The organism is Brevibacillus sp. AY1, assembly GCF_029870785.1.
GTDB classification, from domain to species: domain Bacteria; phylum Bacillota; class Bacilli; order Brevibacillales; family Brevibacillaceae; genus Brevibacillus; species Brevibacillus invocatus.
In genome coordinates this window covers 1-47,700 of record NZ_JAFLPN010000028.1, presented here as the reverse complement: position 1 = coordinate 47,700, position 47,700 = coordinate 1, and the positions used below count along the sequence as shown (strand labels likewise).

The 47,700-nt window shown below is 48.2% G+C and carries 46 protein-coding genes; 33 read left to right on the top strand and 13 right to left on the bottom strand.

Annotated features, from left to right (window positions below):
• Positions 1 to 130: 130 nt before the first annotated feature.
• The 14 genes from JZI27_RS18790 to JZI27_RS18730 all read left to right on the top strand — a co-directional run bounded on the left by JZI27_RS18790 (position 131) and on the right by JZI27_RS18730 (position 16,674).
• On the top strand, positions 131 to 1,519 hold the full coding sequence (locus tag JZI27_RS18790) for an L-cystine transporter (RefSeq protein WP_280208697.1): 1,389 nt from the start codon (positions 131 to 133) through the stop codon (positions 1,517 to 1,519).
• 130 nt (positions 1,520 to 1,649) lie between these two features.
• A complete protein-coding gene (locus JZI27_RS25070) occupies positions 1,650 to 1,841 on the top strand; it encodes an SMI1/KNR4 family protein (protein WP_122909083.1) in 192 nt (63 codons plus the stop codon).
• Positions 1,790 to 1,957 (top strand): hypothetical protein, encoded by a 168-nt coding sequence (locus tag JZI27_RS18785; RefSeq protein WP_280208696.1) that lies wholly within the window; start codon positions 1,790 to 1,792, stop codon positions 1,955 to 1,957. The genes JZI27_RS25070 and JZI27_RS18785 overlap by 52 nt, the downstream gene beginning before the upstream one ends.
• A gap of 152 nt (positions 1,958 to 2,109) precedes the next feature.
• Entirely contained in the window at positions 2,110 to 4,137 is a 2,028-nt protein-coding gene (ggt, locus tag JZI27_RS18780) for a gamma-glutamyltransferase (RefSeq protein ID WP_280208695.1), read from the top strand.
• A 157-nt stretch (positions 4,138 to 4,294) separates the two neighbouring features.
• Positions 4,295 to 5,032 (top strand): ABC transporter ATP-binding protein, encoded by a 738-nt coding sequence (locus JZI27_RS18775; protein ID WP_280208694.1) that lies wholly within the window; start codon positions 4,295 to 4,297, stop codon positions 5,030 to 5,032.
• A gap of 2 nt (positions 5,033 to 5,034) precedes the next feature.
• Positions 5,035 to 6,162, top strand: coding sequence for an ABC transporter permease (locus JZI27_RS18770; protein WP_280208692.1), 1,128 nt, complete (start codon positions 5,035 to 5,037; stop codon positions 6,160 to 6,162).
• Positions 6,163 to 6,601: 439 nt separating this feature from the next.
• The gene (locus JZI27_RS18765; protein ID WP_251244864.1) at positions 6,602 to 7,153 is read left to right on the top strand and encodes a DJ-1/PfpI family protein; all 552 of its coding nucleotides are present in this window, start codon (positions 6,602 to 6,604) and stop codon (positions 7,151 to 7,153) included.
• Positions 7,154 to 7,301: 148 nt separating this feature from the next.
• On the top strand, positions 7,302 to 7,880 hold the full coding sequence (locus JZI27_RS18760) for an RNA polymerase sigma factor (RefSeq protein ID WP_280208691.1): 579 nt from the start codon (positions 7,302 to 7,304) through the stop codon (positions 7,878 to 7,880).
• Positions 7,855 to 8,823 carry a hypothetical protein gene (locus JZI27_RS18755; RefSeq protein ID WP_280208689.1) on the top strand — a complete coding sequence of 323 codons (969 nt, stop codon included), beginning with the start codon at positions 7,855 to 7,857 and terminating at the stop codon, positions 8,821 to 8,823. Before JZI27_RS18760 ends, JZI27_RS18755 begins: the two co-directional genes overlap by 26 nt.
• A 291-nt stretch (positions 8,824 to 9,114) precedes the next feature.
• The gene (locus JZI27_RS18750; protein ID WP_280208687.1) at positions 9,115 to 10,296 is read left to right on the top strand and encodes a spore germination protein; all 1,182 of its coding nucleotides are present in this window, start codon (positions 9,115 to 9,117) and stop codon (positions 10,294 to 10,296) included.
• Positions 10,297 to 10,307: 11 nt separating this feature from the next.
• On the top strand, positions 10,308 to 11,426 hold the full coding sequence (locus JZI27_RS18745) for a GerAB/ArcD/ProY family transporter (protein ID WP_280208686.1): 1,119 nt from the start codon (positions 10,308 to 10,310) through the stop codon (positions 11,424 to 11,426).
• Positions 11,423 to 12,553, top strand: coding sequence for a Ger(x)C family spore germination protein (locus JZI27_RS18740; RefSeq protein ID WP_280208684.1), 1,131 nt, complete (start codon positions 11,423 to 11,425; stop codon positions 12,551 to 12,553). Before JZI27_RS18745 ends, JZI27_RS18740 begins: the two co-directional genes overlap by 4 nt.
• A gap of 413 nt (positions 12,554 to 12,966) precedes the next feature.
• Positions 12,967 to 14,676, top strand: coding sequence for a methyl-accepting chemotaxis protein (locus tag JZI27_RS18735; RefSeq protein ID WP_251244870.1), 1,710 nt, complete (start codon positions 12,967 to 12,969; stop codon positions 14,674 to 14,676).
• A gap of 219 nt (positions 14,677 to 14,895) precedes the next feature.
• Positions 14,896 to 16,674: an amidohydrolase gene (locus tag JZI27_RS18730; protein WP_280208683.1), complete on the top strand. Its 1,779-nt coding sequence runs from the start codon at positions 14,896 to 14,898 to the stop codon at positions 16,672 to 16,674.
• 88 nt (positions 16,675 to 16,762) lie between these two features.
• On the opposite strand, the gene JZI27_RS18725 is transcribed toward JZI27_RS18730, so the two are convergent.
• From JZI27_RS18725 to JZI27_RS18710, 4 genes are all read right to left on the bottom strand, one after another.
• Positions 16,763 to 17,383 carry a TetR/AcrR family transcriptional regulator gene (locus JZI27_RS18725; protein ID WP_122909099.1) on the bottom strand — a complete coding sequence of 207 codons (621 nt, stop codon included), beginning with the start codon at positions 17,381 to 17,383 and terminating at the stop codon, positions 16,763 to 16,765.
• Positions 17,384 to 17,614: 231 nt separating this feature from the next.
• Complete coding sequence (locus JZI27_RS18720) at positions 17,615 to 18,268, bottom strand: Crp/Fnr family transcriptional regulator (protein WP_122909100.1); 654 nt, start codon at positions 18,266 to 18,268, stop codon at positions 17,615 to 17,617.
• Between the two features lie 25 nt (positions 18,269 to 18,293).
• The gene (locus JZI27_RS18715; RefSeq protein ID WP_251244872.1) at positions 18,294 to 18,956 is read right to left on the bottom strand and encodes a Crp/Fnr family transcriptional regulator; all 663 of its coding nucleotides are present in this window, start codon (positions 18,954 to 18,956) and stop codon (positions 18,294 to 18,296) included.
• Positions 18,957 to 19,022: 66 nt separating this feature from the next.
• Complete coding sequence (locus JZI27_RS18710) at positions 19,023 to 19,772, bottom strand: methyl-accepting chemotaxis protein (RefSeq protein WP_183184998.1); 750 nt, start codon at positions 19,770 to 19,772, stop codon at positions 19,023 to 19,025.
• A gap of 421 nt (positions 19,773 to 20,193) precedes the next feature.
• On the opposite strand from JZI27_RS18710, the gene JZI27_RS18705 reads away from it, so the two are divergent.
• From JZI27_RS18705 to JZI27_RS18690, 4 genes are read left to right on the top strand one after another with little or no spacing between them, the layout of a single operon-like run.
• Entirely contained in the window at positions 20,194 to 21,249 is a 1,056-nt protein-coding gene (locus tag JZI27_RS18705; protein ID WP_122909103.1) for a TRAP transporter substrate-binding protein, read from the top strand.
• Between the two features lie 20 nt (positions 21,250 to 21,269).
• The gene (locus JZI27_RS18700; protein ID WP_122909104.1) at positions 21,270 to 21,749 is read left to right on the top strand and encodes a TRAP transporter small permease; all 480 of its coding nucleotides are present in this window, start codon (positions 21,270 to 21,272) and stop codon (positions 21,747 to 21,749) included.
• Positions 21,746 to 23,032, top strand: a complete 1,287-nt coding sequence (locus JZI27_RS18695) for a TRAP transporter large permease (RefSeq protein ID WP_280208680.1) — start codon at positions 21,746 to 21,748, stop codon at positions 23,030 to 23,032. The genes JZI27_RS18700 and JZI27_RS18695 overlap by 4 nt, the downstream gene beginning before the upstream one ends.
• Before the next feature lie 57 nt (positions 23,033 to 23,089).
• Complete coding sequence (locus JZI27_RS18690) at positions 23,090 to 23,647, top strand: NADPH-dependent FMN reductase (protein WP_280208678.1); 558 nt, start codon at positions 23,090 to 23,092, stop codon at positions 23,645 to 23,647.
• Positions 23,648 to 23,716: 69 nt separating this feature from the next.
• Here JZI27_RS18690 and JZI27_RS18685 read toward each other — a convergent pair whose 3' ends face one another.
• Together JZI27_RS18685 and JZI27_RS18680 are read right to left on the bottom strand one after the other, a co-directional pair.
• Entirely contained in the window at positions 23,717 to 24,937 is a 1,221-nt protein-coding gene (locus JZI27_RS18685) for a dicarboxylate/amino acid:cation symporter (protein ID WP_280208677.1), read from the bottom strand.
• 18 nt (positions 24,938 to 24,955) lie between these two features.
• A complete protein-coding gene (locus tag JZI27_RS18680; protein ID WP_280208675.1) occupies positions 24,956 to 26,137 on the bottom strand; it encodes an aminotransferase class V-fold PLP-dependent enzyme in 1,182 nt (393 codons plus the stop codon).
• A gap of 199 nt (positions 26,138 to 26,336) precedes the next feature.
• Here JZI27_RS18680 and JZI27_RS18675 point away from each other — a divergent pair, with 199 nt between their 5' ends.
• The 5 genes from JZI27_RS18675 to JZI27_RS18655 all read left to right on the top strand — a co-directional run bounded on the left by JZI27_RS18675 (position 26,337) and on the right by JZI27_RS18655 (position 30,288).
• Positions 26,337 to 26,786, top strand: a complete 450-nt coding sequence (locus tag JZI27_RS18675) for a DinB family protein (protein ID WP_280208673.1) — start codon at positions 26,337 to 26,339, stop codon at positions 26,784 to 26,786.
• A 75-nt stretch (positions 26,787 to 26,861) separates the two neighbouring features.
• On the top strand, positions 26,862 to 27,890 hold the full coding sequence (locus tag JZI27_RS18670) for a helix-turn-helix transcriptional regulator (RefSeq protein WP_280208671.1): 1,029 nt from the start codon (positions 26,862 to 26,864) through the stop codon (positions 27,888 to 27,890).
• A 1-nt stretch (position 27,891) separates the two neighbouring features.
• Entirely contained in the window at positions 27,892 to 28,200 is a 309-nt protein-coding gene (locus JZI27_RS18665) for a putative quinol monooxygenase (protein ID WP_280208670.1), read from the top strand.
• 360 nt (positions 28,201 to 28,560) lie between these two features.
• Positions 28,561 to 29,778 carry a cation:proton antiporter gene (locus JZI27_RS18660; protein ID WP_280208668.1) on the top strand — a complete coding sequence of 406 codons (1,218 nt, stop codon included), beginning with the start codon at positions 28,561 to 28,563 and terminating at the stop codon, positions 29,776 to 29,778.
• Between the two features lie 21 nt (positions 29,779 to 29,799).
• Positions 29,800 to 30,288: a cation:proton antiporter regulatory subunit gene (locus tag JZI27_RS18655; RefSeq protein WP_122909109.1), complete on the top strand. Its 489-nt coding sequence runs from the start codon at positions 29,800 to 29,802 to the stop codon at positions 30,286 to 30,288.
• Positions 30,289 to 30,394: 106 nt separating this feature from the next.
• Here JZI27_RS18655 and JZI27_RS18650 read toward each other — a convergent pair whose 3' ends face one another.
• Positions 30,395 to 30,742 carry a hypothetical protein gene (locus JZI27_RS18650; RefSeq protein WP_251244876.1) on the bottom strand — a complete coding sequence of 116 codons (348 nt, stop codon included), beginning with the start codon at positions 30,740 to 30,742 and terminating at the stop codon, positions 30,395 to 30,397.
• 237 nt (positions 30,743 to 30,979) lie between these two features.
• Between JZI27_RS18650 and desA the strand changes: the two genes are divergently transcribed.
• The 3 genes from desA to JZI27_RS18635 all read left to right on the top strand — a co-directional run bounded on the left by desA (position 30,980) and on the right by JZI27_RS18635 (position 33,854).
• Complete coding sequence (desA, locus tag JZI27_RS18645; RefSeq protein WP_280208666.1) at positions 30,980 to 32,020, top strand: Delta(5) desaturase DesA; 1,041 nt, start codon at positions 30,980 to 30,982, stop codon at positions 32,018 to 32,020.
• Between the two features lie 101 nt (positions 32,021 to 32,121).
• Positions 32,122 to 33,258 (top strand): sensor histidine kinase, encoded by a 1,137-nt coding sequence (locus JZI27_RS18640; protein WP_122909112.1) that lies wholly within the window; start codon positions 32,122 to 32,124, stop codon positions 33,256 to 33,258.
• Positions 33,255 to 33,854: a response regulator transcription factor gene (locus tag JZI27_RS18635; protein WP_122909113.1), complete on the top strand. Its 600-nt coding sequence runs from the start codon at positions 33,255 to 33,257 to the stop codon at positions 33,852 to 33,854. Before JZI27_RS18640 ends, JZI27_RS18635 begins: the two co-directional genes overlap by 4 nt.
• 163 nt (positions 33,855 to 34,017) lie before the next feature.
• On the opposite strand, the gene JZI27_RS18630 is transcribed toward JZI27_RS18635, so the two are convergent.
• Entirely contained in the window at positions 34,018 to 34,257 is a 240-nt protein-coding gene (locus tag JZI27_RS18630) for an EAL domain-containing protein (RefSeq protein ID WP_348521372.1), read from the bottom strand.
• 264 nt (positions 34,258 to 34,521) lie between these two features.
• On the opposite strand from JZI27_RS18630, the gene JZI27_RS18625 reads away from it, so the two are divergent.
• Positions 34,522 to 35,319 (top strand): carbon-nitrogen hydrolase family protein, encoded by a 798-nt coding sequence (locus JZI27_RS18625; RefSeq protein WP_122909115.1) that lies wholly within the window; start codon positions 34,522 to 34,524, stop codon positions 35,317 to 35,319.
• A gap of 191 nt (positions 35,320 to 35,510) precedes the next feature.
• Entirely contained in the window at positions 35,511 to 35,762 is a 252-nt protein-coding gene (locus tag JZI27_RS18620; protein WP_122909116.1) for a hypothetical protein, read from the top strand.
• 71 nt (positions 35,763 to 35,833) lie between these two features.
• Here JZI27_RS18620 and JZI27_RS18615 read toward each other — a convergent pair whose 3' ends face one another.
• Positions 35,834 to 37,465 (bottom strand): peptide ABC transporter substrate-binding protein, encoded by a 1,632-nt coding sequence (locus tag JZI27_RS18615; RefSeq protein WP_280208663.1) that lies wholly within the window; start codon positions 37,463 to 37,465, stop codon positions 35,834 to 35,836.
• A 250-nt stretch (positions 37,466 to 37,715) separates the two neighbouring features.
• Here JZI27_RS18615 and JZI27_RS18610 point away from each other — a divergent pair, with 250 nt between their 5' ends.
• A complete protein-coding gene (locus JZI27_RS18610; RefSeq protein ID WP_251245384.1) occupies positions 37,716 to 38,162 on the top strand; it encodes a MarR family winged helix-turn-helix transcriptional regulator in 447 nt (148 codons plus the stop codon).
• Positions 38,159 to 39,802, top strand: coding sequence for an MDR family MFS transporter (locus tag JZI27_RS18605; RefSeq protein WP_280208644.1), 1,644 nt, complete (start codon positions 38,159 to 38,161; stop codon positions 39,800 to 39,802). Before JZI27_RS18610 ends, JZI27_RS18605 begins: the two co-directional genes overlap by 4 nt.
• 76 nt (positions 39,803 to 39,878) lie before the next feature.
• Here the strand turns inward: JZI27_RS18605 and JZI27_RS18600 are convergent, their stop codons facing one another.
• Positions 39,879 to 41,240, bottom strand: a complete 1,362-nt coding sequence (locus tag JZI27_RS18600) for a TrkH family potassium uptake protein (protein WP_122909119.1) — start codon at positions 41,238 to 41,240, stop codon at positions 39,879 to 39,881.
• 95 nt (positions 41,241 to 41,335) lie between these two features.
• A complete protein-coding gene (locus tag JZI27_RS18595; RefSeq protein WP_280208642.1) occupies positions 41,336 to 42,166 on the bottom strand; it encodes an undecaprenyl-diphosphate phosphatase in 831 nt (276 codons plus the stop codon).
• 179 nt (positions 42,167 to 42,345) lie between these two features.
• Here JZI27_RS18595 and JZI27_RS18590 point away from each other — a divergent pair, with 179 nt between their 5' ends.
• The gene (locus JZI27_RS18590) at positions 42,346 to 42,672 is read left to right on the top strand and encodes a DUF1904 family protein (protein WP_280208641.1); all 327 of its coding nucleotides are present in this window, start codon (positions 42,346 to 42,348) and stop codon (positions 42,670 to 42,672) included.
• A gap of 232 nt (positions 42,673 to 42,904) precedes the next feature.
• On the opposite strand, the gene rluF is transcribed toward JZI27_RS18590, so the two are convergent.
• The gene (rluF, locus tag JZI27_RS18585; RefSeq protein ID WP_280208699.1) at positions 42,905 to 43,591 is read right to left on the bottom strand and encodes a 23S rRNA pseudouridine(2604) synthase RluF; all 687 of its coding nucleotides are present in this window, start codon (positions 43,589 to 43,591) and stop codon (positions 42,905 to 42,907) included.
• The gene (locus JZI27_RS18580) at positions 43,581 to 44,252 is read right to left on the bottom strand and encodes an MOSC domain-containing protein (protein ID WP_280208640.1); all 672 of its coding nucleotides are present in this window, start codon (positions 44,250 to 44,252) and stop codon (positions 43,581 to 43,583) included. Before JZI27_RS18580 ends, rluF begins: the two co-directional genes overlap by 11 nt.
• Before the next feature lie 137 nt (positions 44,253 to 44,389).
• On the opposite strand from JZI27_RS18580, the gene JZI27_RS18575 reads away from it, so the two are divergent.
• A complete protein-coding gene (locus JZI27_RS18575) occupies positions 44,390 to 45,838 on the top strand; it encodes a nicotinate phosphoribosyltransferase (protein ID WP_122909124.1) in 1,449 nt (482 codons plus the stop codon).
• Positions 45,839 to 46,154: 316 nt separating this feature from the next.
• A complete protein-coding gene (locus JZI27_RS18570) occupies positions 46,155 to 47,426 on the top strand; it encodes a Glu/Leu/Phe/Val family dehydrogenase (protein WP_122909125.1) in 1,272 nt (423 codons plus the stop codon).
• Positions 47,427 to 47,700 lie beyond the last annotated feature (274 nt).

Genomic DNA, 47,700 nt, shown 5'->3' with positions numbered 1-47,700 from the left:
TTGGTTGGGAAGCTGAAGATTTCATTCAGAATACTTCGACAAATCACAAACACATTTTTTATGCAACGCTAGTGAGTAAGCATATTCTTTTTAATAAACGTAAATTCCAAGTGGAATGGAGGGAAATGAAATGTCAACATTGTGGACGATTGTGAACATCGTTGTTTTACTTGCCATCATTATTGGATTGTACACCATGCAAAAGAAACACATTTCGTTTTCCAAACGGGTGTTTGTCGGTTTAGGTGTAGGTATTTTGTTCGGACTCGTCCTGCAATTTATTTATGGAGCGAAATCCGACATCCTGCAGTCGACCTTGGACTGGTATAACATCGTCGGAAGAGGTTATGTGAAACTGCTGCAAATGATTGTGATGCCTCTGGTGTTCATCTCGATTGTCTCTGCTTTTACCAAAATGAAATTAACCCAGAACATCGGAAAAATCAGCACGCTCATCATCGGCCTGCTGGTCGGGACGACGGCTGTGGCCGCTGCGATCGGGATTGCGTCCACCTTGGCGTTCAATCTGGATGGAGCCCAGTTCCAGCAAGGGGATGCTGAAACCGCGCGAATCGGTCAGGTCGAACAGCGTCTGGGTGAGATCCAGAACATGACACTGCCGCAAAAGGTATTGGAACTCTTGCCAGCCAATCCTTTCCTGGATTTGACCGGTGATCGTCCGACGTCTACCATCGCTGTTGTCATCTTTGCCGCTTTCATCGGAATTGCGTACCTGGGAGTAAGGAAGAAAAATGCTGAGCAAGCCGAGCTATTCGCCAAAATCGTGGATACGTTCCATGCGGTGATCATGCGCGTCGTTACGCTGATTTTGCGCCTGACTCCATACGGCGTGCTGGCGATTATGACGAGAGTGACAGCGACCAGTGATTACAATGCGATTTGGCAGCTGGGAAAATTCGTTGTGGCTTCGTATGTGGCTCTGGCGCTCATGTTTGCCGTTCATTTGCTGCTGCTGGCTTTCGCTGGATTGAACCCGATCACGTATATCAAAAAGGCATTTCCTGTGCTGACCTTCGCCTTTACCTCGCGTACGAGCGCAGGAGCCTTGCCGCTGAATGTCAAAACCCAGACACAGGAGTTGGGAGTTCCTGAGGGCATTGCCAACTTCGCCGGGTCATTCGGTCTTTCCATCGGGCAAAATGGCTGCGCGGGAACTTATCCGGCCATGCTCGCCGTAATGGTGGCGCCGCTCGCAGGGATTGATCCACTGACACCATCCTTTATTTTCACGCTGATCGTCGTCGTTGCCCTCAGCTCCTTCGGGGTAGCAGGTGTGGGCGGCGGAGCGACCTTTGCAGCGCTGCTGGTCCTGTCTACGATGAACCTGCCGATCGCGATCGTGGGCTTGCTGATCTCCGTAGAGCCGTTGATCGATATGGGACGTACTGCACTGAATGTGAGCGGAAGCATGACGACTGGTGTGCTGACGAGCAAAGTGACGAAAGAGCTGGATACTCAGGTGTATAATGATACGAAAGCACAATCTGTGACGGTTTAATAATGAACCCGGCTGCTATCTCCATTCGTGGAAGGCGTAGCCGGGATTTTTTTATCTGACCTCCAATACAACGATGTCGGTTAAATAAGGTTTTATAAATAATCGACGAGATTGCCGATAAGGCAGATGATTGACCTTGGAGAAGATAGAGCATTTTGAAGCAACCGCCAATATTGAATTGCCGCAAGACTACAGAGATTTCCTGCTCCATATCGGCGACGGTGCGAGGCAAGACAGGCAATTCCCTCTGTCCTTGTCGCATGCGAAGGATTGTCTGGAATCGTCCATGATACAGGTGAAACGTGTTTTCCGCTGTTTGTAGAAGAGCTGGGTCAGGAGATTTTGGTGAAGGGGCTAGGTGAGCTTGAGATTGCCGTAGGGGATGTCTACAGGGTCAGAGGGCAATTGAATGGAGAGGTCTATCAGATATGGCGGTGATTCGCAGAGATGGTGAAGCGTATGCAGCAGAGGCTGTCCTTTTCAAATGAGGACAGCTTTTGTCGTTTTGAGTCTCGTTGACCAGAATAAATATCAGAAAATTGGAATAACATTGCAATGGCAATGAAACAAGCATACTGAGGAGGGAATCTATGAAAAAGTGGAGGTCGTTGGCTGTAATGGCTGCGGCTCTATGTGCTCTCGCTGCGCCAGTGCAGGCGGCAGTGCCAGGGGTACCTGCATCGGGTGAAGGAGCAACACAGGGGATAGTGGCGGTCTCGCATCCGGCAGCAGCAAAGGTCGGACTGGAGATTCTGGAACGAGGCGGCAATGCGGTAGATGCCGCAGCAGGCATCCAATTGGCGCTGAACGTCGTAGAGCCGATGATGTCGGGGATCGGTGGCGGCGGTTTTATGATGATCTACCTGAAGGATCAGAACAAGTTCACGGTGATTGACAGCAGGGAGATGGCGCCGAAGCATGCAGCTCCAGACATGTTCCTGGACGAGGACGGCAAGCCGATTCCGTTCGACGAGCGGCACACCAACGGCAAGGCGGTGGGCGTACCGGGCACGCTGCTAGGGGTGGATACGGCACTGAACAAGTACGGGACGATGAAGCTGCCCGATATCATCGATCCGTCCATCGAGCTGGCGGAAAAGGGTGTTCCGGTAAACTGGATTACAAGCGAGTACATCAACAGCGCAGTATGGAAGCTGGAAAAGCATGACACGGCCGGGAACGTATTCGTGCCGGGCGGGAAACCTTTGAAAGAAGGAGATCTCCTGGTACAGCCTGATCTGGCGAAAGCGCTGAAGCTGATCAAGCAAAAGGGAACGGACGCCTTCTACAAAGGAGAAATCGGGGAGGCGCTGGTAAAGGAAGTGCAGCGTACCGGCGGATCGATGACGATGGAGGACCTGCAGCATTATGTCGTCAAGGAGCGGGAGCCGGTGAGAGGAGACTTCCGCGGCTACGAGATTGTCTCAATGCCACCGCCAAGCTCGGGCGGATTGACTGTCATCCAAATCCTCAAGCTGATGGAGGGCTTTGATAACCAAAAGGCTGGGGCCAACTCGGTGGAATACCTGCACAACCTGATCGAAGCCAATCACCTGGCCTATGCCGACCGAGCCAAATACATGGCGGATGAAGACTTTTACCCTGTGCCGAAAAAAGGACTGATCCATGACGACTACATCAACGAGCGCAGAAAGCTGATTCTTCCGGACAGGGCAAATGCCGAAGTGGCGGCAGGTGATCCGTGGGCTTATGAAGAGAAAACAGCTGCTGCTCCACTCCCATTAAGCGAGGCAAGCGAGCACATATACACCACCCATTTCTCCGTGATGGACAAGTGGGGAAATTTGGTCTCCTACACGACGACGATTGAGGATGTTTTTGGGTCGGGGATCATGGTTCCGGGGTACGGCCTCATGCTGAATAACGAGCTGACTGACTTTGACGCCGTGCCAGGCGGTGCCAATCAGGTAGAGCCAGGAAAACGTCCGCGCAGCAGCATGACGCCCACGATTGTGATGAAGGACGACAAACCGTTTATGGCGGTAGGCTCGCCGGGCGGTTCCACGATCATTGCGTCCGTGTCCCAAACGATTTTGAATGTGATTGAACACGACATGCCTATTCAGGAGGCGATCCTGTCGCCGCGCATCTTCTCCAGCAACTATCCGAATGTCACCTGGGAGGCAGGCATCGATCAGGATGTGATACTGGCTCTGATGGCAAAAGGACATGTGTTTGCGGAGAAGCCGGGTAACATCGGGAATGTGCAAGCCGTCGTCTACGATTTTGAAACGGGCAAGATGTACGGAGGGGTGGACAACACGCGGGAAGGGACGGTACTCAGTGTTGACGGTGGCTCCTACCACACATCCAAACCTACGCCTGCACCACAGGCGGATAAAGGTGTATTTACACTGAAAGTGAACGGCAACACGTATCCGTACACGGCAGAGCAAAAGGTTTTGCGAAATGGGACAGCTTATATTCAGGCGGATAAATTGCTGCTCGGGCTGAACGGAGGGGCAGAGGCATTCAGGAACGACGCCGTGCAAATCAACGGGGAGCCGTTTTTACCCGTGAAAAAGGTAGCGGAAAAACTGGGGTATTCGGTCAGTTGGGATGCACAGGAATGGACGATCCAGCTGGAGATAAAGTAATCCTTCAAAGCCAGACACGGCCTCTTTAAATAAAGGGCCCTGTTTGGCTTTACATGCATTCCCTCAGGCGAAACGAGATGAAGAGATTTCCTGAAGCCTGTCGATTTCGATATAATGCAATCAAGACGATTGCAAGTAACAAGAAAAGGGGAATATCATGGCTGCATTGCTGGAAGTAGAGGGAGTTACAGGCGGGTATGTATCGAGTCGTGCCGTCATCGAAGATATCTCCTTTCACATACAGGAAAGAGAGATCGTGGCGCTCATCGGCCTGAATGGCGCAGGAAAGAGTACGATTATCAAACACATCCTGGGTCTGCTGGAGCCAAGGGAAGGCGAGATCCGCATAGCCGGAAAGACGTTTTCAGGCAGTCCGGAAACCTATCGGCACACCTTTGGCTACATTCCGGAATCTCCGATTTACTACGATGAATTGACCTTGTGGGAGCATCTGGAGCTTGCGGCGATGAGCTACGGCCTGGATAAAAAGGTGTTTGCCGAGCGTGTGCAGCCGCTGCTCAAGGAATTTCGCATGGAGGAAGCTCGAGATCGCTTCCCTCGGCAGTTTTCAAAAGGAATGAGACAAAAGCTCATGATCATGATGGCTTTGATGGTACAACCGTCTTTGTACATCGTGGACGAGCCTATTCTAGGGCTGGACCCACTGGGAATCCGCACCTTGTTGACCTGGCTTGAGAGCTGCAAAGAACAAGGCGCGGGCATTTTGATGTCGACACATATATTGGCGACGGCGGAGAAGTATTGCGATCGGTTTATCATCCTGCACAAAGGGCGGATCAAGGCACAGGGGACGCTGGACGAGCTGCGCCGCATCACGGGCATGCCGAACCACTCACTGGACGACATCTACTTGCATCTGGTCGAGGGAGAATGATGATGAATGTAGATCTCTTATTTCGCGAGCGGCTGCGGAGGTTTTCCAAGGAGGTCGTCCTCTACGGACAGTACATGGCAAACGGAGGCGTACTAATGGTTGCCGTTTTTCTGACGGGACTGCTCGCTTATTACTATCCGAGCCTCGTCCAGGCGATTCCCGTGTGGTTTCCGGTACCAGTCGCACTTTCTATCGTAATCGCTCTTATTGTCACCAGAAGTCCTCATCGAACCTTTTTGCTGGAAGCGGACCTGCTGTTCCTGACACCCGCTGAAGCCAAGATGGATCGTTATTTTCGCAAGACGCAGATCTACAATTTCGTCGTTCAAAGCATCGGGCTATTCCTCGTCCTTTTACTGCTGATGCCCTTGTACAAAGCGACGATGGGGCCAGCTGGGGCTCAGCTGTGGTTGTATTGGGGAGTGCCCTTTATCTTGAAGGGCTGGAATGTGTACAGCGGCTGGATCACCATGCGCCTGCCTGACAAGAACCAATATGCCTTGTACACGCTGGTCAGATTTGGCATTACGTTTTACCTGCTCGCTTGGATGCTGAGCGAGGGACAGCTTTTGCCCTATGGGGTATTTATCTGGATGGGGCTGTTGATCTGGTTCCATATTCGGCTGCAGCGCATTTCAAAAGGACATGCCTACCAATGGTACCGATTGCTTGAGGTAGAGAACCGGCTGCGTCTGCGTTTTTATCAGATCGCCAACCAATTTCGGGATGTCCCGTCCTTGCAGCAGCGAGTGAAGTCTCGTAAATGGCTCATTTGGACAGCCAGACTGATCCCGTATCGCAAAGCAAACGCGGGACGGATCCTGTTCCTGAAATCATTCCTGCGCTCAGGTGATCTGGCCGGGATGTATATCCGGATCCTTGTCATCAGCTCGTTATTGATGTTGATCTTGCCTGGTGTGCTTGCCAAAGCGGCAGTCGCTCTACTGATTCTTTTTTTGTCTGCCATTCAGCTGAAGGGAATCGGGAGCCAAGTCCGGCACCAAAGTCGGTCATCCCTGCTTCCGATCGATGAGCAGCAGCAAAAGAGTGCGGCGCTATGGGTGCGGCGGGTGCTTTTGGTGGTGCAGGGTACCGTGCATATTTTGGTTGTATGGTTCGCAGCTTCATAGTAAAACGTGGAGATCAAATCGGGTTGCCAAGTGGGGACAGGGGCTGGTCCAGCGAACATTTGGGAACTCATGATGATGTTGGCTTGCGAGGGATGGTATTTGCATATTGGACTGGTGGTGTTGTTGAGCAGCTTCATTTTGTTTTATAAGCGACGCAAAAAGGTATAGGAAACGGACCTCTTATTGGAGGTCCACCAAACAGCACATTCTGTTGTTCTACGATGGCTCTTTTCCTTTAAATCAAATCCCGCGAATCGGAAAACCGCGGGCGTTCTTCCACCGCACATGGAATCGATCCATACCATGCTGCATGATGAGTGACGCGAATCCGACAGCTTGATGAATTTGGTGTCTACCAAGCAGGAATCAAACATCTTCTCAAAGAATTGGAAAAACGGGAGGCGTGCTTTCCAAAAAAAAGTCATGAGGAGGCTGTCGGATGAGTAAAAAAGTGTTGATTGTAACCGGGGATGCTGTAGAGGCTTTGGAGGTTTTTTACCCGTACTATCGTTGCCTGGAAGAGGGGTTTGAAGCGGTTATCGCTGCTCCTACGGTCAAAACGCTGCATACCGTATGTCACGATTTTGAAGCTCACAGTGAAACGTATACCGAAAAACCAGCCTACCAGCTTCCAGCCCATGCTTCTTTTGCAGAGATTAATCCTGAGGCTTTCGATGCCTTGATTATCCCAGGGGGACGTGCGCCAGAGCATATCCGGCTGAATGAGCATCTAAAGCCGATCGTCGCCCATTTCTTTGAGGCCAACAAGCCAGTGGCGGCCATTTGTCACGGTTCACAGGTGTTGACGATTGTCCGAGAATATCTGGAGGGCAGAGAAATGACGGCTTACCAGGCGTGCAGACCGGATGTAGAAGCATGCGGGGCCATCTATCAGACTGAGACCCTTCATGTCGACCGCAACCTCGTCTCGGGGCATGCTTGGCCAGATCTGCCTGGCTTCATGCGTGAGTTCATTAAGTTACTTCGCTAAGGATAACAAAACCTCCCATTGCGGCCTTCTTTATGGTTTTATGCCATATGGGGGGTTTTTTCTTTTTAATTGCGTGTTCAACTGTCCCTTTACGCATTCGGCAAGTGTTATACATAGTGAACAGAGAAAAGACAATGGAGGTGAGGATGTGCAGGAGAATATAGAGGACCTGATACGGCGTGCGGTGCAAGAAAAAGATCAGGAGGCTTTTCGGTGGCTGGTACAGATTCATCAAGGCAAGATATACACGTATTGCTATCGATTGTTCTGGAACAGGCAGGAAGCCGAAGATGCCGTACAGGAAATCTTTATGAAGGTGTACCAAAGGCTGGGGGAGTATAAACCGACCGCTTCTTTTTCTGCCTGGCTGTACAAGATCGCCTACCATCATTGCCTGAATGAGTTGAGAAGAAAACAGCTCATGCAAAAAGTGAAGGATATATTCTTTTCCCGGACAGAGGTCGCAGCAGTATCTGCTGAAGAGATTGTCCAAGACAAAGTGTTTAGCGAACCCATCGCAAAGATACTCGAAAAGCTCACACTGGAAGAACGCAATTTGCTTGTAATGAGAATTTTTGATGAAAAAACCTTCGAGGAGATGGGGGAGATTATCGGCAAAAGGCAAGAAACTGTGAAAAAGCGTTATGAGCGTCTTCGGAAAAAAGTAAGAAACATGATCACCGAAAGTGAGGAGGATCTTTATGCGGAAACATACTCTCTCCCATGAAGAACAGGTAATTCAGCAGCATGCTTTGCCGATCGAAACGGATCACCTAGACATCGCCTCGAAGGTTATGCACCGGTTGAATGAAAATAAACGCTCCAGATTCTTCTTCGCGATTCGCAAGCCTGTCTCTGTCGTTCTGTCAGCTGTAACAATCCTTTTTGTGGGCAGTATTGTTGCATACGCTGCAGGTATCTGGAGCATCAAAAATGAAAAAGGAGACACCTTGTATACGGCGGAATCCCTTCAACCCAATTCCTATGCAGTAACGAGATTTGGCGTAACGGCGCAGCCAAGCAAACAGGAACAGGCTTATCTGGATGTTGTCAATGAAGTAGCAAGACATGTGCCGCCAGGACAGGGGGCCGCTATCTATATTCCCGATGAGAGCTTGAATCCTCAAGGGACGGTTTTCTATGTATCCCAGCAGATTCCGTTCTCCGCATGGGATGCCTTCCAACAGGAAGTTACCCACAGGAATGCTCCGGCTTTCGAATATCCGGCAGAACTCCCAGCAGGCTATAGTTTCAAGGAAGGTTTTGTCAGCAGCGAGGTTGCGACCTATGGCAATGAAGAAGCGATCGAAGCTGAGCTAAAGGCAGGGACGAAAAAATCCGGAGAAAAGGCAATCGTGAAAGAAGTCCCGCTCGAGAAGAATCCAAAGGGTGTATCCATCACTTATGCCAACGGAGAGGATACTTTTCATTATAGTGCTGCGCTGACAGGAAGAAAGAGAACCTTCGTGTCGCAGGAAGCAGAAGTAGAGTTGGTGCAAGCAGGCTCTGTGGATGCATTGTTCATCCGGGATTACCATGGAATGAGAGTGGAGTGGGTAAAGGGAGAGGAGTCTGACCCTATGCGAACACTCTATAAACTATCTGTGCCATCGAACAGTAAACTCACAAAAGAGGAACTTCTCGCGATTGCCAAGGGAGTAAAGAAATAGTCGCATGGCAAGAGCTTAATTTCCTCCCGTTCCTATGATATAGTGAGATCAGGATGCAACTAGGATTTCCCGTTAACAAGCAGCTTTTACCGGCGGTAGACGCGGAGATGTCCGTTACGTGAAATAGACCGTATCCATCGGGTACGCGGTCTATTTCTTTTTTTGTACTATCGGAAAGTTTAAGTGCGCTAAAGCGCTAAAAAGATTAGCGGAAGATAGTATAAGTGCAACTATGGCTCCGCCAAAAGCTTGGCGTAGCCAAGTTTTCTAATGGAAAGGACGGGGAGAATCGTGAAAACCTTCAAAAAAGTGTATATAGAAATCACCAGCATCTGCAACCTGGCCTGTACGTTTTGCCCGCCAACAGAGCGCAAGGCCCATTTTATTTCTGTGGAAGACTTCGCCAAAAGGCTGGACGAAATCAAATCGTACACCAAATACATCTATCTGCATGTCAAAGGGGAGCCGCTGCTCCATCCCAAGATCGATGAGCTGCTGGATATCAGCCACGAGAAAGGCTTCAAGGTCAACATCACGACAAACGGAACGCTGATTGCGAAAAATCGGCACAAGCTGCTTGGAAAGCCTGCACTCCGGCAGATGAACTTCTCGCTCCACAGCTTTGACGGACACCTGGGTTCCACCGACCGCGAAGGATATTTGCGGGAAATTCTCTCATTCGTCCGTGAAGCACAAAAGCACCATGTCATTTTTTCGTTCCGTCTGTGGAATTTGACGCAGGACAACGAAACAAACATTCAAAAGAGTAGGAACCGCAAGACATTGGAGATCGTTGAACAAGAATTCGGACTGAACTACAAGATCGAAGAAAAGGTAGAGCCGGGCGGAGGGGTGAAAATCGACGATCGTGTCTACTTGAACCAGGATCATGAATTCCAGTGGCCGAGCTTGACAGCGCCTGCAGATGAGGGAAAAGGCTTTTGCTACGCGCTTCGCAGCCAAGCGGCAATTCTCGTAGATGGGACTGTGGTGCCATGCTGTCTGGATGGTGAAGGAGTTATCAATCTGGGGAATATCAATCAGGCCTCCTTTTCTGAGATTATCGTGGGAGGTATCGTTATCGGTCAAGCCATCGTGCAGGCCGGATTCACCAGCAACATCTTGATTATTATTGTTGCACTTGGCGCACTTTCGTCATTCAGCTCCCCGAATTACTCCCTCGGTGCCGCCATTCGAGTACTTCGTTTCCCCATCATTCTAATGGCAGGACTTTGGGGGGGACTTGGTATTGCTATCGGTGTGAGCTTCTTGGTTACACATCTACTGCGGATAACCAGCCTGGGTCGACCTTATCTTCAGCCAGTATATCCATTACGAATTACAGATTTAAAAGACAGCATTATCCGTGCTCCCATTACTTTCTTTGGATTGCGTCCACAATTATTTCGCCCAACAGATGATTTTCGTTTCGATCCTGCCAAGGCAAGGCAGATGGAAGATATTGATGAGTAGGTGAGGAGTTCATGCAGATCAACGTCTATCCCAAGATATCCAATCAAATCCCTGCTTATCTCTTGTTCTTTTTGATCTATTCGAATCAGGTCGGAGTCGGAGTGCTGGGCTTTCAGCGAGTGATTGCAATAGAAGCGGGGCATGATGCCTGGATCGCAGTAGTGATTGCTGGCATAGCTGTTCACCTCGTCATGTGGGCGATCATCAATACGCTAAAAAGATACCCGTCCTCGGATTTGTACGGGATTAATTGCGATGTATTTGGTCAGCTGTTCGGCAGTCTGATCAATATCCTGTACATGCTGTATTTTACATTGATTGCGATCGTGATCCTTCGAACCTATACGGAAGTTATCCAGACGTGGATGTTTCCCGAGATACCAACCTGGTTCGTTTCTGCAACCGTATTAGGGCTTGCGCTTTATACATTACTGGGAGGAATACGGATTATCACAGGCTACACGTTTATTAGCGTCGTCACGACTTTGTGGCTGATCTTTTTTTTGTACTTTCCTTCCCAATATGCCAGATGGTCCTATCTTTATCCCGTACTGGAGGCAAATGTACCGGAAATTCTCAGTGGCGCGGTCCAGATGTCTTTTACGATCGTCGGCTTTGAAATTCTCTATATGGTGTACCCATTTGTGAGTAACAAAGAAAAAGTCGGTGCCTTTTCACAGTCGGGTGCCTTGCTCACGAATCTGATCTATCTATTTCTCATGGTCCTGGCGATCACTTTTTTTAGTAAAAATCAGTTGATGAAGACAACCTGGGCAACATTGAACCTCCAGCAGATGGTGCATTTACCTTTTCTCGAACGCTTCGAGTTTATCATCTTATCTATCTGGCTCATTGTGATCATGCCGAATGTTATGCTGTACACCTGGAGTGTTTCGCGAGGCTTGAAGAGGATGTATCAATGGCAGTACAGGAGGACCATTTTTGTCGTGGTACTTGTCATCTTTGCCGGAGTTCTGGTGTTTTTGACCCGATCACAGATCAATTCCTTGAACAACTTCGCCTCGCAAGTTGGTTATTATGCGGCATTTATTTATCCCATTCTCCTGTACATAGGAGTTGTTATAAAGGGTGCATGGCGCAAACATCGCGAGAGGGGGAACACAGGATGAGGAAGGGGTGGCAATGGATGCTTTTGGCTATGATCGGTCCACTGCTGATTAGTGGCTGTGAGCCTACGCAGATCCTTGACGAGACGACTTTGATTACCGTAATGGGATTTGATGTGTTGGAGGATAATCGGATTCGCGCGACAGCCTCAGCACCCGTTGTAAGCTCCTTGGTTAGTCAAAAGGAGCAAGTGGTTTCAGCCACAGATACGACATTGAATGGAATAATGAATAAATTGGATCTGCAGCTGGACCGCCGACCAAAGCTGGGGCAATTACGTATAGCCCTTTACAGCAAGGAAATGGCGAAAAAAGGGATGATTGAATTCGTAGGGGTTATGGACCGAGTTGAAGTGGGCTTACGACCCTATCTCGGAATTGTTGACGGAAAAAGCTATGATCTGGTACAAGCCGATTATCCGACTCAGGGTAACATCGGTTTGTATCTCTACTACACGATATACAAGAACGTAAGAGGAGAACAGCTTCCTTCATCTACGTTACATGAATTCATGCGAGACTATTACAGCGAAGGCAACGATCCATACTTGCCCTTCATCGAACGAAAGGGGAATGATATCAATATCAAAGGGGTCGCGTTGTTCAAGGGAGATCAGTATGTGGATTGGGTAAAGCCGGAGCAGGCTTTCTATATTAAGCTGGTCCGCGACCAGTTTCGGGCAGGTTTTTTCCAATTATCCATCCCGACAGCAGGGCTGGGTATCCAGGATCAACGCAAGAGCAATAAGCAGGAGACGAGTCCCATTGCCCTTGAAACCATCAATAGTAAAAAAAATATCAAGCTTGTATCCCAACACCCCCCCACCTTTGACGTTTCCGTAGAGATTAAGGCGCGCCTGGACGAAATGGGCAATAAACCGGATCTGGAAAATACAGAAATAGTAAAAAAGATTGAGCGCGAGGTGGACAGGAAGATGGAAAAAGAGATGAGGGAGCTCGTTGCCTTGCTTCAGAAAAAGGGGGTGGACCCGATGGGGTTTGGGGAGCACTATCGGTCACAAAACCGGTCAGCTCACTTTGAAAAGGAGAAATGGCGCGAGATGTACAAGCAAGCCAAGTTTCGCTTTCATGTAAAAACCCAGATAATCCGCTTGAGCATTACGGACTGACATCACATCAAGTGGGTAAAAAAGATCAGAAGCAATCCGTTCTGGTCTTCTTATTTTTATACACATTTCTATCGACTGCTGGATTACATGGTTTGTCATGGAATGACTTAAAAAAAGGAGTAAAATTGCCGATAAATGTTTATAGAGGTAGGTTTAATGAGATACTTTTGCGGGAAATAGAAGGTAAACGTTACCAACTCTTTTTCAGTCTTTTCGGTATAGTATCAAAATTTCAACTGTGCTTTAAGCCACTGACCGCAATTTCGTACAGGGAGTCTTGGTGTACTACAAGAGTTACACACCTTTCTGTTTGGGTGGTTCGTTATCTGCCAAACGGAATAGGTGTTTTTTCAGTATCGAAAAGCAAAAGTAAGTTTCTTTCATCCATTCTTTATGATAGAAGGTGCGCATCCATGAAATGGTTTTATCACATCTCCATCTCCAAAAAACTGATTCTTGTCTTTACTGCAGTGTGTTTATTCATGGGGGGAATTGGCTTCCTAGGCTATATCTCGCTTAACAGGATCAACGAAGATATGAAGGGCATGTATCAAGATCGTTTATTGCCTGTGATTCAACTGAGCACCCTAAATAAAGCCATCTCTGAAAATACGGTGCTGCTCATGAACGCAGCCTCATTAAACCAGGACTACGACAAGCTGGAGCAAGCCGTGAATGAAAATATCGCCAAGATCAACACGGGTTTGACCACTTACGCTGAGCTGCCGCTTTCCCAAGAGGAGCACGATGTGCTAGGGACTTTAACGACTTTGTCGTTTGCCTATCAAAACAGCATCACTGAAGCGCTCAAGCTGTTGAAAAACAATGACAGCATGGGACTTATGATGAAATTGAACGGAACTGCGACGCAAAAAACAGCTATCGAAGAGAGAATCACCATGCTTGTGGAGTTGCAGGACAAGCAAGCACAGGAGCTTTACTTCCAGTCACTTGAGCGCTTCACCCAATCAAGGAACTTGACGATGATTCTGATCGGTGCAGGGATTTTGCTTTCTTTAATCTTTGGTATTCTTTTGACCAGAATGATTGCCAATCCGATCAATGAAGTGAAAAAGCACCTGGTGGAAATGGCCAATGCAGGCGGTGATCTGACGCAGCGTTTGCAGGTGAAATCACGTGACGAGGTAGGGCAGCTGTCGCATGAGTTTAACTCCATGCTTGCGAGCATTCAAGGAATCATTAAAGAAGTGTTGAAGGACTCCAGACTTGTAGCCGAAACTTCTCATGAGCTGGCCGAAAAAGCCCAACAAACAAGTCGCTCCAGTGAGGAGATCGTCCTCGCTGTTCAGCAAATCGCATCTGGTGCCGAGACACAGGTGGAAAGCATCTCCGAAACATCGGCTTCGATGACACAAATGTCATCCGGCATTCAGCAGATTTCTGCCAGTACGCAAGAAGTAACTTCTTCGGCAAACCTCGCTAGAGAGGTAGCGGAGAACGGAAGAAAGACCATTGATGAATCGATCCAGAAAATGGAGTCCGTCACGACCAATGTTCTGCAAGCCTCCAATATGATCAAGCACTTGAATGAAAGCTCTCAGGCAATCGGAACCGTGATCAATGTCATTAGCGGCATCGCAGCTCAGACGAATTTGCTCTCCCTGAACGCAGGGATTGAAGCGGCTAGAGCTTCTGAGCATGGCCGGGGCTTTGCGGTCGTGGCGAGCGAGATCCGCAAGCTTGCTGAAGAGTCACACCAGGCAGCGGAGCAGATTGCCGTCATGATCAAGCAGATTCAGGAAGAGACGAACAAAGTCTCTGCATTCATGATCGCGGAAACGAAAAACGTACAAGCCGGTCTGGAAGCAGCCGAAGAAGCAAGACAAGCCTTCCAACAGATACATGCATCCATCGAGACCGTCACAAGACAAATGACCGAGGTATCAGTTGCCACTGTTCAAATGTCAGCGGGTACAGAAGAGGTTCTCACCTCTGTTGGCACGGTGGTGCAAGTGGCTGAGGATGCTTCCAATCAGACGCACCAAGCACAAGTGGCTGCCGAAAATTCTCGTGAGGTCATGGAGCAAATGGCAGAGTCGATTTCTTCCATGGCGGAAATTTCCCAGCGTCTGCAAAGCTTGGTTGTACAATTTAAAGTGTAGTCTATTGAGAAGGGGGAAACTCCTTCTTTTTTTCTGCCTTTTCATCCATGTGTGGGTTGGCCATGGATGAAGCTTTTCCTCTCATGGAAAAAAAGTTTTGTGATGGAATTTTCAGAGTTGCAGTGCTACAATCAGATTTGTCTTGTTTTTCCTCTGGGTTAACTGGGAAAAGAAAGAACAAAGCATGATTTTATTGTAATTGGATGGGTGGGGGATCTTATGTCATTGAAAAAATGGACCAGCGCACTGCTCGTTACGGCCTTGATGAGCCCGGTATCGGCCTTTGCGCAAGGGACAACTCAACAAGCACCTGGACAAGCTGCCAAGTCAGGCCCGGTAGCAGGGGCAGCTCAAGTCATGCCTGCTGATACGGTATTGTCCAACGGCGTCGTGTACACCGTGGACCGCAACCGTAACTTTGCCGAGGCAGTGGCGATTCGTGGAGATAAAATCGTCTACGTAGGCAGCAACGAGGGAGTCAAAAAATACGTTGGAAGCCAAACCAAGGTAACCGATCTTCAAGGTAAAATGGTCTTGCCAGGCTTTATTGACAGTCATACGCATGCGAGCAAAACAACCGGACTTATCTTTTCTATCGATTTGTACGACGGTGGTTCTATCAAAGAGTATGTAGAGATTATTCAAGCGTTTGTGGCAGAGCATCCAGATGAGAAAACCTTGCAAGGACGGGGCTGGAGCAATCCTGTGGCACCTGGCATCGGGCCGCTCAAGGAAGCGTTGGACGAGATCGTTCCTGACGTGCCGCTTGCCCTCACTTCTGATGACGGACATTCCCTGTGGGTAAACTCTGCGGCGTTGGAGCTGGCAGGAATCACCAAGGATACACCGAACCCTGAAGGCGGAATCATCGAGCGTGATCCAAAAACAGGCGAACCGTCCGGAACCTTGCGTGAAAGTGCAATGGATCTGGTCTTGCACAAAATCGGCGGATACACCGTAGATCAGTACAAAGCCGGTATCGAGGAGTATCAGCACAAGGCGGCAGAACGCGGTGTGACCACAGTTCGTGACCCGGATATGCTGCGTTACCCGAATGTACTGGAAGCCTATGAAGAGCTGGCCAAGGAAAACAAACTGACGATTCGTTACCGCAACGCTGTCACAGCCAATCCTGACAAGGGGCCAGAGCAGGTAGCAGAGTTTGAAAAAATTAGAGAGCGCAATCAGTATCCGCTGTTCCAGGTGAACGCGGTCAAAATCTTCATGGACGGGGTTGTAGAGGGAGCTACGGCATATCTCGAAAAGCCTTATGAGCATAAGCACACCAATGGAGAGCTCATCTGGAAAACAGACGTTTACAACAAGACTGTTGCTGCGGCAGACAAAGCAGGCTTCCAGCTGCATGTTCATTCCATCGGCGATGCTTCTACACGTATCGTTCTGGACGGCTTTGAGCACGCGGAAAAGCAAAACGGCGCACATGATGCCCGTCACTCGCTCGTCCATTTGCAGCTGGTGAACAAGGAAGATATCGAGCGCTTCAAAAAGCTGGGAGCTGTAGGCATCGTGCAGCCGTTCTGGTTTATGCAGGAAGCGGGGTACTACGACGAGATCGAGGTTCCATATCTTGGGGAAGAGCGTGCCCAGCAGGAGTATCCGATGAAGAGCTTTATCAATCAAGGAGTTCATATGGCATCTTCCAGCGATTACATCGTGACACCTGAGTTCAACCCGCTTCATGGCATTCAACAAGGCATTACACGGATCGAAGAGGGCGAGACAGATCCAGGGAAAATTGCGAATCCGGATGAACGTGCTACACTGGCCGACATGATCGCCAGCTTTACGATTGATGGTGCTTACGCCAATCACGTAGATGCGATTACAGGTTCGATCGAGGTAGGCAAGAAAGCGGATCTGGTGGTATTGGATAAAAACCTGTTCGCAATTCCGGCTACCGAAATCAAGGATACCAATGTGATCCTTACCCTGGTTGAAGGCAAAGAAATATATCGTTTGCAAACCGAAAAGAAATAGAAGCATGAGGATGATCATCGACGACTAGTCAGCCGATGATCAAAAGAATGGAGGCCTGATCCCTAGGGATGGCCTCCATTTGCTTTTTTTATTCATTTTTTCCTTTAAAACCAAGGAGAAGGACTTCAAATGTCTCCTGAAAAACCTGTGAAAGGCGATCCATCAGCATATCGACGGTCTCCTCAGAGAACGTGTAGGTCGCGACGATCCCATGCAAGGTATACACATAGATCCGGGAATTCGTCAGCAGTCGTCTGTCATGATCTTCCAATCCAAGACTTTTTTGCAAAGCGCTCATCAGCTTGGCGAAGAGTTGATTCCTGATCTGGTTAATCTCCAGCTCCGGCTTTTGTTCATCCACTCTGACAGACTTAACATTGAAGAAGATCGTGTACATATTGCGATGCGTCAAGCAAAAGCGAATAAACGACAGGCTGATTCCGATAAGCTTGTCATCGGGAGAAGTATCCTGTTCCAGTATCTCGTCTATTTGTTTCATCAAGGCGAGTAGCGGGGGCATGGACAGCTGATGCAGTAGCGCCTCTTTATCTTTGAAATAAATGTAAATGGTAGTATGTGAGCACCCAGCTTCTTTCGCAATTTCACGCATGGTGACAGCATCGTATCCCCGACTCATGAAAAGCTCTCCTGCTGCTAAAAGAATGTTTCTCTTGGTTTCTTCGGCTCTTAATTCTTGTCTGGTTGGCATTCTCCGATTCACCTCAATGTCATCCTTCGCATGGTACAGAGGAATTGATTGCACATACGTTTGGAATGTGTTGGCTTTTAAAGTAGCATTTTGGTAGCTGCAAACAAGAATACTAAATCCTTTGAAAAAAATCCAGTTTTGGAATGTCGGAAGAAGCATGAAAAAAGATCCAATCAGACCAGCTGATGGATCTTTTTCGTTTTTGATTATGAAGCGCTTCAGGTGCAGCGACTATTTCCAAAGCAGGATGCCTTCGCTCTCTTCCTCACGATGGGCAATCTCTCTTACCTTGTCGAATTCGAGAATGCGTATCGCACCACGATTGGAGAGCTCGATGAGTCCGTGCAGCTTCCATTTGTGCAGGACCTTGTTCACCGTGATGCGAGAGGCATCGATGTAGCGGGCAAAGGAGGTTTGATCAATGGGAACGTTTTCATTTTGATGCACAGAATGAAGACGAATCAGGTAATGGGCCATCTGCTGTTCGACGGGACTATCTTGAAAAGCGATAATTTCAGCCAGTAGCCGAAACTTGTAGATCTGGGAATTGGTAAAGATCAAGGCAGCATGGGGATGATCGCGACAAACATTGGATAGCGCTTCGTCGGAAAAGTAGTACAGGACGGACGGACTGGTCGTAATGGCTGTCGTCAAATAAGGACCATTGTATGCACCATGCTCACCGGACAAGGTGCCGATAGATACGTAATCGATTGTCCGTTCATGCCCATTGTCAGATAAAAGTATAATTTTGATGCCGCCTCGGTCGAGGTAATAAAACCCTTTTCCCTGCTCGCCCTGTCGGTAGATGACGGTGTTTTTCTTGACTTCCATTTTTTGCCCGTACATGAGGAACGGAGTCCATTGATAGCGAATATTGTTCATGTCATCCCTCCATATTTTCTCTTCATTACCGTGCACAGGTCGAAGAAAAAGTATCTTCCGCGTCGGGAAAGACCGTGGTGCGCAGGAGATCGGGATCGATGATCGTAAACGTGCGGTTTCTGAATTCCACGATGCCGCTCTCTTTCCATTGCTTTAAAATCTTGTAGACGGTGATTCGCGTGAGGCCGGCGCAATCAGCCAAATCCTGCTGGGTCAGAGGGACTTCGTAGTTTTTGTATTCATCGCAAATATTGAGCAAGAGGGTGGCAATATGCTCCTCGGAGGTCAGTGCCTTCATGTTGATCGCAAACAGAAGTGTGCGCATTTTCTGATGGATCGTCTGGGTTAAAAGAGACAATAGCTCGGGTTGAACGGTGAGCATCTCCTGAAACTGCTCACAGGAAAAGTGATACACGACCGAGTTTTTAGCGGCGATTGCCGAAGTGAAATGGGTTTGCTGATCCATCGATTGGATGCCCATGATTTGGCCGGGGACCACGATGTTCAGCAGACGGTCATTACCTTTTACAGTGGTGGAAACAATCTTGACCAATCCCTTGTGAAGGTAGTAGAACCCTTCTCCCAACGTTCCCTGTTTATAGATAACCGATTTTCGTTTCCAAAATTGTCTAGTGCCGTATTTCAGGAATGACTCCCACTTCACGTCTGTTTCAAAAGGGGTAACCAAAAGAGAACACTCCTTCCACTTGGTTTTGATGATGGCGAAAAACGAAAATACCTTTCTTTAAAAAGTTTAGTTAGATTGAATTTGTGATATATTTTGCAGGAGCAGAGCTTCTTCGGTAACTTCGTTGATCGAGGCAGTCAAATCCATGATTCCTTTGGTTTGTTGCTGGGAAAGCGTCTTGGAATCCAGCACCATATCAGAGATAGAGGACATTTCCTTCTGGAGGGAAGAGAGCTTTTCAGAGATGTCTTTGGCCAGATCACTTGATCGAATGGCAAGCCGACGCATTTCACCTGCAACGATCGTAAAGCCTTTTCCGTGTTCTCCGGCTCTCGCAGCTTCGATAGATGCATTGAGGCCCAAAACCTCGGATTGTTTGGCAATCTGCGATATTGATTTCAGGACTGAAAAGGTGTTATTCAACTGTTCTTGCATATTTGCCATGACCTGATAGAGCTCTTCGCTATGAGCGGACAGGACTTCTGCTCCATCCTGCATCACTCTGGACTGTGCAAAAACCTCTTCTACAATCTCAGACAAATGCTCGGCGATTTGGGCCAGTTTATTTTGTCGATCCAGACTGACGCCAAAAACCAGGGAACCAGTGACAGCACCATCTTCTACGATCGGGAGAGCACCAGCGATGTAGGCGACTCCATAGACGGAGGAATCCATCACTTTACTGATCGGCTTCTCTTCTCTCAAAATACTTCTGGCGAGACTTCCTTCCCGAATGGGATCGTTGACTGATAAGCCAAAACGCAAAGAATTCCCGGCGATATACGACAAAAATTTTTCTCGATTGGTTACTCCCAAAGTAAAGTCCTCCTCAAAGCACATGACCATCCTATGCATGAGGGGAGAGACTCGAACGACTTGATCGAGCAGGCTCATTACGCTCAGACTCCTTTAAAATCATCGTATTTAAGAAAATGAGCCAAATAAGAGAAAAAATATTGAGAATCATCTATAATAACATTATAAATTCAATATTTAGAAATTTTCAATTAGGAAAGAAGATGGAGGTGTAAAAAAACAGGAAATACGTTAATCAATTTACAGCCAGTGCCGAATCCTAGTAGATTTTGTCCAAAAAAATTCATTAAATGTTAAGCAATTTACATAGGTATTCCATTGGTTTCAGTACAATCAGAAGAGTTTAAATAATAAGTAAATACTGAAAGAATGCTTGGTTTGGCCATTCATACCACAAAATTCAATCATTCGGGGGTAGACAATGAAAAGATTCAAGAAATGGGGAGCATCACTGTTGGCTGTTTCCATGACCATGTTGTTGACAACTGCCTGTGGCGGCGGGGCTTCATCGACAGCTACGCCAGCACCAGCGCCAGCAACGGGTTCTACTACTGGGGATGCAGCAAACAAGCCAACCTACAACTTCAAACTGGCACATATCACACCGCCTACACACATGTGGCATTTGGCCGCTGAAAAATTCAAGGAAGAGCTGGATCAACGCTCCGGCGGACGCATGAAGCTGGAAATTTATCCGTCCAGCCAGCTGGGCACGGAAGCAGACATGGTGCAACAGATCGCTTCTGGTTCTGTTGATTTTGGATTTATTACTGCTGCCTATCTGAGCTCTCGTGCTCCTTCCTACGCTGCATGGCTGGCTCCATATGCGTTCAAGGATCTCGATGAAGCCAACAAAGCGCGCAAAGAAGAAGTATCCAAAAAGATTCTGGGTACGCTGGAAGAGCAGGGATTGGTCGGACTCGACTACTTCTTCGCCGGACAGCGCGTCATGCTGTTTAAAGACAAAGAAGTACTGAAGCCTGAGGATATGGCTGGACTGAAGCTTCGTGTAACGCCAAGCCCGCCATTGACTGACTTCTACACGTCTGCAGGTGCTGCGACCGAGGGACTTCCATTGCCTGAGGTGTACTCTGCTGTACAGACCGGGGTAATCGACGGTATGGACATGGACCTGGATGCTGCGATCACCAATAAGTACTATGAAGTCGTCAAATATGGCGCTGTAACTAATCACATGGTTTGGCCGGCGGTAGCAATGGCGAGTAAAGCGAACTTCGACAAGATGCCAGATGAGGACAAGCAAATCATCCGTGATGCCATCGATGCTGCGGCTAACTTCTCTGCTACGACGAGAGCAGGGCAAGAAGAGGAATTCAAAAAGACGCTCAGTGACAACGGCATGAAAATGTATGAAATCGATCCAGCCCTGTTTGCTCCATACGCAAAACAATTTGATGAAAAATACGGTCCAAAAGATCCTCTCATTCAAGAGTTTATCGATACATTCCGCAAATAGTTCATGAGGGGGAAACAAAGATGAAAGCATTGAGCGATGGCATATCCAGAATCGAAAAGCTCTTGGGCATTGTGCTCATGTTCGCAATGGCCGTCGTCGTCATACTAGCAGTCGTATTTCGCTATTTGCTTAATGCGCCCTTTTCATGGGCGGGAGAAGTGTCGGTATATCTGTTGATTTGGGTCAGCTTTATCGGCGGCAGCCTGGGACTGAAGTACAAGTCCCAGGCCGCTGTGACCATCCTGCTCGATTACTTGCCCAAGCAGGCACAGAAGATGCTGTTGATTGCAGGAAACATCTTGGTCCTGCTGTTTTTTGCCCTGCTGCTTTACTACAGCTACCAGTGGGTGTTTTCACCAGGAGTTGCCTTTCAAAAATCAAGCGCACTTTTGATGCCGATGTGGATTCCTTTTAGTGCGGTGCCGATCGGGCTTACTTTTGCTACCGTCCATATTCTGTCTAATCTCATCGATCTATTCCGAGAGGAGGAAGTCCGTTGACAGTTTTAGTGATTCTACTCTTCCTTCTATTCCTGTTGATGGGCATTCCGATCTCTCTGGTTTTGGGTATGATCACCATCTGCTATTTCTTTCTGGTGGGGAATACGACGCTCCTTACCTCTACGCCGATGCGCCTGTTTTCCGGATTGGAGAATTTCGGCTTGTTGGCGGTTCCATTGTTCATGCTGGCTGGTGAATTGATGAATGGAGGAGGGATTACCACTCGTCTGGTTCAATTCGCACGCGTGTTTATCGGTCACGTACGCGGGGGGCTGGCCTATGTTACGGTTGTTGCAAACATGTTCCTCGCTTCCATCCTGGGATCGGCCAATGCGCAGGCAGCGATGATGAGCAAAGTCATGGTGCCGGAGATGGAGAAGGAAGGGTATAACAAGGAGTTTTCCTCTGCCTTGACCCTTGCTTCATCGATCATTGCTCCAATTATTCCGCCCAGCATGATTTTTATTATCTATGGAACCTTGTCCGGCTCTTCCATTGGCGGTTTGTTCATGGCCGGGATTATTCCCGGAATCATTTATGGAATCGGTTTCATCTCACTCATCGCGTACATGGGCTATAAAAACAACTACCCCAAAAGTGAGCGCGCTACTGCAAAAGAAATGGTGAAGAGTACAGTCAGTGTATTGCCTGCGCTCTTGGTTCCTATTATCATTATTTTCGGGATTTTAAGCGGTGCTTTTACAGCGACGGAGTCCGCAGGGATTGCCTGTTTGATTGCCTTTATCGTAGGGGCGTTCCTGTATCGGGAGCTTGACTTGAAAAAGCTTCCGCAAATTTTCATCAATACCGTAATCAGCACGGCTACAGTCACCTTCCTGATCGCAATGGCTAACATTTTTGGCTGGATGATTGCTTTTGAACAAATTCCGCAATTGATCGCCAATTCGATGCTCTCGATCTCGGACAGCCCGTTTGTCTTCTTGCTGCTGGTCAATATCTTCCTATTGCTGATCGGGATGATTCTGGACGGAATTGCAGCCTTGATTATTCTGGTTCCGGTCCTGATGCCGCTGGTGACAGCCTTCCAGATCGATCCGATCCATTTCGGGGTAATCATTTGTATCAACCTGACCATTGGACTTCTGACACCTCCAGTCGGAACGGGACTCTTTATCGTCTCCTCCATCGCGGAAGTGAGGTTCGAGCGATTGGTCAAAGCCACTATGCCATTCTTGATTGTGGCGATTGTCATTCTTTTCATCATCACCTACTGGTCAGACGCTGTTCTGCTGGTGCCGCGATTGCTGGGGCTGACGACGTAGTCTGAATACGATCAGCAAAATACGAATACAGATGGCAAGGAAAAGGAGGTTGTCGAAGTGAAGCTGTTAGGCATATCAGGAACAATCATCGGAGCCAAGACGAGCATCCTCGTGCAAAAGGTATTGGATGAAGTGAAGCAGCTGGCCCCAGAGATTGAAGTGGAAATGCTGGACCTGCGGGATTACAAGATGTCCTTGTGTGACGGAAGGGATCCTGCGACATACCCGGATGATACGAAAAAAGTGATCGACCTCGTTTCATCGGCTGACTTCTATCTCATTGGAACGCCGATTTTCCAGGGTTCGCTGACCGGGGCATTGAAAAATCTGTTCGACCATATCCCGCCACAGGACCTGCGCAACAAGGTGATGGGTTTTGTAGCAAATGGCGGAACCTATCAGCACTACCTCGTGATTGATAATCAGTTGAAGCCCATCGCTGGCTATTTCCGTGCATATGTGGCACCAGGCTTTGTGTATGCGCATGCGGATCATTTCAACAAGCAAAACGAGATCGTGGATGAAGACGTGCTGAACAGAATCAGCAATCTGGCTCAAGAGCTGGTGCATATGCAAAAAGCGCTGAAGGGAACAGTCAGCATCACGCAACAGTAAGCGATAGAAAAGAAAGGTGCAGCTAAACGAGAGCTGCACCTTTTTGCATGTCAAAAATGGATCGGCTTGTCAGGTTTGTGCGTGGTGAGCAGGAAGACGCTTTTCTTCTTGCTTGGCTACGATTTTCGAACCTACCAGATCACCTAGGCAATTAAGCATGGTCAGCCCCATATCGATCAAGGCGAACACACCTGCGACAATGGCTACGATTTCTAGGGGGAGTCCAAAGGCGTCTACTAAAATAGCGATGGTCACGATCCCTCCACCTGGCACGCCGCCTGCACCAGTGGTCAAGACGAGACCCAGCAGAATCATTTTAAAAAGAATGGCCAAGGAAAGATCAGCTCCCACAGCTTGGGAAGCAAAAAGGAAGGTGAGCGCGAGCATGATTCCATTGCCATCTTTGTTCACTTGTGATCCGAGTGGAATGGTAAAGGAGGAGATACTTCTCGGAATCCCCAGATTGTCGGCACAATTCAAGCTGACAGGCACAGAAGCAAGACTGCTGCTGGTGCTTAGGGAAGTCGCAATCAGAGGTAGTGCGTTTTTGTAGAAGAAAGATATTTTGGTGCGGCTGAACAAGACGAGCAGAACGGTGTACAAGACAATTTGCAAGAGAATGGAAAGATAGGTAGCTGCCAGGTACTTTGCCAGAAAGCCAGCCAGCATAGGACCGTATTTGCCGACAGTGACAGCCATCAAGGCAAGCACACCGAGAGGGGCAATGCCCATGACAATTCCCACAAGCTTGCTGAACAGCTTGGTCAGCTTATCAAACAAGTTGCTCAGATAGTCCTTGTCTTCCTTGTTGAGAAACAGGATGCTGATCCCGACGAGTAGACTGAAAATAATAATTTGGTCGAATCTTCCCTCGGTCAAAGTCTTGAAGATGTTGGAGGGTATCAGATTGATCAGCGTCTCACTGAACGAAGGAATTTTTTCTACCGTGCCTTCGTATTTGCCATCGAGGACAAATCCCACCCCAGGCTTGAACCAGGAGCCAGCCAGAAGGCCAATGATCATGGCGAAAAGGGTAGTCAAAACGTAATAAAACATGATTTTGATGCCCACACGACCGAATACCTTCCCATCCGAGAGGGATGCAATTCCCGCGATCAAATTGAAGATAATCAAAGGAAGGGCAGCCATTTTCAAAAGATTGAGAAAAACAGTGCCGATCGGCTGCAGGATGGCTGACTCAGGACCTAATAATATACCGATCAGTGCCCCCAGCAGCATACCGGCAAAAATTTTGTAGAGCAATGGAATTCTTTGATATGCATGTATCATTTGAGATGACTCTCCTATCTATGGGGTTGTATGTGAATCTGAGTTAAGTGCGTTGATTTCTTCCAGAGCGCTGACAACCGTCTGGATATGAGTCTCGGTGTTATACGCATGAAGTCCAAAGCGGATGTAACCGCCGCGCATTGTAGCATAAATGCGTTTTCCTTTGAGAATCTCGATTACGTGTTCCTCTTGTGCTTGCGGATAATCAATGCAGATGATTCCAGAGTGATGCTTGGGATCAACAGGTGTCTGGATGCGAAGGGAGGTAGTTGCCAAAGCAGATCGCAATCGCCGATCCAGGGAAAGCACATGCTGTTCGATGTTCTGAATGCCGAGCTGGTTTATCAAGCGTACACCTGCGCCGATCGCTGCAATTCCTGCGTAATTCAGGTTGCCAGACTCCAGTTTTCTGGCATCGATATGCCAGTCCAAATAGCGGAAATTTGTCGTGATAGCAGGCGGCTTCACATGATTTCGGACACTTTGGTACGAAGCATACGGTGGGGTGATTTGTTCTGTGATGTCGCTTTGGCAATAGACAAAGCCTGCCCCAAGTGTAGCCAAGAGTCCTTTGTTGCCTCCGCACGCCAAATAGCTGATATTCATTGCTTTTACATCGAGATGAAGCCGACCAATGGCCTGAATGCCATCGACGATCAGCAGGATGCCTTGCTGGCTGCAAAAGGCTCCGAGCTCATAAAGATCCGAATAAAAGCCAGTAGTAAACTGCACGGCAGATAGGACAATTGCTTTTGTGCGGCGGTCGATGAATGGTGTGATTTGGGTCAGATCCACCCCGCCGTGCTGGCTGGGGACGACACGCAGATCCACCCCCTTCTCCTGCAAGCGGATCCATGCGAAGAGATTGGAGGAATGCTCCAGATCAGGAATAATGACGTTATCGCCTGCCTGGAACGGGTAGCCATTGGCAATGATTCCAATCCCTTCAGCGGTATTCTTGACGAAGCCGATTTCTGAGGCATCTGCTCCGATCAGCGATGCCACATCTGCGCGGGTTTGATGGACCAGCGCCCAAGAGGTGGATACCACATCCTCTCCGAAGTTGGCAATATAGTCCCGCGTGTAGCCGAAGTAAGCTTCCTGCACGCTTTTGGGAGGTATGACAACGGAGCTGACATCGAGAAAAACAATCTCGTTTAGGTGTGAAAATTCCTGTTCGATGAGCTTTTGATTGATCATAGAATGTCCCTTTCTGTTTAGGTTTTAATTCCGATTAAATAGATATGTTTTATTTGAATTAATGCTATGGTAGCTCTTTCCCGTTTGTCTGTCAATGCGGAGAAAAACGAATGACTACGCTCGCATTCACTGACCGTAATTGTCAGTGAAGTTTTTTTATACTGAAAGCGAATCGAGAAAAATAGTAGGAGGGCATCGCATGTTTAGAACGATGCAGGATTTTGCAACGGAATGGACACGGGAATCGGAGCAAACGGCTCTACTGCTGGATGCATGTAAGGACGAATCCTTGCAGCAAAGAGTAGCAGAAGGGCACCGGACACTGGGAGAAATCGCTTGGCATCTCGTACAGTCACTTCATTACATGACACAATTGGGGCTGAGCTTTTCGGCACCTAACGATGAAGCTTCAACATCGGCGAAAAAAATGGCGCAGGAGTATCGTACGATCAGTCGCGAGCTGCTCCAGGCTGTGACGACACAGTGGAATGACGAGAGCCTGCATGAAACCATTGAGCTGTGGGGACAGAATTGGAGGAAAGGAGAGGTTCTGCTTTTCACCATCATGCATCAAGTCCACCACCGTGGGCAGATGACAGTTTTGATGAGACAAGCCGGTTACGCAGAAGTCCCCCTTATGTTTGGTTAAGCTCGAATCCTTCAACGACTTATTTTGTGGTAGAATTTCCAAAATAGGTGTTTGATGGGGAAAGGGGGGAGAGACATGTCCAGAGCAGATAACATGCTGTCGATCCTGTGGTTGTTAAAGGCGGGCAAACAGATGACTGCGCAGCAGCTGGCCGATGAGCTGGAAATTCATGTTCGCACGGTTTACCGCTGCATCGATTCGCTGTGTGCGAGCGGCGTTCCCATCATTGCCGAGGCTGGTCACAACGGCGGGTATCGGATCATGGATCACTTTTCGAAAGCCCCCTTACTCTTTCGTACGGATGAACAAAAGGCGCTGATTCATGCTTCGATTTTTGCCCAAGACACCGGGTACCCCTTCACGGAAGCCTTGAGTCGGGCAATCGATAAGCTCAAGCGATATACAAACAAAGAACAGCTGGCGAGCTTGGAAAGATACGAAGAAGGTCTTGCCGTCATTCATCCTCCTGCAGACGAGAGACAGAAAGTCTTTTTGCAGCTTTTGGAGGAAGCCACGACACTTGGAAAAGCAGTTGAAATGAGGTATCTGAAAGAAAGGGAGACAACGCCTGTTTCCCGCAGACTGGACCCTTACGGCATTGTTTTTTGGAAGGGAAACTGGTATACAGTGGGCTTCTGTCATTTGCGGCAGGAGATTCGCAGCTTTCGTGTAGATCGGATTATGGATGCGGAGCCCTCCCATCACCGGTTTGAACGCCCGGCTCATTTTTCAGCCAAGGACTTTTTGTTAGGTCAGCTCTTGCCTGGTTCTGATCAGGCCTCATCTCTGCTGAAGGTCTGCATACACGGGGAAAAACAAGCGCTGGATGAGCTGTGCAAGCATTGGTTATTTGGGCACACGCTCATGAAAAGAACGGCCAGTGTTGCAGAATTTGAACTCAACATCGAATCGCTATTGACCTATGTACCCTATTTCTTACTTCCCTACGGCAAGGCCATTCAGATTGCAGAGCCGCAGTTTTTGATTAGCAGGATGGTCGAGGTCACGACAGGAATGGCTTCGTACTACCAGGAAATGCTCGCTGCCAATAGCGATCTGGAAGCGATAGGGGATCAGATATCCCGCAGGAAAGAGGATGAATAAGATGGGAAAATTCGGTCTGCTTGGCAAAATGCTTGCTCATGAGGGCAAGCGCGATGAACTCGTACAAGTGCTGCTGGAGGCCGCATCGATTCTGAAGAACTTCGATGGCTGTGAATGGTATGTGGTGAACGTCTCAGATGAAGAGCCGGATGCCATCTGGGTAACAGAGCTTTGGCGTGACGAAGCAGCGCATCAAGCCTCGTTGCAGCAGAGTGAGATCCGGAGCTTGATCCAGCAAGGTCGGCCACTCATCGCCGGGTTTGGCGAGCAGACGAGGTACCGACCGGTTGGAGGAGTAGGTTTGTCATAAATCGATGTGGTAGGGAAAGCCCGGGCTGTTAGATTAGATGCCTGGGCTTCTGGTTTTGTATGCCCGGACTGCGAGGATGATTCCTCCCATAGTGATATACCCCTATAATTTCTTTAATATATGGCAATTAAAGCACTATTCACCTGTCGATACTAGAAGTGGCTTGAAACACCAAGCCTCTTCATATAAACTAAAACTAATGTCTGGTCGTAAATATTTTGTAAATAAAGGGAATTGTTGCTTGTACTCGTGTTTTGCATGCATGCGCACGGGATATTAGCATGTACACGTTTCCGGAGTATGTGGTTGTAAGCGCTTGTACAATATACATCAAGATAAAGAGTGAATGGGGGGCATTCTATGGATCATATGATCTTCGAAGTAGGAACGGCTCTGATATTAGTTGCTATCGCGTCACTAGTCGCAAGCAAGTTGAAATTTTCCATCATTCCTTTTTTGATTGTTTTGGGGATGCTCGTTGGGCCACACGCACCAACCATTGGGATTCTTGATTTTACTTTCATTGAAAGTCAAGAAATCATTGAATTTATGGGGAGAATTGGTGTATTATTCCTGTTGTTCTATCTGGGTCTTGAATTCTCCGTCCCCAAATTAATCAAGTCAGGAAGAAATATCGTCTACGGGGGCACCATTTATGTCCTCCTGAACTTTTCATTGGGTTTGGCATATGGGTACTTCGCTAATTTTCCAATCTATGAAACATTAATCATTGCTGGAATGGTGTCCGTCTCTTCCACTGCGATCGTAGCCAAAGTATTGGTTGACTTAAAGCGGACAGGGAATTCGGAGACGGAATTGATTCTAGGAATGATTTTGTTTGATGACATATTCCTGGCTGTATTCTTGTCCGTCATGTCTGGACTGCTGCTTGGCGGTGCGACTTCCATCGGAGGCATGCTGCTCTCCGTCGGCATCTCGATCGGTTATATGCTGCTGTTCTTCGTGATCGCTCGCAAGGGTACCAAATTCCTGAACAAAATCCTGAACATCTCTTCCAATGAAATTTTTATCATTGTTGTTTTCTCCGCATTGTTTTTCGTTGCCGGTTTTTCGGAAACGCTACATGTAGCGGAAGCAATTGGCGCCTTGTTATTTGGTCTGGCACTTTCGGAGACCGACCATAGCAAACGCATTGAAAAACTGGTCGTGCCTTTCCGTGATTTCTTTGGTGCCGTCTTCTTCTTTAGCTTTGGATTGAGCATTGATCCCTTGACTCTGGGAGATGCGATTTGGTTAGCTTTGATAGCAGCATTTTTGACTATCCTAGGTAATGTCATTTCTGGTATGATAGCGGGACGAAATGCTGGACTTTCCCACAAGGCATCATTAAATATCGGTCTTACCATCATGGCGCGCGGAGAATTTACGATTATCGTGGCAAACCTGGGGATTGCGGCAGGTCTCATGCCCATCTTGAAGCCTTTATCCGCTCTCTATGTGTTGATATTAGCCATATTAGGGCCATTGTCTGCGAAAGAGTCGAAGCATATCTATAATGGCTTAAATAAGATATTCAAATGGAGCAAGCCACAGGAAAAAGTGAAAAATCAAGCCTAACGGAACGGAGGATGCGCAAAGATGGATATTATTCGCGAATCAGATTTGCCTGGCATTGGGAAAAAGTTTCAAGTGGAATCCAGATCAGGAGATAAAATGGTCATTGTCATTCATGATGATGGCAGACGGGAAATGTATCATTTTGATCAAGACGATCCGGATGAAAGCATTTCGATGGTCACCTTGGACGATGATGAGGCGAGACAGATAGCCGCCATTATTGGTGGCATGACGTACAAGCCGAAAGCGCTGGAAACGATTGAGGTTTCCCTGGATGAGCTCATCATCGAGTGGTACAAGGTTGAGTCGCATTTTAAATGTATCAATAAATCGATTGCAGACCTGCAAGTGCGTCAGCGCACAGGTGCGACGATTTTGGCCATCGTAGAAAAGAATAAGCAAAAGATTAATCCCGGACCGGACGATCTGCTCCAAGCAGAAATGACACTGGTGATGGCGGGAGAAAGAAAGCAAATCAAGCTGCTCAAAGAGCTCTTGGTACATGGCTAGGAGACATACCAACCTAAACAAAATGAAGTGCACCTGACCGGAGGGTCGAGCGAATCGATCCCGCCTGTATAAGAGGTGCACTTCATTTTTTGCTATGGCAAACCTTTTACTTCGCCAAATCCAGCAGGCTTTGGGACAAGGAGCTCAGCTCCTCCACACTGGCTGTAATTTCTTCTGTAGCTGCTGCTTGAGAATGAACCATCTGGGCGCTTTCATTCATCTTCGTAGACACGTCATTAATGGCAGTATTGATATCCTTCAGACTTTGCTCAATATTTTTAACGATCAGGTTGACGATGAATTCCTGCGTGGATGAAATCGCTTGCGCTTTCTCAGCAATATCGGCAATCGAAGCAGAAATCTGTTGCAGCGAGGCAGCCAAATGCTCAGCCGAGGAAGAGATTTTTTCTTGTTGATCCAAAGACCAGGCGATGCCGAAGGAGCCAACGATCACATCGTTCTCGTCCTTGATCGGCATGGTGACGCATTTGAAGGGTATACCGCGATATAAAATGAGGAACGGCCATCATTTTGTATTGAAAATATTTTCTGTCTATATGACATTTGTCATATCCTTCTCTTGACGTTTATGACTACATCAGACGGGCATTCCTTTTTACAATAAAGGTAAAGAGACTGTGGCTGGCGTTAGTTGACTTCTTAAGACGTCTAAGCGAAGAGGAGATATGTCATGCATCAATCCAACATTGCGCAATTGAAAAAAAAGATTGCTCCTTTTGAGCGAACAGATACCAAAGCAAGCATCAGACAGATATTCAATACACTGGTTCCCTACGTGCTGCTCTGGTACGCAGCGTATCATAGCCTATCCGTATCTTACTGGCTTACGCTGCCGATCCTCATCGTCGCAAGTGGTTTTATGATCCGGACATTTATTCTTTTTCACGACTGCTGCCATCAATCGTTCTTCAACAACCGATTGGCCAACGATATACTGGGCACGATTACAGGTGTCCTGACCCACGTTCCGTATGAGCAATGGAAAAACGCCCATGCGATCCATCATGCCACCAGCAGCAATCTGGATAAACGCGGAGTGGGCGATATCTGGATTATGACTGTAAACGAATATGAATCAGCTCCATTTTGGCTTCAAATAGCCTATCGCATTTACCGCCACCCTATTGTGATGTTTGGACTGGGACCGATCTATGTCTTTTTGTTTCAGTACCGTTTCAATCGCAAGGGAGCTAAAAACAGAGAGCGTCTCAATACGTATTTGACCAATGTTCTGTTGATTGCCTATTACCTTGTCATGTGCTGGGCTGTGGGCTGGGAAACATTCCTCCTGATTCAGGGACCAATCTTCTATTTGTCCGGACTGTTTGGAATATGGTTGTTTTATGTACAGCATCAGTTCGAGGATTCCTACTTTGAGAATGAAGAAGAGTGGAGCTACGTCAAGGCTGCAGTGGAAGGAAGCTCCTACTATCAATTGCCGAAGCCTTTGCAATGGATCACCGGGAACATCGGTTTTCATCATGTACACCATCTGAGTCCAAAAGTTCCGAACTACAATCTGGAGAAAGCGCATCATTCGACTCCGCCATTGCAGCAAGCTACTACCATTACGTTGAAATCCAGTTTGAAGTCTCTTCAATTTCGACTATGGGATGAACAGAACAAAACGTTTGTCAGTTTTCGCGATTGGAAGCCCAGAGCCAGTCAAGTGGCGCTAGCGGAAAAGCCGCAGACACGAAAAAGCTCTTGATTGGAAGGAAAATAAGCCTGCACAACCGGACTGATTCGTATACACTTACGTTATTGGGACTTTCAATGCCCGAGAGGTTTTATCGGAAAAGGTGGAAGCGGATGCAGAAGTGGTTTCAAATTTTTCACAAAGGTACCGGGCTGAATCCCTATGTGTGGGTTGTATTCTTTATATTGCCTTTCTACTTTATCTTTCGGTCGTCTTCCACGTACGAGGTGGCATTTGGAATCTCCATGATTCTTGGTTTCTTTGTCTGCTATGTGTTTTCTTTGCTGACAAAAGGCTGGCAGGTCTACGTGTGGACCAGTCTTCAAATTGTCATCTCGATTACGATGACCGTGTATTTCGGCTACGTGTACTTCTCGTTGTTTCTCGCTTTTTTTATCGGGAATATTCAAAATAAAGCAGGCTTCATCACACTGTATACGATTCATCTGGTCGGTACCATCGTGACGATCAACCTGGGCTTTATCTTGAGAAACCCGGATATCATTACACAATTGCCGTTCGTTCTCGTCAGTTTGATCGCTGTGATCTTGCTACCTGTCACCACCTATAACCGCAACAAGCATGAACAGCTGGAAGGACAGCTGCAGGACGCGAACAAGAAGATATCGGAGCTTGTCAAGCTGGAGGAAAGGCAGAGGATTGCCCGTGATTTGCACGATACACTGGGGCAAAAGCTATCCTTGATCGGACTCAAAAGCGACCTGGCAACCAAGCTGATCAGCAAGAATCCGGCGCAGGCCCAAACCGAGTTAAAGGAAATACGTCAAACGGCTAGGATCGCGCTAAAAGAGGTACGGGAAATGGTCACAGAAATGAGGGGGACGAGGCTGGAGGATGAGTTCTTTCGGATCAAGCAGATCTTTAACGCAGCGCAGATTGAACTCACGCTGGAAGGTGAGCCTAACCTGACGAACATCTCGTTGATCACGGAGAACGTCGTAAGCATGTGTCTGAAGGAAGCAGTGACCAACATCGTAAAGCACAGCAATGCGACCAGCTGCCAGATCCGGATTCAGCCATCACGTACAGAGCTGGTCGTCTGTGTGAAAGACAATGGCATAGGCTTGGCTACCGAGTCCGCTTACGTGAAAGGAAACGGCTTGCGAGGGATGCAGGAACGTCTGGAATTCGTGAACGGGAGCATGGAAATTTTCACCGATGAAGGGACGACCATCGTGATCAGGGTACCAAACGTCCTCAAAAGACCAGAGAAGGAGGCAGGGAGATGATACGGATCGTCATTGCGGAGGATCAGCGGATGCTGCTGGGGGCTCTGGCATCCCTGCTCGATCTGGAGGATGATATGCAGGTTGTCGGGAAAGCGAGCAACGGGGAAGATGCCGTGAAGCTGGTGATGCTCCATAAGCCAGACATCTGCATCATGGATATTGAGATGCCTGTGAAAAGCGGCTTGGATGCAGCGGAAGAGCTCAAGGGCTCTGGGTGCAAGGTCATGATCTTGACTACCTTTGCACGTCCGGGGTATTTCGAGCGTGCTTTGAAGGCGGGGGCGCATGGTTATCTGCTCAAAGACAGTCCCAGTGAGGAGCTGGCCAGCTCGATTCGCAGCATCATCGCTGGAAGGCGCATCTACGCTCCGGAGCTGGTGGATGAGGCTTACGGGCAGGAAAATCCATTGACTGAGCGGGAGAAGGAAGTGCTGCTGCTGATGGCAGATGGCAAGAACACCAAAGAGATCGCCAGCGAGCTGTATCTCACGACGGGAACGGTGCGCAACTACATTTCCGTCATTCTCGACAAGCTGGATGTGAGCAACCGGATTGAAGCGATCATGCGCATTAAAGAAAAAGGCTGGTTCAAATAAAAAGTGTCAAGTGTTCGCTGCGGTGAACATCTTGACTCTTTTTTTGGTTTGTGAGGATGTTACGAATACGAACTGACAATATGAAGCGTATTGCTGTAGGAAATCGTCCGTTCCTGTATGTCTTCAATTTGCAGCTGTTGGGCAATCGAAACCGAGATAATGGCTACAGGGAAGAGTATCCCGTACCGGAGTCATCGACCGCGATTTTGACCCCCAGCTGTTTGATGCTTTGTAGGATTTCAATGGCGTGACTTTCATTGATCGTCATGCTTTCCGTGATTTCCAGCTCCAGATATTCCGCCGATAATGCAGTCTCATCGAGAATCTTCTTGATGGTATCGACCAGATTTTGCTGGAAAAATTGACGCGTCGACAAGTTACGGAAACGCCGATCCCTGTTCATGCCAGGCTTCATCGTGATAGGCCATATAGGTGATGTACTCTTGATCTTTTTTCTGCTGTCGATTATTAGGTAATTAAAAAGGAAAACTGACACCTACATAGTAAAATATTCCCTTAAATCGTGCGCGACTATATTGTGGCGATTTTTGTAATTGTGCCGATAATTCTCTATGCAAATCCCATCATTCAGATCAAAAATCAGGTATAATAATACCTACATTCATACGACCCTTTTTATGAAACAGCCAAGAAAGGCGGAGAAAAGATGAAAGTAGCGATTGCACAACTTACTTCCACTTTAGATAAGACACAAAACCTGCAAAAAGCGGTTGAATACGTAGGAAAAGCAAAAGCAGCCGGGGCGGATTTTGTCATTTTTCCCGAGATGTACAGCGCGGCGGCTACGCCAAAGTCTGGTGTGCGCCCTTCCGAAGTAGCAGAACCGCTGGATGGCCCATTTGTAAGCGGATTGGCTCAAGCTGCACGTGAGCAAGGCATCTATGTCGTCTGCGGGGTGTACGAAAGCATTGAAGGGGATCAGGATCGAGCCTATAATACGACTGTGTTTTTCAATCGTTCTGGAGAGCTCATCAAGGCTTATCGCAAAACCCACCTCTATGATGCGTTTTCCTATATGGAATCGGACTACATCGCCGCTGGGAACACTCCCTATGAAATCATCGAGACCGAATTCGGCAAGATCGGACTCATCGTGTGCTACGAGGTTCGCTTTCCGGAAATCGCTAGACAGTTTGCCTTGCAAGGAGCGGATCTGCTGTTCGTACCGGCTGGCTGGGTAGCTGGACCGATGAAGGAAGATCATTGGGAGACGTTGGTTCGGACGAGAGCTATCGAAAATACGATGTTTGTCTGTGCAGCGGATCAAGTGGGGAATATTTTTGCAGGGCGCAGCATGATTGTGGACCCGATGGGCGTAATCGTAGCGAGCGCAGGTGAAGAAGAGACCTTGCTGGTAGCCGAGCTGGATCTGGACCGCATCCAGCGCGTGCGCGGCAAACTACCGAGCGTAGCGAACAGACGTCCAGAGCTATATACGAATTAAGTAGGAAAAAGGCTATAAAAGGAGAGCGACAGAGTCTTCCATACAGGGAGGAGCTGTCGCTTTTTTTGGACCCAAGCGGGCAGATGTCCGTGACCATTTTTCTCTCCTTTCAATATGATGCTAACAAAACAGAATTCAAGAAAATCGCAGTTCTGTAAGCGTTGCCATCATTGGAAAGGTGGAATGTCCTCATGTATTGGATTATTGGTGGTTTGGTCGGTCTGCTCGTTTGGTGGGGAATGAACATGCTCATGACTGGAAAGGCAGGAGGGAATGGCTGGCTGGCTTCGCTGATTGTAGCGCTTTTAGGGAGCTGGCTGGGCGATCTGATTCTTGGCGACTGGCTGTGGATGCTGGCTGGCTTCAATGTCTTCGCAGGGGCGATAGGGGCTATTGTCCTCATGTGGCTGTGGAACATGCTGGGCAAACAGTTGAGACAATAAGAATAGGATAGAAAACAGGCTGCACGGAAGACGGTTCGTCTTCAGCTGTGCAGCCTGTTGTTTTGGCATACCTATTCAGCTACGGATGCATACTTGAAGTACGCGCCGCCAAGCGGGAAGATCACGAAATCTTTCACCTTGTCATTTTTTACATAAGGGTTTCCACGGAAATTGATCGGCGCAAGCGGCATTTCTTCCATGAGGATTGTCTCAGCTTCGAGCAGGATTTGCTTGCGTTTTTCCAGATCCGGCTCGGAGTAGCTTTGGTCGATCAATTCCTTGAATTTCGGATTTTCCCAGTCTGGATGGTTGTTACCACCCGTTTTGTCGCGGAACATCTCCAGGAAGTTGATCGGATCATTGAAGTCGGCTCCCCACTGGAAGCGAATCATGTCAAAGTTGGCCTGAGAGCGCATATCCCGGTATACCTTCAGTTCCGCTGTGTACAGCTTCACGTCTACACCCAGAGTTTGCTTCCATTGGTCTTGCAGGGCTTCCGCCAGTTTTTTGTTCATGTCCGTGGTGTCAAAGGTATACGTAACACTTGGGAATGTGGTCAGCCCCAGCTCTTTCATCCCTTCTTCGAGCAACTGCTTGGCTTTCTGCGGATCTTCCTTGAAAAAGCCCTCCGGTTTCAGGCCCATCGACGACGGTACCCAGCCGTATGCGGCGGGAACTCCTGTCTGCAGGATGTTGTCAATAATCGCCTGGCGATCGATAGAGTAGGAAAAAGCTTGTCTGATTTTTTTGTTGTTAAAAGGAGGCTTCGTCGTATTGAAGACGACAGATTGAGTTCCTGGATTGCTGGCTACCATCAGGGTTCCCGCATCCTTCAAAGAAGGAATGACATCAGGAGGCAGTGTCGAAGCAGGATAGCCGCCCCAGTCAAAGTCGCCGTTTTCAAACATGGAGAACGCGGTATTGTTGTCATCGATCATGGAGATTTCCAGGCGATCCAGCTTGACGTTCTCCTTGTCCCAATAGTTGTCGTTTTTAACGAAGGCAATTTTGACCTTATGTTCCCACTCTTCCATGATGAAGGGTCCATTACCTACAATTGTAGCTGCTTCAGCAGCCCATTGAGGATTGGACTCAACGGTTTTTTGGTGCAGAGGAAACAGGGTCGGGAAGAAGGTCAATTCACGGAAAAACGGCGTAGGTGATTTCAGCGTAAACTCTACGGTATGGTCATCCAAGGCTTTGACACCGACATCATCCGCGCTGCCTTTTCCAGTGTTGTACTCCTCTCCTCCTTTAATGTAATAAAGCTGATAGGCGTACTCGGAGGCTGTTTTGGGATCCAGATTGCGTTTGATCGCGTACACGAAATCGTGGGCGGTAACCGGATCGCCATTGCTCCATTTGGCATCTGGGCGGATTTTAAACGTATACTTCGTGAAATCAGGAGAGGCGGTAAAGCTTTCGGCGGTGGCATTCGTCAGCTCTCCATTGAGGTCATAGCTGGTCAAGCCTTCAAAAGCGGCATAGATCATATCGAAAGAATCGGCATCGACAGCAATCCCCGGATCGAGAGACGGTGGTTCGCTATTGATACTCCAATGCAAGACCATTGGCTTGGCTTCGGCCGCTGCTCCTGATTGAGAATTTTCATTAGGTTGTGCAGTGCCCTGAGAGGTGGAGCACCCGGTCAAGATCCCGAACAGCAAGGCGAGACCCGTGGCACAGGCAAGTGCTTTTTTCATGATGATTTCCCCCTATTGATCTCTTTCTTACATGTAAGAATATTTCTTTATGTTTAGTAATGTCAAACGAAAATATGCTATTTAGCGAAAATTGTAGGTTGATAAGAGAATATTGTGTCAAAATCAGGACGAACCGAGATTGGAAATAAGATTTGACTTAGCAAAAGAATTTGTTTATACTCGATATTACTTTAGTAGGTAAAATATTTATTGGGTATATTATTTGGTTTCTAAAATAGGAGGATTCACGATGTCTAATCCAGGCAAGCTTACTGAGCTTGAAGATCTATACATTCAGATACAAAGGAGAGTATCGGCCGAGTGGCACAAACGCTTGGACACACTCATTTCGGGATCTCAAGCCTTGATCTTGCGAATCCTTCACGCGCATGGACCTCAAAAGGTATCCGCCATTGCGGAGCGTTTGGATATCACCCCAGGAGCGGTCACCAGTCTCGCTGACAAGCTGATTGCTTGTGGGTATGCAGACAGAAAGCGAGATACTGCAGATCGCAGAGTGGTCTATTTGGAAATTACCGATCAAGGGCACGAGATTTTGCTGAAATACAGAGCGGAGCTCAAGCGAACTGTCGAAGAATTTTTTGTTGGATTGTCTGATGAGGATCTTCAGCATCTGACTCGGATTTATACCCAATTGCTAAAGAATATTGAGCAACGAAGAGGGGAGAAGGAATGACAAATCTTACGGAAAAACGGAAAATCACGATTATGATCGCGATCATAACCTCGATGTTTTTTTCTGCAATCAATCAGACCATCATCGGGGTTGCGATGCCACGTATCATTGCGAAGCTAGGTGGAATGGATTACTATTCGTGGGCCATTACGATCTACTTGCTGACGTCGACTGTTGCTTCGATCTTAGTCGGAAAGCTTTCCGATATTTACGGGAGGAAACCGTTTATCCTGACAGGTATTGGATTATTTAGTCTAGGTGCCCTGCTATCCGGCTTTTCTGCGGATATTTTTCAGTTGATCGCGTATCGGGCGATTCAAGGTGCGGGTGCCGGGATTATTATGTCGACAGCCTTCACCGCCATGGGGGATCTCTACGAGCCTCGCGAACGCGCTAAATGGACTGGGGTCATGAGCGCCGTCTTCGGGGTTTCCAGTGTGGCTGGTCCTCTGCTGGGCGGATATATCGTTGATCATCTGGATTGGCACTGGGTGTTCTGGATCTTCCTGCCGATTGGTGTGCTTGCCTTTTTGTTGATCCTGATTCATTTCCCGCAGGTGGAAAAGCGCGAAGGGGAATCGGTCGATTATTGGGGTTCGGCCTTGTTGACGACGACCATCGTGCCCATGCTCCTCGCTTTTTCATGGGCGGGAGAAGGGGCAAACAAATACGCTTGGGATTCCTGGCAAATCATTGGCTTGCTTGCCGTCAGCGTCCTCTCCCTGCTGCTCTTCCTCTGGGTAGAGACGAAGGTAAAAACGCCAGTCTTGCCGTTGAACTTGTTTAAGAACAGTATCTTTACCGTATCCAACCTGGTCGGCTTTTTTCTCAATGCGGGAATGATGGGCGCGATCATTTACGTGCCGTTCTTTGTGCAAGGGGTAAAAGGGATTTCTCCGACGATGGCAGGGTATGTGGCGATGCCGATGTCCATCGCAATGCTGGTCACTTCCGCATTGTCCGGACAAATCATTACCAAGACAGGAAAGTATAAAAAGATGGCAGTCGGTGGCTTGCTGGTGATGACGGTCGGCATGGTCCTGATGTACTTCATGGAACCGTCCACACCTATCTATGAGCTCGTTCTGTACATGATCCTACTGGGCTTGGGTATGGGGATTGCGATGCCAGTCTTCTCTCTGACGGTTCAAAATGCCGTTGCTCCTCAGCAACTAGGGGTGGCAACCGCTACCTCGCAGCTTTTCCGCAATCTCGGGGGAACGATCGGTATTGCCGTGATGGGAAGCGTGATGAGTGCGAGCATGACAACGAAAATGACTCAATTGTCCGGGACGATGGGGCAAGGTACAGCATCAGCCTCAGCCGACCCTGCCCTGGCTGAAAAGCTGGCTCTTTTTTCAAACCCGCAAAACCTGCTGGATCAACCGAAAATCGAGGCAGCACTCCAGAGCCTACCGCCAGAGTCACAAGCCTTGTTTACACACATGCTGGATGTGATTCGTGAGGCGATGAGCTACGGCATCACCACGACCTTTTTGACAGGCGCAATCGTCGCAGCTTTCGCTGTGGTTCTAGCGCTGTTCCTGAAGGAAATTCCACTGCGTTCTGGAAAGGGGAAGGGACAGAAAGCTGCGGAGGGGCATGCTGTCCTGAATCAAACGAAGGAAATCCAAGTATAAGGCAGAACGAAAGAAAAGAGGCTATCCCAATGGGAAGCCTCTTTTTGTTCATTCACGCCATCACTCGAGAACAAGCTTACTGCCCGATAATGAGACGCTCTTTAGGATGGTGGTAACGAACAATTCGGTCGTTGCGCTTGAGGAAGAGCAGCAGGTTGATAATCCCGATCCGCCCGATGACCATCATCAGGATCAGGATCAGCTTGCCAGGTACGCCCATCGCGGATGTGATGCCAGAAGACAAGCCTGTCGTACCGAAAGCGGAGCATACCTCAAACAAGACGTGCTGGAAGGGGAGATCCTCCAGCCAGACGAGCAGGATGACTGCCGAGAATACCAGGAAGATCGCGACAAAAAAGACGATAAACGAGCGTATGATGTCGTCTTCCACGAGCTCCCGGCCAAAGACCTTCACGTCTTTGAAGCCGCGCATGTGCGTAATGACAGTTGCGACGAGTACAAAAAAGGTCGTCGTCCGGATCCCTCCGCCTACGCTGCTGGGGGAGGCGCCAATAAACATCAGGCTGGCCAGCATGAGCAGTGTAGGAGTCGTGAACAGGCTGATATCGATTGTTGAGAGCCCACCGCTTCTGGACGAAATCGAGTGAAATAGGGAGTAGAACAGCGTTTCATGCCATTTCATCCCTTGCAGAATTCCATTTCGCTCAAACAGGAAAATGAGCACAGCTCCCAAGACAACCAGCGAAAAGAACGTGAGCGTCGTCACCTTGGTGAACAGCGAGAAGGTGAAGCGCATTTTCGCTCGACGATAGGCCAGATACGTACGGATTTCCACCAATACGGGAAAGCCGATCGCGCCACACACGATCAGAAGCATGATAATTGCCTGATAGATGTAGTCGTGGGCAAAGCTCTGCATGGAATTGCCGTACAGGTCAAAGCCGGCGTTGGTGAAGGCGCTGATGGAGGCAAAAAAACCATGAAAATAGGCTGTATACCAATCATGATGATAGCCGCTCAGTAAAAAGTGGGTCCCCAAGAGAATCGTCCCTACCAGTTCAATCAAGAGAGCCAGCACCAGGATGTTTCGCATCAGGCTGACCAATCCGGCCAACGTAGAACGATTGTGGTCAGTCGCAATCCAGATGCGCTGCTCCAGGCCAATTTTTTGCCCCATTAACAGCCAGAAGAAAGTACCCAAGGTCATAATGCCGATCCCGCCTACTTGAAACAGCAAGGTCAGATAGAGAAGGCCCCATTGGTTGAAAATCTCGTGCACGGCAACGACTGTAAGTCCTGTAACGCTGATTGCGCTGGTCGATGTAAACATCGCATCGATAAACGAGATCGACACACCGGGATTATGGAATATGGGTGTGTATAGAAGAATGGTGGAAAGAAGAATCAATCCGACGTAGAAAAACACGATGATCTGGACAGACGTCAAACGACGTTTTTGGTAGGATGACGATAACAAGGACAAGCCCCCCGAACAACACATTACTCATAACGGTAATCATATCGAAAAAGAAGTCATCAAGCAAAGCCTTTCATGAAGGGGCGTCCACCGTCCTACAAAACGACAAAGTAAATCAGTGCAGCCAGCGCAATGCGATACAGGGCGAACGGGATCAGCTTGATGCGGTTGATCAGATGCAAGAAAAAGCGAATAGCCAGCCAAGCGAATAGAAACGCGCTGATAAAACCGACGATAAAAAACGGAAGGGCATCCATCGTAATATACTGCCAATTTTTCAAGAGTGACAAAAAGCTGGCACCCGCCATGATGGGAACTGCCATGATAAAGGTAAAGTCAGATGCAGCACGGTGATTTAATCCCAGCAAAACACCGCCAGAGATCGTGGAGCCCGAGCGGGAAAAGCCTGGCCAGAGGGCAATACATTGAAACAAACCAATGATCAGGGCTTGCTTGTGTGTGATCTGGTCTACCGATACAGCTTTAGGCTTGGCGGGGCGGAACAGGTCAGCCGCGATCATCAGCAACGCACCGACGACCAGCCCTATTACTACGGTATGGACGGAAAAGAGATATTCATCAATATAGTCGTTAAATAGTACACCCAATACCCCTGCTGGAAGAAGACCGACAATGACTTGGGACAAACGCAATTTTTGTCCAGTACGGCCGCTGTCAGAAGGAAGCTTTTTCAGACCGAACATATTCAAAAAGCGATCCTTGAATATGATCACAGCTGCAATGATGGATCCGAGCTGGATGACGACCTTGAACGTATTCGCAACAGGCTGCGAAAATAATTCCTTGGAATGAAGAAGTGTATCATCGACAATAATCATATGTCCCGTAGACGAAACAGGGGCAAATTCGGTAAGTCCCTCTACAAGGCCCAACACGAATGCCACGAAGATTTCCCAAAGATCCATGGATACTCACCTTTCTGATGATAAGCTAGATTGATTTAACCTAAAGTTGTCCCCATCCACTTTAATACAAATGAAGCGAAATAGGTACCCTTTCCTGCCAAGACGTTCTACCCAAACGTGTCCGGGAAAGGTAAGATGATGAAAAGCAGATGAAGATGATGACAAAAGGAGAAATGAAGATGCCACACCTGTTGGTTCGAGGAGTCAAGGCAGAACAAATGGCGGCAATCAGCCAGCCCTTAACGGAAGAATTGGCAGCGATTTGCCAGTGCGGGACCGATAATTTTACCATTGAATGCTTGCAAACGACTGGCGTCTTTGACGGCAAGATCGTCGATTCCTATCCCTTTGTTGAAGTAGCTTGGTTTGAACGTGGTCAAGAGACGCGGGATCAATTTGCACAAGCCGTAACCAAGCATGTCCTCTCCTTGGGTGTTCCGGAAGTGGAGGTCGCGTTTTTCGCCTACCAAAAGGAAAGCTACTACATTAACGGTAAACATTTTTAGACAAATGCTAAAACCATACGAATGCTCGTGTCGATTTCCCGGGAAAAGGTTGCACATGATCTGACAAATAGACAGTCAGGCAAGGGAATGACAGAGAAAAAAGACAGGATCGAGGCGACATGGCTTCATCCTGTCTTTTATCTTACTGGATTTCTTCATCAACCTGTACCGGAAAGGGTAAATTTTACAAGGCTTTTACATACCGTTCCGGCAGTCGGGAAATGGTATTCTTTTACAGATTTTTGTTCAACTCACTCAGCTCTTTTGCGGTGAGATTGCGCCAATGGCCGATTTTCAGGCTTCCCAGCGTAATGTTCATGATCCGAATGCGTTCCAGCTTGCGAACCTGATAGCCGAAGGTAGAGCACATCCGTCTGATCTGGCGGTTCAGTCCCTGGGTCAGGACGATCTGAAAGACGCGATCACTTATTTTTCTTACGGTGCAAGGGTTGGTCATGGTACCCAGGATGCGGACACCTCCGGCCATTCCTTGCAGGAATTGAGGAGTGATCGGTTTGTCGACCGTTACGATGTATTCTTTCTCGTGATTGTTTTCGGCCCGCAGGATTTTATTGACGATATCGCCATCATTGGTCAAGAGGATCAGGCCCTGAGAGTCCTTGTCCAGGCGACCAATCGGAAAGATGCGTTCAGGATGGTTCACAAACTCAACGATGTTCCCTTTGACATGCAGCTCTGTCGTACAGGTGATGCCAACAGGCTTGTTCAAAGCGATGTAGACCGCTTCTTTTTTGGAGCCAATGGGCTTGCCATCCACACGCACATCATCGCCAACGACGACGGCACTTCCCAATTCGGCCACTACACCGTTGATGGTCACTCGTTTGCTCTCAATCCACTTGTCGGCTTCGCGCCTTGAGCAAATGCCGGTCTCGCTGATAAACTTGTTAATTCGCATCAACTGATTCCTTTCCTTGCGATTGCAGCTTTTCGAGCAGCTTTTTACGCCAAGGCTCGGCAAGCTCAGCTACTTCAATCATGCGCTGCATCGTTTCCTGTGAAGGATGCTTGTCATGGAAGTACAGGTGGTGAATAGAAGCCATCGTAATGTGTGCGGGGTGGGCAGATAGCTGCGTGATCGCGGATGTTGCCGTGATTCTACCTGGCTGCAGGACGCGAAAAAAATATCCGGTGTAGCCTGTCTCCACGATCCTTTTTAATAGTAAGTTATTTCCATTTCGCTTGTTGATAGTCGCGCAAGGATACCGCCCTTGCGAAATTTGGAGTACGGCCTCTCCGATCTGGTAGATGTCTCCGATGCACACCTGGTCTTCCCGCATGCCCGTTACGGTCAAATTTTCTCCAAAAGCAGAATTTGACAAAGGCTGTCCAAATTCTTTCTCCCACTGGGCATAATGTTCAAAGGGATACAGACACACCACGCGGTCCGGTCCACCGTGGTACTGAGGGTTTGCCACCTGATCCTCTTCGATTTGTCCGGAATGGACGATTAACTCATCAGCTTGTGTTTTCCAGATGCCAGAACGGAATTCGCTTCCGTTATAGATTTTGTCCTGAGGTATTCCTTTACTCAGATAAACCAGCTTTTGATTTGTCATCACCATCATCCTCGTCCTACAGTTCTTCTGAAACGTTGATTTCCTTACTATAACACAGGAGAGAAGTTGTGAATAAGACACTTGCGAGTGGTTCTGGTATGATAATGGAAAGGAAGATTTAGGAGGCTTAAATCGACATGCAATCATCTGGCGTGGTCTTGCACACGGATAAATATCAGATCAATATGATGTACGCGCATTGGATCAATGGCACGCACAACAAAAAGGCCGTCTTTGAAGCTTTTTTTCGCAAGCTCCCCTTTGGAAATGGCTATGCCGTATATGCTGGACTGGAGCGCATCGTCGCCTATATCAAAAATCTGCGCTTTGAGGACAGCGACCTGGCTTATCTGAGCGAGCAGGAGGAGAATTACGACCCCGCGTTCCTGGATGAGCTGCGAAATTTTCGTTTTAGCGGTTCCCTTTACTCCGTCAAGGAAGGGGCGCTGGTGTTTCCCAACGAGCCGTTGATTCGTGTCGAGGGCAGGATGCTGGAGGCCCAGCTGGTTGAGACGGCTTTGCTCAATTACATGAACTATCAGACCCTGATCGCCACGAAGGCTTCACGGATCAAGCAGATTGCCGGCAACGACGTTCTGATGGAATTTGGAACACGTCGGGCACAAGAAGCGGATGCTGCGCTGTGGGGAACCCGTGCCGCTTACTTGGCTGGCTTTGATGCGACCTCCAATATGCTGGCTGGAAAAATGTTTGGAATACCGGCAAAAGGGACACATGCCCACTCCTGGGTGCAGAGCCATGAGAGTGAGGAGGAAGCGTTCCAACGCTTCGCGGATGCGCTGCCAGGACAGGTGACTCTCTTGGTGGACACCTATGATACGTTGAACAGCGGCGTGCCCCATGCGATCGAGCTGGGCAAGCGATTGCAGCAGCAAGGGAAAAAGCTGGCTGCTGTAAGGCTGGACAGCGGCGACCTCGCCTATTTGTCGATCAAGACACGCGAGATGCTGGATAAAGCCGGGCTGGAGGATGTGAAAATCGTCGCCTCCAACGATCTGGATGAGCACACGATATTGAACCTCAAGGTACAGGGCGCCCGTATTGATAGCTGGGGGGTAGGTACACAGCTGATTACAGCGGCCGATCAGCCTACTCTTGGAGGCGTCTACAAGCTGGTAGCCAGAGAAGGAGAGGACGGCAGCTACTTGCCGACGATCAAAATCTCGGGTAATCCGGAAAAAGTGACGACACCGGGGATCAAGGAAATGTATCGGCTGATCGATCCGGGTACGGGCAAAGCCATCGCTGACTATTTGTGCTATCCAGAAGAGCAGCAGGTGGCAAAAGGGGAGCCGATCGAGCTGATCAATCCTAGCCATCCGTATCTGAACAAGAAGATCACCAATTATCAGGCTGAGCCGCTGCTGGTGCCTGTTTTTGTAGATGGCGAGCTCGTCTACAACATGCCTACCCTGGAAGAAATTCGCGCCTACCACCGGGAGCAGCTGTCATTGTTCTGGCCCGAATACCTGCGTATGCTGAATCCCGAGCATTACCGCATGCACATCAGCGAGCTGGTGTGGACGACCAAGACCAAGCTGATGAAGGAATATTTGCAGAAGTAAAGGATAATCACTTTCCGATCACAGTCAAAAAACGTGGTCGAGAAAGTGATTATTTTTGCATGCAAATGCATAAACATACAAAAATAACGTTACACTCAACTCGGTTTTTTTCGAAGAAACGTGGCTGATCATCAATCAGATGCAATTTGGAAATAAATTAATTTTTAGAAATATTGAATAATTAATTGTTTGATGCTCAAACTTCGTTTATAATTATTGACGTTTCTATCTTTTTCTTTATTTCTTTACAGAGGTAATATGGAATATTTTACAAGGCAAAAAAAGAGAGAGTCAAAGAAGGGTGGAGAGTGAAAGCATGCATGCTACAGAGAGAGAAATCGTAGGAAAAGAAGACCTGAATCCATTTCAAATCGTCCAAAAACAAATTGATGCTGCCGCTTCCCTGTTGGGCTTGCCCAGCCACGCGGTAGAAATTATGAAGCATCCCAAGCGGGTGCTGTGTGTCAGCTTCCCCGTCAAAATGGATGACGGAAGTGTGCGTGTTTTTGAAGGCTATCGCTCCCAGCACAACGATGCGATTGGCCCTACCAAGGGTGGAATTCGTTTTCACCCGGATGTTACTCTCGATGAAGTCAAAGCACTCTCCATGTGGATGTCTTTTAAATGTGGGGTTGTTGGATTGCCGTACGGCGGTGGAAAAGGCGGAGTCATCTGTGATCCCCATGACTTTAGCAAAGGCGAGCTGGAGCGCGTAAGCCGTGGATTCATGGAGGCGATCGCGGATATTGTAGGACCTGAGAAGGACATTCCGGCGCCAGATGTCTACACCACTCCACAAATTATGGGCTGGATGATGGATACATTCAGTCGTTTGAAGGGTTCTTATTCTCCAGGCGTGATTACCGGAAAACCACTGATTATCGGCGGGTCCAAAGGTCGTAGCGAAGCGACGGCACGCGGATGTGTATTCACGATTCTGGAAGCCATGAAAGAAGCAGGACGCAAGCCAGAGGAAACGACTGTAGCGATCCAAGGCTTTGGAAACGCTGGACGAATTTCTGCCAAATTGCTGGCAGAGCTGGGTTTTGTCATTGTCGCGGTGAGCGATTCACGCGGCGGAATTTACAATCCAGCAGGTCTGGACGTCGATCAGGTAGGACAATTGAAGGATACTTCTTCGATTTTGGAGTACGCGGCAGGCAAGCAGATCTCCAATGAAGAGCTTTTGGAGCTGGATGTCGATATCCTGATTCCTGCTGCCTTGGAAAACGTCATTACCGGAGCGAATGCTGATCGTATTCGCGCACGTGTCATTGCAGAGGCTGCCAATGGCCCAACTACGCCTGATGCTGACGCGATCCTGCGAGAGAAAGGCATCGTCGTCATTCCGGATATTTTGGCCAATGCAGGCGGCGTGACTGTCTCGTATTTCGAGTGGGTACAGAACCTGATGAATCACTATTGGTCCGAAGCAGAAGTAAACGACAAACTGCAGACAACGATGGTAGATGCATATAAGGCTGTTCGCAATCTGTCTGAGCAATATGGAGTTGATCTGCGCACGGGAGCTTATATGATTGCTCTATTGCGCATTACGCAAGCGATGGAAGCACGAGGCTGGGTGTAAGCGATTCCCCGGATTTTTCAGCAGCTGTGCAAGAAGGGAAAGACCTCTTGTCTCGTTTGATTTTATTAAAAGTTAGAGAAAGTTCAAAACAGCCAATAAAAATAAGTGATTGAATACAATGTTAGACATTTTATTGACGAAATAAAAATGGATAGAGGTTTCAGAGCATGTCTGAACTCTATCCATTTTTTTTGTTATTTACTCAACTTTCGCAGCTCAAATTAGGTAGGTAACCCTTGATATAGCTGGGTAAACCCATGATCCATTGTTGGAG

Bases quoted from the DNA above. Each gene is read 5' to 3' on its own strand.
- JZI27_RS18775 (WP_280208694.1), top strand. From the start codon at position 4,295: ATGGCTGCATTGCTGGAAGTAGAGGGAGTTACAGGCGGGTATGTATCG.
- JZI27_RS18580 (WP_280208640.1), bottom strand. From the start codon at position 44,252: ATGACAAATCAAAAGCTGGTTTATCTGAGTAAAGGAATACCTCAGGAC.
- JZI27_RS18730 (WP_280208683.1), top strand. From the start codon at position 14,896: ATGTCATTGAAAAAATGGACCAGCGCACTGCTCGTTACGGCCTTGATG.
- JZI27_RS18655 (WP_122909109.1), top strand. From the start codon at position 29,800: ATGGATATTATTCGCGAATCAGATTTGCCTGGCATTGGGAAAAAGTTT.
- desA (WP_280208666.1), top strand. From the start codon at position 30,980: ATGCATCAATCCAACATTGCGCAATTGAAAAAAAAGATTGCTCCTTTT.
- JZI27_RS18765 (WP_251244864.1), top strand. From the start codon at position 6,602: ATGAGTAAAAAAGTGTTGATTGTAACCGGGGATGCTGTAGAGGCTTTG.
- JZI27_RS18720 (WP_122909100.1), bottom strand. From the start codon at position 18,268: ATGAACAATATTCGCTATCAATGGACTCCGTTCCTCATGTACGGGCAA.
- JZI27_RS18700 (WP_122909104.1), top strand. From the start codon at position 21,270: ATGAAAGCATTGAGCGATGGCATATCCAGAATCGAAAAGCTCTTGGGC.
- JZI27_RS18640 (WP_122909112.1), top strand. From the start codon at position 32,122: ATGCAGAAGTGGTTTCAAATTTTTCACAAAGGTACCGGGCTGAATCCC.
- JZI27_RS18625 (WP_122909115.1), top strand. From the start codon at position 34,522: ATGAAAGTAGCGATTGCACAACTTACTTCCACTTTAGATAAGACACAA.
- JZI27_RS18635 (WP_122909113.1), top strand. From the start codon at position 33,255: ATGATACGGATCGTCATTGCGGAGGATCAGCGGATGCTGCTGGGGGCT.
- rluF (WP_280208699.1), bottom strand. From the start codon at position 43,591: ATGCGAATTAACAAGTTTATCAGCGAGACCGGCATTTGCTCAAGGCGC.
- JZI27_RS18745 (WP_280208686.1), top strand. From the start codon at position 10,308: ATGCAGATCAACGTCTATCCCAAGATATCCAATCAAATCCCTGCTTAT.
- JZI27_RS18705 (WP_122909103.1), top strand. From the start codon at position 20,194: ATGAAAAGATTCAAGAAATGGGGAGCATCACTGTTGGCTGTTTCCATG.
- JZI27_RS18670 (WP_280208671.1), top strand. From the start codon at position 26,862: ATGTCCAGAGCAGATAACATGCTGTCGATCCTGTGGTTGTTAAAGGCG.
- JZI27_RS18725 (WP_122909099.1), bottom strand. From the start codon at position 17,383: ATGCCAACCAGACAAGAATTAAGAGCCGAAGAAACCAAGAGAAACATT.
- JZI27_RS18675 (WP_280208673.1), top strand. From the start codon at position 26,337: ATGTTTAGAACGATGCAGGATTTTGCAACGGAATGGACACGGGAATCG.
- JZI27_RS18605 (WP_280208644.1), top strand. From the start codon at position 38,159: ATGACAAATCTTACGGAAAAACGGAAAATCACGATTATGATCGCGATC.
- JZI27_RS18665 (WP_280208670.1), top strand. From the start codon at position 27,892: ATGGGAAAATTCGGTCTGCTTGGCAAAATGCTTGCTCATGAGGGCAAG.
- JZI27_RS18735 (WP_251244870.1), top strand. From the start codon at position 12,967: ATGAAATGGTTTTATCACATCTCCATCTCCAAAAAACTGATTCTTGTC.
- JZI27_RS18630 (WP_348521372.1), bottom strand. From the start codon at position 34,257: ATGAACAGGGATCGGCGTTTCCGTAACTTGTCGACGCGTCAATTTTTC.
- JZI27_RS18740 (WP_280208684.1), top strand. From the start codon at position 11,423: ATGAGGAAGGGGTGGCAATGGATGCTTTTGGCTATGATCGGTCCACTG.
- JZI27_RS18620 (WP_122909116.1), top strand. From the start codon at position 35,511: ATGTATTGGATTATTGGTGGTTTGGTCGGTCTGCTCGTTTGGTGGGGA.
- JZI27_RS18755 (WP_280208689.1), top strand. From the start codon at position 7,855: ATGCGGAAACATACTCTCTCCCATGAAGAACAGGTAATTCAGCAGCAT.
- JZI27_RS18575 (WP_122909124.1), top strand. From the start codon at position 44,390: ATGCAATCATCTGGCGTGGTCTTGCACACGGATAAATATCAGATCAAT.
- JZI27_RS18680 (WP_280208675.1), bottom strand. From the start codon at position 26,137: ATGATCAATCAAAAGCTCATCGAACAGGAATTTTCACACCTAAACGAG.
- JZI27_RS18590 (WP_280208641.1), top strand. From the start codon at position 42,346: ATGCCACACCTGTTGGTTCGAGGAGTCAAGGCAGAACAAATGGCGGCA.
- JZI27_RS18660 (WP_280208668.1), top strand. From the start codon at position 28,561: ATGGATCATATGATCTTCGAAGTAGGAACGGCTCTGATATTAGTTGCT.
- JZI27_RS18610 (WP_251245384.1), top strand. From the start codon at position 37,716: ATGTCTAATCCAGGCAAGCTTACTGAGCTTGAAGATCTATACATTCAG.
- JZI27_RS18685 (WP_280208677.1), bottom strand. From the start codon at position 24,937: ATGATACATGCATATCAAAGAATTCCATTGCTCTACAAAATTTTTGCC.
- JZI27_RS18570 (WP_122909125.1), top strand. From the start codon at position 46,155: ATGCATGCTACAGAGAGAGAAATCGTAGGAAAAGAAGACCTGAATCCA.
- JZI27_RS18615 (WP_280208663.1), bottom strand. From the start codon at position 37,465: ATGAAAAAAGCACTTGCCTGTGCCACGGGTCTCGCCTTGCTGTTCGGG.
- JZI27_RS18770 (WP_280208692.1), top strand. From the start codon at position 5,035: ATGAATGTAGATCTCTTATTTCGCGAGCGGCTGCGGAGGTTTTCCAAG.
- JZI27_RS18595 (WP_280208642.1), bottom strand. From the start codon at position 42,166: ATGGATCTTTGGGAAATCTTCGTGGCATTCGTGTTGGGCCTTGTAGAG.
- ggt (WP_280208695.1), top strand. From the start codon at position 2,110: ATGAAAAAGTGGAGGTCGTTGGCTGTAATGGCTGCGGCTCTATGTGCT.
- JZI27_RS18790 (WP_280208697.1), top strand. From the start codon at position 131: ATGTCAACATTGTGGACGATTGTGAACATCGTTGTTTTACTTGCCATC.